We start from the raw sequence: 47,962 nt of genomic DNA on the forward strand, positions 1-47,962 counted from the left end.
ATGATCCGCCACCACCGGGGCGGAGTGGACATGGCCAAGGCGGTGCTCAAGCTGTCCAGCCGCGACGAGGTGCGCGCGATGGCGCAGAACATCGTGGACACCCAGGACAGCGAGATCGCCTACATGACCGAACTCCTCACCGCCCGCAACGCCAAGCCCTGACCCCACGCCGTGCCCTGAGCCCGCCGAGCGCAGCGAGGCAAAAAAACACTGCTCTATCGCAGTTCCTCGGCGATGGCGGCGGCGAAGGCGTCGACGTCGGCCTCGGTGGTGTCGAAGGCGGTCATCCAGCGGACCTCTCCGGTGGCCTCGTTCCAGGTGTAGAAGCGGAAACGCTTGCGCACCCGGTCGGCGACCTCGCGGGGCAGGACGGCGAAGACGGCGTTGGCCTCCACGGCCCGGGTCACGGTGACCCCGGGGAGGTCTCGCACCGCGGCGGCCAGGCGCGCGGCCATGGCGTTGGCGTTGCGGGCGTTGCGCAGCCACAGGTCTCCGGCGAGCAGGGCCTCGAACTGCGCCGACACGAAGCGCATCTTGGAGGCGAGCTGCATCGAGCTCTTGCGCAGGTAGATCAGCCCGCGGACGGCCGCCGGGTTCAGCACGACGATGACCTCGCCGAACATCAGCCCGCCCTTGGTGCCGCCGAAGGACAGCACGTCCACCCCGGCGTCCGTGGTGAGCGCCCGCAGCGGCACGTCCAGCGCGGCCGCGGCGTTGATCAGGCGTGATCCGTCCAGGTGCAGCAGCAGGCCGAGCTCGCGGCAGTGCGCCGAGAGCGCGGAGATCTGTTCGGGGGTGTAGACGGTGCCGAGCTCGGTGCTCTCGGTGATCGTCACGACCCTGGGCTGGGCGCGGTGCTCGTCCCCGAAGCCCCACGCCTGGCGGTCGACCAGCTCGGGGGTGAGCTTGCCGTCGGGCGTGGGGACGGTGAGCAGCTTGAGCCCGGCCATCTTCTCGGGCGCGCCGCCCTCGTCGGTGTTGACGTGGGCGCTCTCGGCGCAGATGACGGCCTCCCAGGGCGCGGTCATCGCCCGCAAGCCGACGACGTTGGCGCCGGTGCCGTTGAACACCGGCCACGCCTGGGCGTCCGGCCCGAAGTGCCGCTGGAAGATCTGCTGGAGCGCCTCGGTGTAGACGTCCTCGCCGTAGGCGATCTGGTGGCCGCCGTTGGCGGTGGCGATCGCCTGGAGGACCTCCGGGTGGACGCCCGCGTAGTTGTCGCTGGCGAACGTCCTGACCTCGGGGTCGTGGCGCCGCCGCGCCCCGGCCGGGTGCTCCTGCGCCCGCCCGGGGCCGTGCTCGTGTGCGGCGGTCACGTCGTCAGGTCCAGCCGGACGCCGTTGACCTCGCCCGCCGGTCGGTCCCACAGCCCGGCGACGGCGGCGGCCAGGTCGTCGACGTCGGTGAAGCCGGGGAACTTCCTGTGGGGGCTCGCCTCGCGCATGCCGTCGTGGACCAGTGCCTTGACCACCAGGATGGTGGCGGCGCTGTGGGTGTCGCGCAGCGCGTCGGCCATGGCGAGCGTCCAGGCCTCCGCGGCCGCCTTGGCCGCCGCGTAGGCGGCGCCGCCCTGGGTGGGCGCCTGGGCGGCCTTGGCGGACACGATGGCGAAGCGTCCATCGTCGCTCGCGCGCAGCAGCGGCTCGAAGGCCAGCGTGACGTTCTGCAGGGTGCGGATGAGCAGCTCGTGCAGGGCGTCCCAGTCGGCGAGGTCGGTGTCGGCGAAGGTCTTGGACCCCCGCCAGCCGCCGACGAGGTGGACGACCCCGTCGACCCGGCCGTGCTCGCGCCGGATGTCACCCGCCACCTCGCGGACGGCGTCGCCGTCGGTGAGGTCGACCGCGCGCACCCCGTCGGAGGCGTGCCTGGCCAGGCCGATGACGGTGTCGCCGCGCGCGGCGAGCCGCGCCGTGACGGCCCGGCCGCTCGGCCCGCCGGCCCCGGCGACGACCACGACCCTGCTCGCCGCCCGGCCCTCGTCGCTACGGCTCACGCGCGGATTCCCTTCGTCGCCTCGATGACTCCGGAAAGCTTACGACGCAGGGCCTCGTAGAACATGCTCAGGGGGAACTCGTCGGGCAGCACCGCGTCGACCACGGCCTTCGGGAAGCCCTCGACCGGCAGGGCGTCGGCGCCGCGGTGCCACACCGACGCCGGGTGCGGGGCGACGTAGGCGGCGACGAGCTGGTGCGCGGCCAGCCAGTGGGCCAGCTTCGAGCGGTCGATGCCGTCGCGGTAGAGCTTCTCGACCTGGCCGCGCAGGTCGGCGACACAGCCGGCGACGCGGTCCCAGTCGATGGAGAGCCGGTTGTCGGTCCAGCGGACGACGTCGTTGCGGTGCAGGTAGGCGAACAGCAGCTGGCCGCCGAGTCCGTCGTAGTTGCGCACCCGCTCGCCGGTGATCGGGAAGCGGAACAGCCGGTCGAACAGGATCGCGTACTGCACGTACCGGGCGTGCGGCACGCCCCGTTCCTCCAGGGCGACGGCCTCGCCGAACGCGGTGAGGTCGCAGCGCAGCTCTTCCAGCGAGTACAGCCAGTACGGCATGCGCTGCTTGATCATGAACGGGTCGAAGGGCAGGTCGCCGTGGCTGTGGGTACGGTCGTGCACGAGGTCCCAGAGCACGAAGGTGTCCTGGGCGAGCTCCTGGCTGTCCAGCAGCCGGGCGGCGTCCGGCGGAAGGGCCAGCTTGAGGGTCTCGGCGGCGGCGCGGCTGACGCTGCGGAACCGGGCGGCCTCGCGGTCGCAGAAGATGGCGCCCCAGGTGAACCGCGGCGGGGTCTCGCGGACCGCGACGGTCTCGGGGAACAGCACCGCGCTGTTGGTGTCGTAGCCGGCGGTGAAGTCGACGAAGCTGATCGGCACGAACATGGGGTTGTCGTACTGCTCGCGCTCCAGCGCGGCGAGCCAGTCGGGCCACACCGTACGGATCCAGACGGCCTCCAGGTTGCGGGCCGGGTTGCCGTTCTGGGTGTACATCGGGAAGACGACCAGGTGCTCCAGTCCGTCGACCCGCTGGGTGTCGGGGTGGAAGGCGTCGAGCGAGTCGAGGAAGTCGGGCACGCCGAATCCGGACGCCTGCCATTCGCGCAGGTCGGCGAGGACGGCGGCGAGGTAGTCCCGGTCGTGGGGGAAGCGCGGGGCGAGCTTCTCCACTCCGGCGGCGACGCGGTCGACGATGGGCGAGGCGGCCGCGGCGTCGGCCACCGAGCCGTCCTTGGCGGTGAGGGGGCGCAGTTCCTCGATGGCGGCCTTCAGCGCGGCGAAGTCGGGGTCGGCCGCGTCCGTGCCGCCGGCGCCGGCCGGGACGCGCGCGGCCCAGGTGACGACGTTGGCCCACAGCCGGGAGTGCCGCAGGTCGTCGATGGAGTCGTCGCCGAACAGGTCGGAGTCGGCGAAGACGACCACCCTGCCCTCCCCGTGCCGCAGGGCCACGGCGAGGGCCCGTCCGGCCGGGTCGGCGGAGGGGGAGGTCTGGAACAGGACGGTCGCGTCCGCGGGCGGGGTGAGCACGCCGGCGCGGTAGAAGCACGCCTCGCGGGCGCCGGCGGTCAGGTCCTCCCCCGCGCCGGGCGCGGGAACGCCGAGCACCCAGGTGGCCACGCCGTTGTAGGAGTTGCCCGGGTCCTGGACGGTGGCGTGCTCGACGCCGACGCCGAACCGGGCCAGCAGGTCGGCGAGGTTGTTGCCGTACTTCTCCTGCTCGCACTCGGCGAGCACGACGAGGCCGCCGCCCGCGGAGACGTACCGCTCGATGGCGTCGATCTCCTCGGCGGGGAAGGCGGGGCTGCCGAGGCCGGTGGTGCGCTCCCAGCGGTCGGCGGAGGGGTGGGCGACGACGAAGACGTCGTGGGCGTTCAGCACGGCCGGGGTGACCGGGCCCTCGATGTGCGCCGTGACGGTGTGGCCGAGGCCGCGCAGCACCTGCGCGGCGCGGGCGTAGCTGTTGTCGTCGGGGTGCGCCGGGTTGATCGCCTCGGCGACCTCGCGGCGGATCGTCCAGGACTCGCTGTGCGCCTCGTCGAACAGCACCCGCGGAAAGGCCCTCATACCGCCCCATCCCTCCGTCAGTTAAATATCTTCCGTTTATGTCCGCTTATGTACGGAAAATATACATGCACGACGCCGAGCAGCGGGAAACCATCACGCCCGCCCCTCGGCGGCGGCCCGGCCGGAGGACGAACGGTCCCCTCGCCCGGCCGTCTCCCCAGGCGCTCCAGGGCCGGCCGAGATCGACAACTGCTGTCGCAGATCGTTCAACGATCGATTGCAAGTCCATGACGGCGGCCGGATCGGCCTTGTACGAGGCAGCCCGCGCTGAGACGCTTGACTCAACCGGGCCCGGAACAGGAGGCGGAGATGCCCCGCCTGCACCACCTCGTCGCGGGGCTGAGCGCCTTGACAGCGCTCGCCCTCCCCATGCACCCTCATCCCACCGGCTCCACCGACCGCGTCACGCCTGGAACGGTCCGGGTGGAGGCGAAGGCGCACATAACCATCAACCTGCTCGACGACCGGGGAGTCATCCAGCAGGTCGTCCGCGAGTACGACACGCCGGTCGGCATCGGCAGCGGGTTCACCGTCTCACCCGACGGGGTCGTGGTCACCGCCACCGGGGTCGTGCGGCCGAGCAAGGACCCCACCATCTACGCCGCCAACCGGGTCTTCGCCGAATACTTCAAGGTCAAGATCCCGGCCGACTTCTCGCGGCACAAGCTGAAGAACCCCGAGCTCAACGCCCGCCTGCAGGCCTGCTACCCGCCGCACCGCGAGAACTCCAACTGCATCGCCACCTCCACGCCCAAGATCACGGTATTCCCGTACGCCGACCCGCCCGTGCCCGAGGGGTATCCCGCCGAGCTGCTGCGCACCGGCAACTCTCCCGGGTCGCCCGCGGTGCTCAAGCTGACCAAGGGCGGCGAGGACGGCACGCTGCCGACGGTGCCGCTCGGCACGACGCTGGGCAGCGGCATCGAGTCGGTGGACACCATCGGCCTGCCGAGCCGGCCGAGCGCCAAGGCCCCGCCGAAGATCGAGACGGCGCACCTCGACCCGCCCGGCGGACGCACGTTCAAGCCCGCCGAGCGGACCAAGCTCAAGACGTTCCTGCGCCAGGACGGCGACGGCGGGGCCGTGATCGACGACGGCAAGAGCGAGGTCATCGGCCTGATCACCGGCACCGGCGACGCGGCGACGCTCACCCCGGTGGACGACATCCGCGCCGCGCTGGTGGCCGCCGACGTGACGGCGCGGCGCGGCCCGGTGGACGTGGTGTACGAGACCGCTCTCGCGCCGTACCACAACAAGTTCTACGCCAACGCGATCCCCGTCCTTGAGCAGGTGCTGCGGCTGCGTCCCGACCACGCGGTCGCCCAGGACCACCTGCGCGTGGCCCGCGCCAACCGCGGGGGCACGCCGTCGGCGGGGACGGCCAAGAGCCCCGCGGCCGTCGCGGGCAAGGCCACCGGCTCGCCGCTGCTGCTGCCGGTGTCCGCCGGCATCGTGGCCCTGGCCGCCGCGGCCGCCGTCGCGGTGCCGCTGCTGGCGCGGCGGCGACGCCGTCGCGCGGACGCCGGCCTCGCGGCCGATGGAATGCCCGAGTCGTTCCCCGCGCTCTCGGCGTTCTCGGGCGCGCCGGCGGATCCGGCGGGCTCGTTCGGCTCGCTCGCACCGGCGGGCCCGGGCGGCTCCGGAAACGCCGGGGTCTCCGCCCGGCCGCCGCACGGCACCCAGACGATGGATCCTCCGCACCCGCCCGACGGGTCGGTCCCGCCGTACCTGAGGTCGCCGGCCCGCGGGCCCAGCACGGGACCATCGGCGACGCCGGTCGCCGTGCCCGGCGGCACGGGCGGCATCAGCAGCAGGCCCGCCGGCGATCCCGACGCCCCAGGGCCTCGCGGGCCCGCGTCCGGCGCGGCCTCCGCCGGCGCCCACGCCCCCGGCGGACCCGCGGAGGCCGGCGGCGGCCCCGGCTCCAACCCCTCCGGCGGCGCGCTGGTGCGCTTCTGCACGCAGTGCGGCATGCGCCTGGGCAAGGCGCACCGCTTCTGCGGCTTCTGCGGGAGCCCGGTGGACCAATGAGCGAGCCGGGCTTCTCGATGCCGCCGCTGATCGGCGCGCAGGTGGCCGACTACGTCGTCGAGGCGGTCGTCGGGCGCGGCGGCATGGCCACCGTCTACCGCGCGCGCGACCGCCGCCTCGGCCGCGCGGTGGCGCTCAAGGTGCTGGCCCCGCAGCTCTCGGCGGACCAGCGCTTCCGCGACCGGTTCGTGCGCGAGTCGCGCGTGGTCGCGGCCGTCGACCACCCCAACATCATCCCGATCTACGAGGCCGGCGAGAGCGGCGACCTGCTGTTCATCGCCATGCGGTACGTCGACGGCGCCGACCTGCGCAAGCTCATCCAGGGCAGCGGCCCGCTGCCCATCGCCCGCGCCTACCGCCTGTTCTCCCAGATCGCCTCGGCGCTGGACGCCGCCCACCAGCACGGCCTGGTGCACCGCGACGTGAAGCCGGCCAACATCCTGGTCGCCGACGGCTCCGACCGCGACCCCGAGCACGTGTACCTGACCGACTTCGGGCTGACCAAGAGCACCTTCTCCGAGGCCGGGCTGACCAGCCACGGCCACTTCATGGGCACCCCGCGCTACGTGGCGCCCGAGCAGATCCGCGGGCTGCCCGTGGACGGCCGCAGCGACCTGTACGCGTTCGCCTGCGTCGTGTACGAGGCGCTCACCGGGCTGCCGCCGTTCCAGCGGGACACCGAGCTGGCCCTGCTCTACGCGCACGTCTCGCACGACCCGCCGCCGCTGACGCCGTACCGGCCGGACCTGCCGCACTCGGTCAACGAGGTGATGGGCCGTGCCCTCGCCAAGTCGCCGGCCGAGCGGTACGTCACCTGCCGCCAGTTCGTCGCCGCCCTGCGCGACGCGATCAGCTCCGACGACCAGCCCACCGGCGTGCAGCAGGCGGGGTCGCGGCAGGGCCCCGCCGAGGGGGCGACCGCCGTTCCGTCGTACCCGCCGCCCGCCGAGCACGCCGCCGCCATGGAGGCGGCGGAGCCGACCGCCGCCGTGCGATCGTTCACGGCGTGGCAGGCGTCCTCCGGGCACGCGTCCCTCGGGCCGGTCACCCGGCCGCCGGGCGCGGCCGGCGGCGCGCGTCCCGCCGTGCCCGCCCGCGGGCGGCGCCGGTGGATGGGCGCGATCATCGGCGCGGGCGCGGCACTGGTCGCGGTCGCGGTCGCCGCCGCTCTGCTGCTCAGCCAGACGACGGCATCGGTGGGCGCCAAGCGCTACCTCGGGAGCACGGCGGTGCCGATGTCCTTCGAGTACCCGGGCGGGTGGGAGGCACGCACGCACGCCGACGAGTACGCCGTCGTCTCGCCGGCGGCCGCGGAGTTCGACACGCTGTTCTCGGTGCCCATCGCCTCGGACTGGACGGCGGTCAACGCCCTGCTCACCGCCCACCCCGAGCGGGCGATGGGCCTGTTCGCCGAGGTGAACGACACCATCACCACCTCCGACCCGCCTGAGACCCTCAAGCGCAGCCTCAGCTTCGTGCTGCCGGGCCCCGCGGACTTCGCCTCGGCGCTCACCACGGACACGGTGGCGGGGAAACCGGCCTTCCGCCTGACCGGGGTGGTGAACGACCCCGCCCAGCAGGGCCGCCTCGACCTGATCGTCTACATCGTCGGCCGAGGTCAGGGGCAGCCGGTCGGCCTGCTGGCCTTCTTCTGCCCGCCCGGCGGATGCGACCAGTCCGTCATCGACCGCATCCTCGCCAGCGTCACCTTCACCTCTTAGCGCTGCGACCGGAAACGATCACCGGGGCCGTGGAAGGCTCGTCGCCGTTGGCCGTGGAGGGCTAGTCGCCGTCGCTCAGGCGCGCAGCCACTCCCGGGCCCCCGCGAGTATCTCAGGTGGCGTCGTACGGTCGACGTCGGCGATCAGGTCGGCGATGGTGACCGCCCGTAGCGACTCCCGCCAGGCGCGGTCGGCGGAATCCATCGTGCGGGCGATCGGGCAGGGAGTGTCACACCGCTCCGGCGGCACGGCCATCGGGCCCCGCTGACGCACTTCCGTACACCGGAACGCCGGCTGGACGCCGTCGATCGCCTCTACCACGTCCAGCACCGTGATCTCATTCGCGGCCCGAGTCAGCACATAGCCGCCGGACTGGCCCAGGGTCGAGCGCACAAGGCCTGCGCGGGACAACAGTTGCAGCTGTTTGGCCAGATAGCTCTGCGAGACGTCGTGCAGCTCGGCGAGCTTGGCCGCCGTCACCGGCGCGCCCGCCCCACTGAGCGCGACGCAGCAGTGCAAGCCCCACTCGACCCCGCCTGACATCTTCATTCGCCCAGCCTACTTGACTCGGACAACTCTTGTCCGAATAGAATCCCGGACAAGAGTTATCCGAATTCGGGAGTGGGACATGCGCATCCACGCCCGAACCTGAAGGAGAGATCATGACCACCCACGTGCACGCCGGTGAGCCCCGCCTCGACCTGCGGACGGCCGCCCCGAAGGCCGCCAAGGCGCTCTACGCCGCGGACCAGGCCATTCTCACCTCGCCACTCGATCCGACCATCCGCGAGCTGGTCAAGCTGCGTACGTCGCAGATCAACCACTGCGTGCACTGCATCGACCTGCACAGCCACGATGCGTTGGAGCAGGGCGAATCGCTGAACCGCATCATCCAGCTGTCCGCGTGGCGCGAATCGGCGCTGTTCACCCCGGCGGAGCGGGCGGCGCTGGAGTACACCGAGGCCGCGACGACGCTGACCCCGCACGGCGTCGGCGACGAGGTCTGGGCCGGCGTCCGCGACCTCATGACCGACGAGGAACTCGGCGCGCTGGTCGTCCAGGTGGCTCTGATGAACGCCTTCAACCGGCTCGGTGTCCCGCTGCAGATGCCGGCGCGGCCTCGCGATTGACGATCTAGGGGAGGGTCTGTCGCGCCGCGCCCGTCTCTAGCGCCGGCGACCGGCGTCCGGGGCGGGGGTGAGGTGGGCGTCGGTCCAGGCGTGGGCGCCGGTGAGGACGCAGCGGTGGACGGCTCTGGCGACGCGGGCGCCCCAGGTGGATCTCGGGCCGCCGAACGGTTCCTCCGGGCCGCCGGTCCTGGCCGCGACGCACACCGCGTCCGAGGCGGTGCCCGTGCAGGCGTACCCGGCCTCGGCCAGCGCCTGGGCCTTGGCCTCGGTCACCGTCATCACGGCGTTGACCAGGGCGGCGTCGCTCATCGCCACCGGGACGGCCACGATGATGTTGATCGTCCCCGGCGCCGGGAACACCGGCCGCGGCACGAGGCCATGGCCGAGACGATCTCCCCCGGGTCCCCCGGGTTCTCGGGGTTCACCCTGTTCCGGCTGCTCCCGGCCCTGCCGGCTCTCCCGGCCACCCTGGCCCTCCGCCGATCGCCGGGGCTCCGGGAGCTCGCGGAGGTCATGGAGCCCGCGGAGCTCGCGGAGCTCGGGGTCGGGGACGCCTTCGGGGGAGGCGGCCCAGGTGGGCACGCGCAGGCCCACGGTGGCCACCGCGTCCACTCCCCCGTCGTGCGCCCGGGTGTAGCGGTCGACGGACGCCGCGGTCAGCATGCCGACCCCAGGCCCGGGCGGCGCCAGTTCGAGCAGGTGCTCGACCGGGTCCATCCGCGAGTACCCGGCGACGACCTGGGCGTTCAGCACCCATTCCACCGGGCCGATGCCGCCGCCGAGCATGGCGGAGGAGATCGCCCGCCACCCGGGGCCGAGCTCCCAGAGCAGCGCGGCCAGGCGTGCGCCGTCCTCGCGCCGATGGCTCAGCGACAGCATGCGTTCTCCTCACGACAGGTGCCGGAAGCGTACAGACCGGAAGCCGCCCGGCGCACCGTCCGCTCAGGACGGGCGGACCAGGTTCACCAGGGGGCGGCCGTCCTCGCCGCGGTCGACGCGGACATGGACGCCGAAGGTGCGGGCGAGCAACGGCTCGGTGAGCACCCGCGCGACCGGCCCGGAGGCGACGGCCCTGCCGCCGGCGATCAGCAGGACCGTGTCGGCGTACTGTCCTGCCACGCTGAGGTCGTGGACGGTCGTCACGATGGTCAGCCCGTCGGCCAGGCGCAACCGGTCGACCAGTTCCAGCACCTGCTGCTGGTGGCCGAGGTCGAGGGCGGTCGTCGGCTCGTCGAGCAGCAGCACGGGCGCCTGCTGGACGAGCGCCCGGGCGAGGACGACGCGTTGGCGTTCGCCGCCGGACAGGTGGGTGAGCGGCCGGCCCGCGAGGGCGGTCAGGTCCAGGCGTTCGAGCACCGACTCGGTGACCTCGCGGTCGCGCCTGCCGTCCCGGCCCAGGTAGGAGATGTAGGGGGTGCGTCCCAGCAGGGCGTACTCCATCACGGTCAGGCCGGGCGGCAGCAGGGGGTTCTGCGGGGCGTAGGCCATCAGCCGCGCCCGTTGCCGCGGTTTGAGCGCGCGCGCCGGCCGGCCGTCCACCAGCACCTCTCCCCGGGCCTCCAGCAGGCCCATCATGGCCCGCAGGAGGGTGGACTTGCCCGCGCCGTTCGGCCCGATCACCGCCAGCCACTCGCCGGCGCGCGCCGACAGCCCCACCTCCGAGAGCACCTGCCGCCCGCCGAGGGACACCGACAGCCCGCTGACCTCGACCGAGCTCATGCCTCCACCGTCCTTGTGGCGCGGAGCACGCCGACGAAGAACGGGGCGCCGATGAAGGCGGTGACCACTCCGATGGGCAGTTCCGCCGGGGCGAGGAGGGTGCGGGCGACCAGGTCGGCCAGCACCAGGAACGCCGCCCCGGCGAGCAGCGAGATCGGCAGCACCACCCGGTAGGACCCGCCAGCGAGGCGCCGCACGACGTGCGGCACGACGATGCCGACGAACCCGATCAGCCCGCTGACCGCCACCGCCGACGCCGTGGCGAGCGACGCCGCGCACAGGACCACGAACCGGACGCGGGCGGCGTTCACCCCGAGGCTCGCCGCCTCGTCGTCCCCGACCGACAGCACGTCGAGCAGCCGGCCGTGCGCGATCAGGACGGCCGACGACACCACGGCGTAGGGGGCGATGAGCCACACCTGCGACCAGTCGCCGCCGATGCCGCCGAGGATCCACGAGTAGATGCGCTGGAGCTGGTCGACCTTGATCTGCTGCACGAACGCCTGCAGGGCGGACAGGAACGAGGCCACCGCGACCCCGGCGAGCACCAGGGTCGCGGTGCCGCCGCCCCGGGCGGCGGTGTTGCCGAGCGCGTACGCCAGCAGCACGCCGCCGATCGCCCCGCCGAAGGCGGCGAGCGGCACCAGCGCGTCGGCGTGCACCAGGACGATCATCAAGGTGGCGGTGAACCCGGCCCCGGCGGCGGCGCCGAGCAGGTACGGGTCGGCGAGCGGGTTGCGGAACACGCCCTGGTATCCGGCGCCCGCCAGCGCCAGCAGCCCCCCGACGACCGCCGCGAGCACGACGCGGGGCATCCGGAGCTGGACGAGCAGCCCGCGCTCCACCGGGGACAGCCCGGAGTGGACCGACACGAACGGCACCCGGTCCAGCAGTTCGAGCACGACGCCCCTGAGCGGCAGCCCGGCCGCGCCGATCATCAGGCCGGCCAGGACGCACGCCGCGAGCACCGCCACCGCGATGACCGGCACCACCGGGCGCATCCGGGCGGCGGACGCGGCGGGCGCGGGTGGTTCCATGCCGGTGCCGGTCATCGTTCTGGCAGGTGCTCCGGGGCCGGGCCTGGTCAGCCCGCCGCCTTCCTGACCGCCGCGTCGACGACCTTCACGAAGTCGACGACGCGCGGCCCCCAGCGCGAGGCGATGTCGTCGTCGATCGGGAACACCTGGTCCTTCTTGATCGCCGACAGGCCGCCCCAGCCCGGCCGCTTGGCCAGGGTCTCCTTGGACTGGCCGCAGCACTTGGTGTCGGCGAGGAAGATCAGGTCGGGGTCGGTCTTCGCCAGGAACTCGCTGGAGAGCTTGGGGTAGCCCCCGGCGGCGTCCGGCGCCTCGTCGGCGATGTTGACCAGCCCGAAGATCCCGTAGATCTGGCCGATGAAGGTGGCGGAGGTCACCGAGTACGGCGTGTTGTCCAGCTCGTGGAAGTAGGTGAGCTTCGCGTCCTTGGGCGCGGCGGCGGCGAGCTGGTCGATCTGCCGCTTCATGTCCGCGGCGACCTGGTCGGCCTTGTCCTTGTTGCCGGTCGCGGCCCCGAGGTCGGCGATCTGGTCGTAGCTCTCCTCCAGCTTGGTCGCGGCCGGTTCCAGCAGGACGGGGATGCCGACCTTGCTCAGGGCGGCCACGACGCCGCCGGTGTCGTTGGCGAGCACGACGAGGTCGGGCTTCTTGGCGATGATCGCCTCGGCGTTCGGCTTGAAGCCGGACAGATCCGTCTTGGGGGCCTCCGCGGGGTAGGTCGACTGGTCGTCGACCGCGATGACCTGCGGTCCCGCGCCGATGGCGTACAGGCTCTCGGTCGCGGTGGGCGAGAGCGACACGATCTGCGAGGGCTTGGCCGGGACGGTGACCGCGCCGTTGCCGGCCTGGACGGTGACCGGGAAGGCCGCGGCCTGTGATGAGGGGGCGGGGGTGGCGGGGGCCGGGGAGGCGCTGCCTGAGGTGTCGCCGGACTGGCCGCATCCGGCCAGCGTCAGTGCACCCAGCAACGCGCCCGCCAAGGCCGTGCGTACGGGCCTCACGAGGGGATTCCTCCTGTTGCTAGGAAATCGAGAGACCCGCGGAATTGACGGATCACCCTTTTCCACGAGGGTTGATGGCGTCGGCGCGGCGTGCAGGCGACCTGGCTCGACCGAGAGGTCTCACAGTTGCGGGACAGCGCCGGACTCACACCGGACTTCGCTGCGCGCCACGCGTCAGGGGAACGGTATCAACCCGTGCCGCAGTCGGGCACGAGGGGTTGTGCACTGATTTGTGCGCGGGGTCGTGCGCTGTCGTGCGCGGGGTCCTGGGCGGGGTCGTGCGCGGGGTCCTGGGCGGGGTCGTGCGCGCGGTCTCAGCGGAGCTGGGCCTCGGCCACGCTGATGATCTCCTGGAGCCGGAGCCCGTGGCGGGCGTCCAGCGGGTGGCCGCCGCCGCGGCGCACGGTGTGGGCGAACTCGGCGACCATGTCGGGGAAGACGTCGTAGCCGAGGTCGCCGCCGTCGAGGGTCTCGGTGCCCTGGCGGCCGAAGACCGCGACGTGCGAGGAGGCGTGCTCGACGCGGGCGGCCATCGACAGCGACGCCTCGCTGACGGCGCCGCTCTGGTGCTCCAGCATCAGGCCGACCCAGCCGAGGGTGTCGCCGTGCGCGCGCACGCCGGTGACCGGCCCCAGGGCGGCGTCCAGCATGTCGATCATGTGCGGGCCGACGTCCAGGATGGCTCCCCGCTCCTGCCGCCATGGGGAGTCGATCGTGTACAGGGCGCCTGAAACGTTCATCGCGTATCCGCCGAAGGGGTCGATGGCACGCACCCGTTCGAGAAAGGACCTGGTGGTGGCGGAGTAGCGGAAGGTGAGCACCATCTGGGAGGCCACGCCGGCCTCCCCCACGGCGTCGGCCAGGCGTTTCGCCGCGTCGAGGTCGGCGGCGAGCGGCTTCTCCAGCAGCAGCGCCTTGCCGGCCCTGGCGGCGAGCAGGCCCATCTCGGCCTGGACGGCGGGCGGCACGCAGAAGGCGACGGCCTCGCAGACGTCGAACAGTTCCTCGACGCGCTCGTACACCGGGACGCCGAGCCTGGCGGCGGCTCTCGGCCTGCGGGCCCAGACGCCGGCGAGCCGCGTGTACGGCCCGGCGGCGAGGGTGGGCGCGTGGACGGCCTCCGCCCACGGCCCGGCTCCGATCAGACCCACCGCCACTGGCTCCACGACGCTCAGCTCCCCGACTTATCCGATCAATCGTGGCGAGACTAGCCGAGCCGAGGCCGGGCGCGCGGCATCTCCGGGCGACCGCTCGGAGGTACCGGCCACAGAAGATTGCATAAATACCATATCTGTCGCGAAAAATCAGTAGTTGAACGAAAACTTGATCATAGTCGGAGATCGTGGTAATTCATTATGCCTGTGGCACTTTGCCACGAGAGTAACCAATTGTCGCATTCGTGGTCATGCGGCGAGCGGCGCCCGAAGTCTGAACCCTCTCCGGGCGGGCGCCCGCGCCGCGGCGGAACAGTTCGGCCACCAGGGCATGACCACGGAGAACCCGCAGGCAGCTCTCACAATTTGGAGTCGTCACGATGTCGGTCGCCGCTTCCCCCCGGCATGCCCGAACCGTCCCCCTCCGCAGAACGCTCGCGCCGATGGTCCGCGATCCGGTGAACATGCTGGCGGAACTGGCGAGAGAATCGGCGGGCCGAATTGTCCGGCTGCCCGCGGGCACACCGTCTGTATATCTTCTGAGCCACCCTGACGACGTCCAGCACGTGCTGCGCGGCAACTGGGAGAACTACCAGCGCGAGGGAATGTTCTGGCGCCCCCTCCAGCGGCTGCTCGGCGAGAGCATCCTCAACGACGGAACCGCCTGGCAGAACAGCCGCGACATCCTGCAGCCCCTGTTCACCGCCAGGTGCGTCGCCTCCCTCACCGAGCAGATGGCGACGGTGGTGGACGAGCGCATCGCCGAACTGGAGCCGTACGCCGCGTCGGGGCGGTCGTTCGACGCGGGCGAGGAGCTGGCCGACGTCGTCAACGAGACCGTGATCAAGGTGCTGTTCGCCGGCCGCCTGTCGCGCGAGGCCGGGCGCCGCCTGTCCCCAGCCTACGACCGCGCGGCGCGCTCGATCGTGTTCCGCCTGCTCATGCCGTCGATGCCGTACAGCGTGCGGCTCCCCGGCGACCGGGCCTTCATGGACGCCGTCCAGACGATCGACGACGTCATCCTGCCGATGATCAGGCAGGACCGGGACCGGCCGGGGTCCGGCGCCGACGTGTTCTCCGCGCTCGTCCGGGCACGCGAGGAGCAGGGGGCGGACGAGCGGCAGGTGCGCGACGACGTCGTCAGCGTCTACGGGGCGGCCGCCGAGTCGACGGCCACGACGCTGACCTGGCTGTGGCCGATGCTCGCCGCCCACCCGGACGTCGCCTCGAACCTGTACGAAGAGGTGGACCGGGTCGTCGGCGACGGGCCGGTGCGCGCATCCCACCTGCCCGAGCTGCGCTACACCAAGATGGTCCTGCAGGAGCTGATGCGCCTGCGCCCGGCCGGGTGGCTGTTCCCGCGCATGGCCAAGCAGGCCGACGTGGTCGGCGGGGTGCCCATCGAAGCCGGCGCGCAGGTGCTGATCACTCCGTACGCGACGCACCGGCTGGACGAGTTCTGGGAGCGCCCGCTGGAGTTCGACCCCGGGCGGTTCGCGCCCGGCCGGCAGGAACGCCGGCACAGGTACGCCTACTTCCCGTTCGGCGGCGGGCCGCACCAGTGCCTCGGCAGGCACCTGTTCGACATGGCGGCGCCGCTCATCGTGGCGGCCCTGCTGAGCCGCTTCCGCCCGGTGCTGCGCGGCGACGGGCCGTTCACGCCGGCCCCGGCCGGGTCGCTGCGCCCGAAGGAGAAGGTGGAGCTGGCGCTGGTGCGCGCCCCCCGCTCCGGACGCGGGACGCGCCCATGACGGGGGCTTTCGTGCCCGGCCTGAGCGCCGTGGAGTGCGGGCGGGCCGCCGCGGTGGCCGGGCGGTCGCAGCGGTACATGAACGAGTGGGCCGCCGCCTACCCCGATCTGTTCTCCGCCAAGCCGTTCGACGCCGCGCTGTACGGCACGGTGTCGATGGCGATGGCGTACAGCGGGCCGTGGCACACCGCCGAGGAGCTGAGGACGGCCAACAAGGCGTGCCTGTGGACGTTCGCGCTCGACTGGCTGATCGACTACGTGCACACCTCGGCGGAGGAGGTCCGCGAGCCCGCGCGGGTCTGCCTGGACGTGGCGGCCGGCGAGGGGCCGCCACCCGGGGACGACCTCACCGGCATGCTCGCCGAGATCCGCGCCGGGCTGGCCACGGCGCCGGCGTGGCCGGCGCTGGAGGGCGTCTGGCGGGACGAGCTGCGGCGCATGCTCGACGCGATGGTGCGCGAGTGGGACTGGAAGGCCGCCGGGGCCACCCCGTCGCTGGAGGAGTATCTCGCCAACGCCGACAACCACGCCTTCTGCTTCGTGTTCACCTGCCACTGGATCGCCACCGGCGGCCCGGGCGCCGCGACGGCCGTCGCGGAGGTGCGCGCGGCGAGCCGCGCGGTGCAGCGGGTGCTGCGGCTGCTCAACGACCTGAGCAGCTACGAGCGGGACCGGAGCTGGAACGACGTCAACGCCCTGCTGATCGGCGTCACGCGCGAGGAGGTCGGCGACCGCGTCGCCGTGCTCACCGCCGAGGCCAGGAAGCTGATCGGCCGCGTGCGGGACGTCCATCCGCGGCTCGCCGACTATCTGGAGCGCCAGATGGACTTCTGCGCCGGTTTCTACGCCCTCGGCGAGTACTGGGGGTCGCTGTGAGCGCCTTCTTCCTGGCCCCCGGAGCCTCGCATGGGCACGCGGACCCCACCACGGCCGGCGTCGGCGGGGCGACCGGAACCCGCGCCGGCTCGGCGTGCGTGAACGGGCACGCGTCCCCCCTGACGGCGGACAGGGCGGCGGACAGGGCGGCGGACGCGGCGGCGCGCGCCGGGGACGGCTCGCCGGCGCGGCGGGCCGCCGCGTTGCTGGCGGGGCTCGCGGCGCGACCCTGGGGCGAGGTCACCGCGTCGGTGTACGAGACGGGGCGGCTGGTCACGCTGGCCCCGTGGCTGGCCGGCCACGCCGAGCGCGTGGCGTTCCTGACGGGCGCGCAGCGGACGGACGGCGCCTGGGGCGTGCACGACGACTACGCCCTGGTGCCCACGCTGAGCGCCACCGAGGCCCTGCTCTCCGAGTTGCGGCGCGGCTGCTCGGCGGGCGGGGCCGACGGCGGCGGCTCGCGGGCCGCCGGGCCGGACCTCTCCGGCGAGCGCGGAAGGCTGGCCTCGGCGGCCGGGCGCGGGCTCGCCGCGCTGCTGCGGTGGTCGCGCGGCGGGTACGCGGGCCCGCGTCCCGACATGCCGGCGGTCGAGCTGATCGTCCCCTACCTGGTGGAGGCGGTGAACGGGCACCTGGACGCCCTGCGGGCGGCCGGCCTCGCCCCGGCGGGCCTGCGGGACGGCGGCACGTCGCTGCCCCTGCCGCCCGGCATGGGGACGGAGGTGCTGGCCCGGATCCGTTCGGCGCTGCGCGCCGGCGTCGCGCTGCCGGAGAAGCTGATGCACGCTCTGGAGGTGGCCGGCGACGCCGCCGCCGGAGCTCGGGGGGTGCCTCTCACGCCGGTCGGGACGGTCGGGGCCTCGCCGGCGGCCACGGCCGCGTGGCTCGGCGCCGGGAAGGTCCCCGAGCCCGGCCATCCGGCGCGCCGGCACCTGGAGGCGGTGGCGGGCCTGCACGGCGGCCCGGTGCCGTGCGGCCTGCCGATCACGGTGTTCGAACGCGGCTGGGTGGTGAGCTGGCTGCTCCGTGCGGGCGTCCCGGTCGCCGTGCCGGAGGAGGTGCGGCGGAGCCTCGGCGATGGCCTCGGCCCCGACGGGATCCCGGCCGGAGCGGGGCTGCCGGGCGACTCGGACACCACCTCGGTCGCCCTCTACGCCCTCGCGCTGGCGGGCGCGCCCAGGGATCCGGCCTGCCTGTGGGGCTACCGGGCCGGGACGCACTTCGCGACCTGGCAGGGCGAGCAGGGCTTCTCGACGACGACCAACGCGCACGTCCTGGACGCCTTCCGCGAGTACGCCGCCGGCCGCCCGGACGCCGCTCCCCGGTACGCCGCCGCGATGGCGGAGGTGGCGGGCTGGCTGCTCGAACGGCAGGCGGCCGACGGGAGCTGGTCGGACCGGTGGCACGCCTCCCCCTACTACGCCACGATGTGCTGCGCGGTCGCGCTCGACGCGGCCGGCGGCGGGCGCGCGGCCGTGCGGCGGGCGGTGCGCTGGATGCTGTCGGGGCAGCGGGCGGACGGCGCGTGGGGGTTGTGGCGCGGCACGGCCGAGGAGACCGCCTACGCCATGCAGACCCTGCTGCTCTGCGAGGCGGCGCGCGAGGAGCCGGGACGCGACCGCGCCGTGGCGCGCGGCCACGCCTACCTGCTGCGCGCGGGCGCGGGGGACGGCGAGCCGTGCACGCCCATGTGGCACGACAAGGATCTGTACACACCGCTCGCGGTCGTCCGCGCGGGGATTCTCGGCGCGCTGCATCTCGCGGGGCGGGACGCGGCGGTCTCCCCTCTCCTGAGATCCGCCCATTAATGCAATTAACCGGACACAATGCCGAAGACACCACCATAGAGGACGGCATCTGACTGGCATATTTACCAGGGTTGACATCAGGGGCTCGTGGCGGTTTTCCCTCCATGCTAGGGTGCCGGGGTGCGACAGGGTGAAATGCCTGCTTCGAGGCGATACCCCGTGCAATAACATGCTTCGACAGGTGTTTCACCGATATCATGCGCCGTGGCCGCACGGACGGCTTCCTGACTTTGGCCAGGGATGGAGTTATGCGCTTCCACAATCCTCGGGTACGTGTCAAGGTCACGGCTCTGCTGATATCGCTCGTGGCGCTCTGGAGCTTCGCGGCGTGGGTGACGCTGCGCGAGGGCCTGAACCTGCTGTGGGTGAACACCCTCGACACGAACGTGTCCCAGCCGGCCGAGCGGCTGATCACCGAGCTCCAGCGCGAGCGCCTGCTGACCACGGTGGCGCTGGGCGACGCCGGCACCCGCGGCCAGCGGCGCGGCCTGCTCTCCGCCCAGCGGGCGCGCACGGTGGCGGCGGGCTCGACCTTCCACCGCCTGATCGGCGACGACAGCGTGCGCCGCGCGGCGAGCGAGACCGTGCTGCGCCGCATCGAGGCGGCCGACCAGTCGCTCCAGCGCCTCGGGCCCCTGCGCGAGCGCGTCAACTCCGGCCAGATCGACCGCCACGCCGCGGGCGACACCTTCACCCAGGTCATCGAGGCCGTCTACAACATCTACGACGCCCTCGCCGGCCTGGACGACCAGGACTTCGCCAGGGACACCCGCACCCTCGTCGCGATGGCGCGGGCCAAGGAACTGATCTCGCAGGAGAACGCGTTCGTGGCCGGCGCGCTGGCGGCGGGCGGGCTCACCCCCGGCGAGGCGGTCACCTTCAGCCAGCTGGTCGGCGCCCAGCGGTACTCGCTCGCCGGCGCCTCCTCAGAGCTTCCCCCGGACGAGCACGCCGCCTACCAGCGGCTGGACAAGAGCGACCCCTTCAAGCGCCTTCGCTCGCTCGAAGACCAGCTCATCCGGGAGGGCATGGGCGGCGGTCCGCCGCCCATCGGGGCGGAGACGTGGCGGACGTCGGCCGAGACCGTCATCTCCCAGCTCGACCGGCTCGTCCAGGAGAGCGGAGACGCCCTGGTCGAGCGCGCCACACCGCTCGCGGTCGGCGTCCTCGTCCGCCTGGTGCTCATGGGCGGACTCGGCCTGCTGGCGGTCATCGCGTCCATCGTGCTGTCCATCACCACCGCCCGCGCCCTGGTGCGGCGGCTTGAGGAGCTGCGGGCCGCCGCCCTGGAACTGGCCGCGCAGCGGCTGCCCAGCGTGGTCGAGCGCCTCGGCCGGGGCGACGACGTGGACGTGCAGGCCGAGGCGCCGTCCCTGGCGGTCGGCAACGACGCCATCGGCCAGGTCGGCCAGGCGTTCAACATCGTCCAGGAGACCGCGATCCGGGTCGCGGTGGAGCAGGCCGAGCTGCGGCGCGGCTACCGGGGCATCCTGCTGAGCCTGGCACGGCGCACCCAGTCGCTGGTCCACCGGCAGCTCACCATTCTCGACGCCATGGAGAAGCGCGAGACCGAGCCGGGCGAGCTGGCCGACCTGTTCCGCGTCGACCACCTGGCCACCCGCATGCGGCGCAACGCCGAGAACCTCATCGTCCTGTCCGGCGCCTCCCCCGGCCGCGCCTGGCGGCGCTCGGTGCCGATGGTCGACGTGGTGCGCGGCGCGCTCGCCGAGGTGGAGGACTACACCCAGGTCACGCTGATGCCCATGGGCGAGTCGGAGCTCGCCGGTCGCGCCATCGGCGACGTCATCCACCTGCTCGCCGAGCTGATCGAGAACGCCGTCTCGTTCTCGCCGCCGTACGCCTCCGTGCAGGTCAGCGGCCAGGAGGTCGCCAAGGGCTACGTCGTCGAGATCGAGGACCGCGGGCTCGGCATGCCCCCCGACGAACTGGCCGCCGCCAACGCGCGCATCGCCGACCCGCCCGAGTTCAAGCTGAGCGGCACGCCCCGCCTCGGCCTGTACGTGGTCAGCCGCCTGGCCTCGCGGCACCGGATCAAGGTCACGTTGAAGGCCTCACCGTACGGCGGCACGACCGTCGTCGTCCTGATCCCCCGCGAGCTGATCGAGTCCGACTCCGACATCGAGCCCGCGCCCGAGCCGGACGCGCTGCCCCGAAGGCGGTCGCGCAACGGCGTGCCGGAAGCCCGGCAGGGCGGGCACAGTACGACCGGGGAGGTTCCCGTGCAAGCCGCCGCCGACGACCCAGAGCAGGTCCGCCCGCCGCTGCTCACGGTGGCCCCCCAGTGGCAGGAGACGCCGCAGGTGCCGGAGCAGCCGGTCTACCCGCCGGCCGCGCCCGGCGAACCGTCCGGCGAGCCCTCCTACACCCCCTCAGGTCTGCCCCGGCGCGTCGCCCAGGCGCACCTCGCGCCGGAGCTGCGCGACCAGCCCGCCCCGCGGCCCGCCGCTCCGGCGGCGGACGACGACGAGCTGTCGCCGGAGGACCTTCGACGGCTGATGGGCTCTTTCCAGAGCGGCACAGAACGCGGCCGTTCCGACGCCGCCAAGATGCCGCGCCACCTGGACGCCGCCCCGACACGGGAGGACGAACCGCCGACCCCAGCCCCATGAACCCGCGGATCATGCCCGCCAGGTGTACCAACTCCGCCTCGCCAGGGTGACCGCAGGAGAGCAATGGAGACGACGTAGTGAACAGCGTGAGCCGGTAAAGAGGACAGCGAGTGATGCAAAGGACGAGTTCCCCCGCCGACCTGGCCTGGTTGCTGGACGACCTGGTCGAGCGGGTGAGGGAAGCCGAGCACGGGATCGTTCTCTCCACTGACGGTCTGCTCCTGGCCACATCGCGAGGCCTCGGCCAGGACGACGCCGAGCATCTGTCCGCGGTCGCGGCCGGGATCCAGAGCCTGGCCCACGGCGCCAGCGAACGGTTCGCGGGCGGAGCCGTACGGCAGACCATCATCGCGATGAAGTCCGCCTATCTGATCGTGACCGTGGCCGGCGAGGGCGCCTGCCTGGCCGTCCTGTGCGCCGGCGACGCCGATGTGGGCCTGGTCGCCTACGAGATGGCCATGCTGGTGACGCGCGTGGGGCAGTACCTCACCTCCCCGGCCCGCTCGGAAGGCGCCAACGCCAGGAGGGAAGGGGTGACATGACGCACCTCTCCGACGACCCCGGCGAGGAGCAGTGGCTCGACGACGAGGCCGGGCGCATCGTCCGCCCTTACGTGATGACGCGCGGGCGCACCGAGCCGAGCCGGGGCCGGATCGACCTGATCACCCTCGTGGTGACCCTGAACACGGCGCCGGCGGCCGAACCCGGACTCGGCCCCGAGCACCACACCATCGTCAGGCTGTGCGAGCGGCCGCTGTCGGTCGCCGAGATCGCCGCTCACCTCGACCTGCCGGCCGGCACCGTCCGCGTCCTGCTGGGCGACCTCGTCGACAGGGGGCTCATCGCCATCCAGGAGCCCGCGCGGGAGACGGACGTTCTCGACCTGGAAACCTACAAGGCGGTGCTCAATGGACTCCGTACGCTCTGACGGCGGCGCGGCGCGCGCCAAGCTGCCCACCGCGATCAAGATCCTGATCGCGGGCGGGTTCGGAGCAGGCAAGACGACCATGGTCGGCTCTGTGTCGGAGACGCGCCCGCTGCGCACCGAGGAGACGCTCACCGACCGGGGCGTCGGCGTGGACGACCTGTCCGGCGTGGAGGAGAAGAAGACCACCACGGTCGCGATGGACTTCGGCCGCATCTCCATCGGCGACGCCCACGTGCTGTACCTGTTCGGCACGCCGGGCCAGGAGCGCTTCTGGTTCGTGTGGGACGAGCTGGCGCTGGGCGCGATGGGCGCCGTGGTGATCGCCGACACCCGCCGCCTGGCCGACTGCTTCCCTTCGGTGGACTACTTCGAGCGGCGCGGCACGCCGTTCATCGTCGCGGTCAACTGTTTCGAGGGAGCCAGGCGCTACGACCTTGAGGAGATCCGGATGGCGCTCGACCTCGGCCCCGCGATCCCCGTGGTGCTGTGCGACGCCCGCCAGCGCGAGTCGAGCAAGAACGTGCTGGTCACGCTGGTGCAGCACGCGATACACACCCGCACGAGCACCCAGGAGCCCGTCGCCGGCTGACCGTCCTGTCGTCGCCCGCGCGAGGTGGCCGGGATCGGCGCGCGGGCGGGCCGGACGCCGGGTTGATGGCGATGCACGCCGAATGTCGGCGTTTGCAATATGCAGCGTGTGCAACTAACTTCGGGACGGTACGCAGAACGCGACCGTCTGGAGCAACGCCATGCACATCGACCTGTCCGGCCGCACCGCGCTCGTAACCGGGTCAACGTCGGGCATCGGCCACGCCATCGCCGCCGCCCTCGCCCGGGCGGGCGCCGGCGTCGTGGTGAACGGCCGCGACGAGCGGCGCACCGAGGAGGCCGCCGCCGCGATCCGCGAGGCCACCGGCAACACCGCGGTGCGCGCCGCGGCCGCGGACGTCGCGACGCAGGAGGGCGCGGACGCCCTGCTCGCCGCCGCCCCCGAGATCGACATCCTCGTCAACAACACCGGCATCTTCGGCCCGGTGCCGGTGTTCGACATCCCCGACGCCGAGTGGCGGCGCTACTTCGAGGTCAACGTGCTCAGCGGCGTGCGCCTCGCCCGCCTGTACGTCCCGCGCATGGTCGCGCGGGGATGGGGCCGCGCGATCTTCATCAGCAGCGACTCAGCGGTGATGACCCCCACCGAGATGGTCCACTACGGCATGACCAAGACGGCCCAGCTCGCCGTCTCGCGGGGCATGGCGCAGTCGGTGGCCGGCACGGGCGTCACCGTCAACTCCGTGCTCGCCGGGCCGACGCTCACCGAGGGGGTGCGGCAGTTCGTCTCCGAGCTGTACGGCGGCGAGGTGCCCTTCGAGGAGGCCGAGCGGCGCTTCATGACGGAAGGCCGCCCGACCTCCCTGCTCCAGCGGCTGATCCGCCCCGAGGAGATCGCCAACCTGGTCGTGTACGTCGCCTCCGACCACGCCTCCGCCACCACCGGCGCCGCCCTCCGCGCGGACGGCGGCGTCGTCCCTACCCTCATCCCTTGACGTCCCCTCGCCGGTATGCCGGACATCGCGACGGTCCGGCTTGCGGTCGCGGGTGCTGACGTGAATACACCGGGACGAGATGATCAGGTCACCCGGATTTCGTTCCGATCAAGACCTTTGCACGTCTGTGACCTCATCGATGATTATCACCGTCCCGTCCGGTCCAGCCGGAAGGCATCCCTCTGGGATCACGACATCGGCCGGCGGATTCTTCCGCCAAGTGGAGCCGCCACCGCCACCTTTGACCTCGTCGCCTTCGAGGATGATGCCGATTCCGGGCACATTCACGCCACGTCTTCCATTGGTGAGGACAGGGCGGGTGCCTTCGGGCCACACTGGCGTTGCCTCCCGGCCAGGACCGGACCCGAGCCGCAGGCATCGACTTTTGGCATCATATCTCAAGGTGTTGTGAATTTCCGCCTGCATTGCCACCTCGAAACGGTGCACGATTATTATGGGGTCCTTCCCGTCTACTGCCACCCTTTCGTCGGGAGTGCTCGCGCAGCCGCCGGCAAGCGTCGACAGTGCCGTTAACGCGAGCATCCCTGAAATGCATGAGCGCCCCAATGCGCTTTTCGAGGCAGCTGTTCGCATGCACATTATTACATCACGTGCGGGATGGATGAGCAAACCGCGTTGACGGCAAGCCACATCCATCCCGATTCTGCCGGATCTCATCGATACGACTTCACATATCGACTCGTGGTGGTTCCAGGGTCAGCAGGTCGAGCACGTCCAGATGTTCCACGCGCTGCCGAGCCCGGTCGAGTCGTTGACGCGATCCGCGGCCACGAAGTAGGTCTTGGTATCGAAGATGAAGGCGGTGCCGGCAGAATCTATGCCCCACGCCCTGTGGCCATAGTAGGCCGGTCCGCCGCTGTCGCCGTGGTCGTCTATGTTGTCGGTCTCGATGTTGCCGAACCAGTTCCTGTTGTCGTCCATATCATCGCTGATATCGACATTTGTGTCGACGATGTTGTCACAGGTCGCACCGGTCGTCCTGCCGAATTTGCAGATCGGTTGCCCGATCACCGGGGAGGTTCCCACGTCATGGGCGTACCTGGCCAGGTTCCAGTCGTAATAGAAGGTGCGGGTCTGCGTCATGCTGGTGGTGCTGCTCTTGTCGTAGCGAGCCAGGTCGTAGTCGGTCGCGCGGAACCACCGTGACAGCGTCGTGGTGTCGGTATTCTGGTTCGGGTGGTTTTTATACGTGTAGTACGGCTCGGGATCGGCGCAATGGCGGGCGGTGAGGCTACCCTTAGCGCCGGTAGAGGAGTTGATGACATTGAATCCGTTGGTGCAGAGCAACGTCGAGCCGTTGAGGAGTCCCCCGCCACGAATGTATTGATCGTGCGGTTCCACCTTCAGACTGCCGGTTCTGATGACGACCTTTATCGCACTGTTGGAAGGCTTGGGCAGTTGCAGTGCCGAGGCGAGCGCTTCAGGAGAGGCGGCACCCGTCAGGGTCTCCTTGGGCTTCACCGTGAAGATCACCTCCCCGGTTTCGGCATCGTATCTGCCTATCAGGGCGACGACTTTCTTGCTGTCGGCGATGCTACGATAGGTAGCCGCCTTCACGGCTTGCAGTTCCTTTTCTGAGAATCCCCGCCCGGGGAAGAGCTTGATCTCCACCGGTAACTTCTTCGCGAGTTCGACCGCCTTGGCCGGCACCTCTCCCTTGAAACCGATCTGGACGCCACGACCGTCGTCGATGATCTTGATGTCCGCCACCTCGTCAGCGAACTCCGAGCGCAGCTGGGCGGCCAGAGGGTTGATCGCCGGAGTCCAGGCATAGCGGTCGATGGCTTCCTTGAAGGAAATCATCTTCGATCGAGCGAGACGATTCAGATCGATCAGCTCCGCGAACGGAATGCCGTCGATCTTGATGGTCGGATCCGGGACGGGGCCATCGGGCATCGCGCCCTGAATCGAAGGATTCTTGGCGACCTGCTCGGCCGCATACCTGTCGAGCGCCTCCTTCAGGGGAACGCCCTGGGCTTCGGCTCGCCTCGCGAGCATGTCCAGCGTAGGCCGCTCCTGCTTCGGCTGCTGGTCTCGCGACAGGACAATCGGCGCCGCAGTGGCACGAGGGGCGCTTGCTGAGACTTCGGGAGTCGGGTCATCGGTCTGTGCTCTTACGTAGCTTGGCACCAAAGTGATCGTCAGGGTCAGCGTTGCAACGGATAGAAGACGGCTTTTCATGTCATCCTTCCCTGTTCGAGCCAGGTATCACAGAGCCAACCGCCTGAGTGCGCCTCGCCGCGGAGTTCCGGCTGTTCCTCTAGATGGTGATCGGTGAATGAAGCTGGACGTCAAGGCCAAGGCCGCATAGTCGCGGCCTGTACCGCTGAAACTTGGCCGGATCACGCGGTGGGCTCGCTCATGCCGTCACGACCCGCGAGATCACGAATCTCACTGGAGCATTAGCGGGTGAATCCCTTGGACCTGATTCTCTGTATGTACTCGTCCAATGGCGATACGGAACGATTCTTCTGCTGCCACCCCTTTGGTTGATCTTCCAGGTCTTCGATGCCGCCCAGAAGCCGCTTGCCGCTGTCGCCCACCTCTTCAAGGATGAATCCCTGTGGATAAGCGAAGAAGATGGGAGCGTTGGCCGCTCGTCCTGCATACTCGTCGACGACATGCCCGCCGTCGGCCATTCCCGCCGCAGGCGTCTTGGCCGGTTGCAGGAACAGAAGGACGCGCGTCCGGGCCGGGATGGCCGTTTCGAAGTCCCGGACGGATCTGCACGGCTTGAGCTCTGCGCCACACAGGGGACCCTGAGGAAGTTCGACGAAGATCTGGTCGTCCACCACTGTGTTCTTGCCGTTCACCCCCTTCAGCCGGTCACTTACGCTGACTCGCATGACGATGTTGTAGAGGTTGTCGTCAGGAACCCGGCCGACAACGGTACGACCTTGCGAGAATCCGGCGACTTCTCCAGCGATCACTACGGGAGCCGCCTCGCTCGCTGCCAGATCTTCCGGTGACGCGAAGACCACGTGGTCATATTCCGCCGTTCGTAATACGGCTACGTCGATCTCTCCGGCTCCGGCGCGTGGCACATCACCAGATTTCGCGAGGTTCGACTGCTGGGTGCATCCGAATGTTGCGAGGAGGGCCACCGCCGCAGCGGCCAGAGTCAGACTCTTCTTGTTCTCAGCCACCACTGCTCCTAGAAGAACTGATTGATGTGCGAAACAATGTGATGACTGTTGTATGTTCTGCGCGCAGCGATGCCGTCATCCCATACGCCGCTGATCATGCAGTCGTCGGTGGATCCCGGAGCCCCCGGCACAGCGCCTGCGGAATAATGAGAGAGGCCGGCCGTATGGCCCAGTTCGTGGCATGCCGTCTTTCGATATTGATTCGCCACGTTAGAGGCGCCGTCCTGTATGTCCGCTTGGTTTATGTCGATGGTGTAGCGGTCGCACGCCGCATAGTCGGTTCGCCAGTTCCGACAGAAGGCCTTCCCCATCACGCCGTAACCGAGATCCTCCTCCTCCCATTGCACATCGGTGCGGGGCTGAGTTGTGGTCTTGCACGTGGAGTGGAACGTGGCGCCGTCCACTTCGGTCGCCGAGTCAAGGTAGTTCATCGAGGCCGTCTCGTGCGGTTTGAGAACTTCCGGGGTGCTACCTGAGAAGCAGTACGTCTGCGGGCCGCCATCTGGAGGGGCCTCGACATAGTCTGGATCCGCAAAGGCGGGGGGCGATACGCAGACCATGGCCAGCACCAGGCCGAGGCCCACTGTAAGCAGTTTGACCGAGGTGACAGAATGCGGTGAACCCAGGCCCGTGCGTGTCATTGGTCTCCCTGATCGAGTTGTCATTCACCCTGAATAACGCGCAGCGCCATGCCGCCGACCATATGGGTTCGACGCCCGGGGTGGCGCGGGAATCCGCCGTTGTCTCCGGGGGTGCGCGAACGACGCGCACGGCAGGATCATGTCGCGGCCGATCGCCTCGCGCAAAGATATGACGTGAAGCCGACTTTCGCTTGACGCACCGCGCGGCCGATGTTATTCATCGAAATATCCAGATGGCCGAAAGACGGCGATCCGGCCGGCCGATGCGCGGTGGAACCGTCTCGGCGCGATCGGGGTGCGTCGTCCGGGTGACGCGGATCCGGCGTGCCGCCGATCGGGTGGACGTGGAGGTATCCGTACCGGCCCGGATCGGTCGCCTGAGGCGGCGCGTGCGCCGCTACTCGGGCCAGTCGGACTTCATGATGACCTCGACGAAGTCGATGTGCCGGAAGCCGGGGACGAAGTGTTCGAGGACGTCCGCGTTGACGGTGCCGACGAGGGTGCGCTTTTCGGGGGCGGCTGGGTTATGGTCGGCCATATGACGGGACCGCGGGGGAGACCGCGCGCGTCCATCACGCTCGCCGGCGTGGTGGGCCTGGTCCTGCTGTCCCTGCTGCTGGCCGGCGCGTTTCCGTTCGGCCAGGGCGACACGTCCGCCCTGTCGGCCACGACCGGCCAGGCGTGGGATCTCGGAGCCGGCGACGGGGAGCTGTCCAGCACCCCGCCGCAAGGGGGCTCCGCCGTCCGCGAACACCAGGTGCCGTGGTCGCCGCTCCGCTCTCCGAACGCCGACGACGCCGCGCACGCCGAGACGCCGCGCGCGCCCGCTCTCGCGCCCGACGTCATCCGCACGCCGCAGCAACTCGCGCAGCGCATCGTCGGGTCGCGCAGCCCTCCGCTGATCTAGTCGCCTCCGCGTTTCTCTCTGTGCGACCTCCGGCCGATCGCACGCCGTAGCCCGGGTCCGGCTCGCCGGACTTGCGATGCGTGCGCGCACAGCTCACGCCCGGTCACGTACGTGCACGGCACGCGGTCGCCAGCACGGCCACACAACTCGTGCTCGGTCAGAAGGAGCCGCCTCATCATGACCGCCGTCAGATCAGTCCACTCACACCTGCAGCACTACGAGCAGCACCTGGCGCACCTGGAGGAGTTGCGCGCCGTGCTGCACTCACAGCTCGCCACGGCCGCCGCGCGCGCCACGGCTTCCGACGCGCGCGTGCCCGGCACGGCCCGCCGCCAGATGGAGGAGATCCAGGCCGCCATCGATCGCATGGATCGGGGGCGGTACGGCATCTGCGAGCGCTGCTCGGCCTTCATCCCGCTGCAGCACTTGCGGCGGACGCCTCATCGGCGTCTCTGCGACGACTGCGCCTGAACCGGCGGGCCTGGCCGCTAACCGGCCCGGTCCACGATCAAGCGGTGCGCCGGCACCCCGGCCGGAGACCGAAGGACCCCAGGTACGCACGGTGGCGGCCTGGGGTCCGCTCTGTTCACCGCCGCACCGGAGCCCGATCAGGTCCCGAGGTCGCCGCTCCTGACACCGGCCAGGAACGCCCTCCACTCCCCCGCCGAGAACACCACCACAGGCCCCCCGGCCACCTTGCTGTCGCGAACACCCACCACACCGGGCAGGTCACGTGCCACCTCAAGGCAACCTCCGCCCGTCCCTCCACTGTGCGAGCTCTTCTTCCAGGCAGCGAAAGACAAAGTCGTGCTCCTCACGACATTGCGCTCCATTGATCAATCCCATCCTGGATCATCTTGAGTGAAACATGGCGAGGGTGCGCCTCCGCCCTTATGGTGTCATATCGACTCCAAATAGCCGCAACAACATCATGATCGGTCGTCACATCTCCCGCCACAGCGGACTCGATGTACACGGCATCGGGCTCACCCGACGGCAGTTCCGCAAGGATGAATGCCCCCGTCAAGCCCACCGGGCTCTCGGCGCTATAAGGAACGATCTGTATCACCACGTTCGATCGTTCGGCGCTCTCAAGCAAGTACGTGAGCTGCTCCCGGACGACTAGAGGGCCGCCGAGAGGCCTATGCAGGACCCCTTCATCGAGCAAGGCCCACACAGCAGGTGGTTTCTCCTTATCGAAGACGGCCTTGCGCAGCATTCGTGCCTGAACCCGCTCCTCCACCTCAGCGGCGCTGATCTCGGGCTCCCGGCCGAAGAGGTATCGCGCGTAGGACTCTGTCTGGAGGAGGCCGGGGATCAGGAGGGGGTCCCAGGTGCGCAGGACGGCGGCTCTGGGTTCGATCTCCTCCAGCCAGCGGGCGAACCAGGCCGGGCCGGGGGTCTGGAGCATGAACTGGTAGAGGCGGTGGAAATGGCCGTCCAGCCCGAAGATCTCGTCGCACTGGCGCACGAACTCCGGAGAAGGCGGACGTTCACCACGCTCGATTTTTCCAATCATGTCCGGACTGTAGGTGGTGCGTTCACCGAGCTGCGGCTGGGACAGCCCGGTCCTCTTCCGGCAGCGACGCAACTCGCTGCCGAAGAATGCACGGGGGCTCATATTCGGATCGAGATCGCGTTCCCGTCCCACCGCACCTCCGAAAACTCAGGTGAACGCCTGTTTCCGCATCTTTACATGCCGCCCCCGGCGAATGGGATGTGAATCGGGACGCGATCCGGACAGCCGTTCGTCCGGGCACTGTCATCGCGTTCCGTGACGCGATCTCGTCGGCTCACGGCACTCTCTGAGCGTGGTCCCCGGAGTCGGGAGATCCGGAATCCGGACGGGTTTCTCCGCACTCCGGGGACCGCCGCGCCGACGAGGCGGAGAACGAGCCGAGAGGAGAGCCGATGACGCGGACGAGACGGCGGGCGGCGGAGCCGCCTCCAGGAGCGGGGCGCCCGCGGGAGTCAATGGGGGTGCCGGTTGCCGTCTGACGACGAACCAGGACATCGCCCACCTCCACGAACACCCCAAAAGTGGACAGAGTATGGTCATCCAGGTCATAGGCGACAAGGGCAAGGAAGAGCATGATCGGCACGCCGGACGGTCACCGCGCCGCGTACTGGGACGTCCCGCGGGATCCGCACGCCATCGCGCAGGTGCGCCGGCTGATCCGGCAGACCTTGACCGCCTGGAACCTCGCCGAGGGCGGCGACCTGACCGACGACCTGACCGACGACATCGTCCTTGCCTCCACCGAGGTCCTCAGCAACGCGGTCCTCTACGGCCTGCCGCCGATCCGGTTCTCGCTCCGGGTCACCGGTGAGACGTTGTGCGCGGAGATCACCGACCACGGCGACGGGCGGCCGGTCCGCCGGGCCGACACCGACGACTCCGAGCACGGGCGGGGCCTGACCATCGTCGAGGCGCTCAGCGATGAGTGGGGCGTCCTGCCCTCCCCCGAGGGCTCGGCGAAGACCGTCTGGTTCCGCAAGAAGTGCCGGCCGCTGTCGGATTCGTCCGCCTGACAGGGCGGAGGGAAGCTCGGTCGCGCATCGCACAGCGCCGCCCGTAGGCGCACCACGAGCGGCGCTAGCGTGCGAGATCCGTCACTCCGGCCAGTCGGACTTCAGGATGACCTCGACGAAGTCGATGTGCCTGAAGCCGGGGACGTAGTGCTCCAGGACGTCTGCGTTGACGGTGCCGAACGTGGAGTCGGGGCGGTGCTTGAAACCGTTGGTGAACGCCTCCAGGATGCGCCGCTTGAAGTCCGGACGCGGATGGGCCTCGGTGACGGCCGTGACGTCGGCCGGGTCCAGGTCCCGGTAGCCGATGCCGAGGACGTCGGTCTCGACCCCGGCGGTCACCAGGGCGACCTCGGGTTCGAGCCGGTAGGGGATCTCCGGGGTGGTGTGCAGGGCGATGCCCTCCCACACCTTGCGGACCTCGGCCTCGGGCACGCCGTGCGACCGGAGGAACCTGCGGGCCTCGTCCGCCCCGTCCAGTTCGAAACGCTGGTCGGCGCCCCTGTAGGTCTCGGTCAGCCCGAGGTCGTGGAACATCGCGCCCACGTAGAGCAGCTCGGGGTCGGCCGCGAGCCCGAGCCGCCGGCCCTGGAGCGAGCCGAACAGGTAGACGCGGCGGGAGTGGTGGAACAGCAGTTCGGGGGCCGCCTGCCGGACCAGTTCGGTGGCCTCGGCGGCGAGCGCCGAGTCGGGGATGGCGACGCCTGCGATGATCTCGCTCATATCGTGGTCTCCTTGCACGTCGACGCGGGTGGATGGCCTCCCCTCCACTCTCGCAACCGGACGTGCCCCAGCGCTCCCGCGCCCCCGGACGTCCACCCCACAGATCAGGACACGGGACACGGGCGCACCCCCGAGGAGCCGGTGACGGGACCGGCCGTAGATGATGGGGCGATATGGACGAGCTCATTCTTCTCAGGCACGGCGAGACCGAGTGGAGCCGCGACCGCCGGCACACCGGCCGCACCGATCTTCCGCTCACGCCCAAGGGCGAGGACCAGGCCCGCGCGCTCGCGCCCGCGCTGAAGGGCGTGACCTTCTCGCTCGTCCTGGTCAGCCCGGCGGCGCGCGCCCGCTGCACGGCGGAGCTGGCCGGCCTGACCGGTTTCACCACCGAACCGGACCTGTGGGAGTGGGACTACGGCGGCTACGAGGGCATCACCACGGCCGACATCAGGAAGGGCCGCCCCGGCTGGTACCTGTGGCGCGACGGGGTCGTCCCCGGCGACGCCGAGCACCCCGGCGAGACGATCGAGCAGGTCGCCGAGCGCGCCGACCGGGTCATCGCCCGCGTCTCCCAGGCCGGGGGCACCGTGGCCCTGGTCGCGCACGGTCACTTCCTGCGCGTCCTCACCGCCCGCTGGCTCGGCCTTCCCCCGCAGGACGGCCGGTACTTCAGCCTCGACACCGGGACGATCTCCACCCTCGGCTTCGAACACGAGGAACACGCCCTGACCCGCTGGAACGCCCCCGTCGGCGACGCCTGACGGGCGGCTGCGGCTGCGGCCACGCCGGGCCGGCGGTGGGAGCGGCGGGACGCCGGACGGTCCGGCGGCTCAGTTGATGGCGACGGGCTGGGGCTGGGGGCCCCGGCCGGTGAGCCATTCGAGGACCTTGCGGTGGCCGTGGCGGGCGTCCTCGAAGTGACCCCAGCGCCAGTATCGCGGCTGGTCCCTGACCCCGGTCACCCACGTGCGGTAGGAGACCGGCCGGGCGCCGTCCTGCTCTGTGGAGGCCGCGGACGCGACGCCGTAGGTACGGATCACGACGCGGCCCCCCGGCGCGAACAGCACATCATCGGCTACGGGATAAAGAGTCATCTGATCCAGCATCACGGGCCCCCACGAACTTCGCTACGAAGCGGATGGACCCAGTGTGCCGGATCGATGAACAACCCCGGTTACACGATCTGCGCTCTCCGGTTAACCGGACTCGCGATATGTGAACAGGGTGTTACGCGACCAGATTGTCGAACTCGCCGTCCTTGACGCCGAGCACGAGGGCCCGGATCTCGTCAGCGGTGTAGATCAGGGCCGGGCCGTCCGGAAATCGGGAGTTGCGGACGGCGACGCCCCCGTCGGGGAGTTTCGCAAGCTCGACGCAGTTGCCCTGCGAGTTGCTGTGAACACTCTTGCGCCACGCGACGCCGGTGAGGCTCGTGGCCGGCATTCCGTTGTATGGCTGGTTCATCTAGATCTCTCTGAGTATGTCGCCGAGTATCTCGGCAGTGCCCCCGGGAGTTGTGCTCTCAATGCACAGCTGTTCCATGGCGGTGAGGTAGGGATCGATGTCCTCACGCTTGTCCAAATACAGGGCACCCCACAGCTGCTCGACGTAGACCACGTCCGACAGGTCGGACTCCGGAAAACGCAGGATGGTGAACGCTCCGCCCTCGGCCGCGTGCATACCGAACTGGAACGGCATCACCTGCAAGGTGATGGCCGGCAGACCGGCGACGGCCATCAGATGCTGCAACTGCTCGTACATGATCTCTTTGCCACCGATGGGCCGCCGCAGCGCGGCCTCGTCGATGACGGCCCAGAGCTTCGGTCCGTCGTTGCGGAGGAGGCGCTCCTGCCGGTGCAGGCGCAGATGCACACGGCGATCGATCTCGTCTTCTGAGACGTCCGGGTACCCGAGCCTGATCACCGTCCGGGCGTACGCGGCCGTCTGGAGCAGCCCCGGTATGAACTGCACCTCGTAGGTGCGGATCACCGACGCGGCCTCTTCGAGCCCGACGTACGTCGAGAACCATCCGGGAAGCAGGTCGCTGTACTTGTGCCACCATCCTGGGGTGTTCGCCTCGCGGACCATCTCGAGCAGCCCACGACGGTCGGCGTCGTCGTTGACACCGTAGAGCGTGAGCAGATCTTCGACGTCACGCGTCTTGAACCCCACCCGTCCAAGCTCCATGCGGCTGATCTTGGACTCGGAGGCGCGGATGTGAAATCCCGCGACCTCGCGCGTTAGCCCGCGCTCCTCACGCAGCCTGCGTAGGCTGGCGCCCAGCATGATGCGCCGAACCGTTGAGCCGGAGCCGGGCGGATCGATGGACACGTGCATTCCTCCGGTTGTGGACTGGTTCACAGTCTGTCAAAGATCGCGCGTGTGGTCCCCCTTCGGTTTCCCTTCCAGGGCAACCGTAGCGCCTGCACGACTCTTCTGCACGTGCATTCGCCCTTGCACCTGCACAGGAGTTTGGAGCATCATGATCCCGTGCACTCCACGGACCTGACACGTGGGCGAAGCCAGTGGTCGGCCTTCGATTGGTGGCCTCCCATCGGCTGGTGGCCCCACGTCGCGCGCGACCTGGCACCGCCTGAGGCGAGCACGTCGAGTGCCACGTTCGTGCTTCCTCCTCGTCCCGAATCCGTCCACTCGGCGCGCAGCTACGCGGCCGGCAGCCTGATCGGCTGGGGCATGCGCGACCTGGTGCAGGACATGGAGCTCGTGGTGTCCGAACTGGCCACCAACGCGCTCCGGCACGGCCTGACGCCCGCTGCGTGCGACCCGCGCCGCGGCGGCTCCGTGCCGATCCGGATGTCGATGATCCGCATGGACTCGCTGGTGAGCTGCGTCTTCGCCGACCCCGGGCCGGCGGCGCCGGTGATGCGCGACCCCTCACCGCTGGAACCCGGCGGCATGGGGCTGCACATCGTCGAGTCGATGAGCCTGCGATGGGGGTGGAATCCTCTGCTGCCCTGCGGCAAGGTCGTCTGGGCCGTTCTGAAGAGCTGAGCGAGGTCCGTCGCCATGCCGGACCATGCCGGACCATGCCGGAAAGGCCGGGCGACGCGGCCGGGCCCGTCCCAGGCCCGTGCCGGGCCCTACCCGGGCCCTTCCATGGAAACGACGGCGGCCGTCCCGGCCGCAGGGACACGTCAAGGATTCGGGGGTGTATTCCGCAAGGTCGATCCGTCAAGCGGGTGCTCTGCATTACGGTGGCTTCTTGGTGACTCCCGCGAGACCTTTGAAAGAGCTGTGATGGATGATCACCTGCTCGGCTGGTTGACAACCCTCGACGAAGACCGGCTCGCGCGCGTCCTGGCCAACCGCCCGGACGCCATCGCGGCGCCCTGGCCGCGCCGCCTCGACACCCTCGCCCGGCGCCTGAGCGACACCTTCGCCGTCATGGAGGTCATGCGCGGCCTTCCCCTGCCTCCCCTCGAAATCCTGCAGGCGTGCCTGGTCATCGGCGAGCGCGCCAACGCCGAGGAGCTCGCCCGCTTCCTCGGCGTGACCACCGCCGAGGTGCTCCCCTGGCTGGACGACCTGTTCGACCACGCGCTCGCCTGGCCCGGCCCCGACGGCCGCGTCCACCTCGCCGAGGCCGTCGCCCGCTGGTGGACCGCCCCCTGCGGGCTCGGCGACCCCCTCCTGTCCTACCTCGACTCCTGGACGCTCAACACCGAGGGGCTGCGCCGCATCTGCCGCAACCTCGACCTCGCCCCCCAGGGCGGCAAGCGGCAGCTCATCACCCGCCTCACCGCCGTGCTGTCCGACGCCGACCGGCTGTCGGCCCTGCTGCGCGACGCCCCCGACGGCACCGTCAGCCTGCTCGACGAGTTCGCCTGGGACGGCCCGGTGCGCGGCGTGGACGGCAACCGCTTCATCTCCCCCGGCACCCCCGAGAAGTGGGCCGCCGACCGCGGCCTGCTCCACCGCACCCAGTGGGACATCGCCGAGATGCCGCGCGAGGTCGCGCTCGCCCTGCGCGGCCCCGACTACCACGCGCCGTTCACCCCCGAACCACCGCAGCTCGGCACCGTCCCCGTCGATGAGGAGGCCGTCGACCACCTGATGTGCCTGGCCGCCCCGCACGCCGTCGACCGGGCCGCCGCCCTGCTGGAGAACACCGACAAGACGCCGCTCCCCCTGCTCAAGGGCGGCGGCGTCGGCGTCCGCGAGGTGCGCCGCGTCGTCAAGGAGACCGGCTGCACGGAAGAGGAGACCCGGCTGCTGCTGGAGGCGTGCGCCGTCGCCCGGCTGCTCGCCCTGGACGAGACCGCGGGCGGGCTGGTCCCGACCAAGCGGTTCGACGCCTGGCGGCTGGAGGACGCCCCCGCGCGGCTGCGCGCCCTGCTGTCCGCGTGGTGGCGCATGGAGCGCTCGTCGCTGCGGCGCACCGCCGGCAGGTACCCCACGGTCCTGTGCGACGACCCCTCGGGCGAGACGGTGGCGCGCATCCGGTGGGCGGTGCTGGCCACTCTCGCCACGCTCCCGCCGGACGCCGCGTTCGCGAGCATGCCCGAGCTGGTGCAGGCCGTGCACTGGCGGGCGCCGCTGCTCGACCGCGACCTGCTCGCCGACTGCTGCCCGGCCGTCCTGGCCGAGGCCCGGCTGCTCGGGCTGGTCGCCTCCGACACCCTGACCGCCCTCGGGCGGGCGCTGGCCGCGCTCGGCTCCGCCTCGGCCGGGGACGAACAGGACGAGACCGTCCCCGAGGTCGAACGCGACCCGGGGCTCGTCGAATCGTCGGTCCACGCGCTGGCCGGCGCGCAGCGCACCGCCCTGTTCGGCGCCGACCTGACCGCCGTCGTCACCGGCCCGCCCGCCGCCGAGCTCTCGGGCCTGCTCGACCGCGCCGCCGACCGCGAGTCGCAGGGGGCCGCCTCGGTGTGGCGGTTCACCCCCGCGAGCGTGCGGCGCGCCCTGGACGCCGGCTACACCGCCGACTCGCTGCTGGAGGAACTGCGCGCGGCCGGCGCCATCCCGCAGCCGCTGACCTACCTCGTCAGGGACGTGGCGCGCCGGTACGGCGAGGTCACCGTCACCACCGTCGGATGCATCATCCAGGGCTCCGACCCGGCTCTGCTCGCCGAGATAGCGGGGCACCGCCGCCTGGCCCGGCTCGGCCTGCGGCTGCTGGCCCCCACCGTGCTCGCCGGCAGCGCCCCGGCGGCGCGCATGCTCGCCGCGCTCCGCGACGCGGGGTACGCCCCGGTGCCGGTGGACGACAGCGGTGAGATCGCCGTCCGGCGTGAACCGCAGGGCGGCCGGCTCATCCTCCTGCCCGGCGGCCGGGTGGCCGAGCTGGAGGAGCCGCACGTGCATCTGGCCGAGCCGCCGCCCGACCCGCGCGAGCACGCCCGGCGGCTCGCGGGCGCCCGCGACGAGGAACGGCACACCGGGCAGACCTGGGCCGTCATCGGCCGCCTCGCCACCCGCCTGCCCACCGCCCAGCAGTCTCTGCTCGGGTTCGTCGTCGACCGGGGCGTGCGCGCGCTCATCACCCTGTCCGACGGCCTCACCGCCACCATCAGCCACGGCGAACTGCGGCGCGGCGTCCTGGACGCCTGGTGCGAGGAGGCCGGCGACTACCTGGAGTTCCCGCTGGCCGAAATCGCCTCGGTCACCAGCGGGTGACGCCCCGCCCGGTGGCCTTCCGGGTCACCTGGCTCGGGGACGGCGCCTGGCCTGGTACTTTTCGCTTTCATGCATGAGGTCGCGTTCTGTGGGCACCCTCCGCGCGGACGGCGCCGCTCAGCGGCGTGCCCAGGCGGCCCGATGTGAGGGGCGAGGACATGGCCTCAGTGAAGCACGACGGCGCACCCCGCAGAACTCCGTGGCACCTCGACGGCCTCCCGTCCCGCTCCGCGCGCGACGGACACCGCTTCCCGTCCCATCCGGCGGGTGACGGGCTCGACGCCGGCGACGGAGACGACCCCGGCCACGGGCTCGACTTCGGCAACCGCCGCAATCTCGATGGACACGACTTCGGCGATGGGCCACGCCCGCGCGCGGGCGTCCGATCCGGCGGGCGGGCCCCCGGCCTCGGCGCGGGTCTGCCCCCGATGCTCGCGAGGCTCACCTCGCGCATCCACCTGCGCCACGAGTGGATCACCGTGGAGGCGATCGGGCACGTGGTCACCCAGCGCTGCGCGAACTGCCGGCGCGTGCGCGTCCGCGTCCAGGGCGGCTGAGCCGCCGCGCGGCCGCCCTGGACGGGCCTCTGCGGCCCGCGTGACCCCGCTCCCCGTCAGTTGGGTCACGGGGTCCACGGGGTCACGGCGTCAGGGTGAGGGTGTCGGTGGCGTCCCTGCGGACGGCTGGCTCGGTCTGGCGCATGGGGGTGGTGGCGCCGTCCGCCCACAGCCCGGCCTGGTCGTCGTAGTTGGCGTGGAAGGCGTGGCCGGACGCGCCGGTGAGGTTGACCCAGCGTGAACGGTCCAGATCGGCCAGGTCGACGACCATGCGCATGGACGGCACCCAGTCGACCTCGAACCCCTTGGAGGTGTTCCAGCCCGTCGCGTCGACCGCGTCCTTGCCTCCGCCGAGGCTCAGCGGCCCCCGGTTGAACAGCCACTCGACGGGGCCGATGCCGGAGGTGCCGAACGTCTCGTTGGTCAGCTCCAAGGTGTGCAGGTCACCCCAGCGCCAGTCGCGGGGCGAGTCGCCCAGCCTGGCCCGCAGCTCCGCGGCGGCGTCGCCCATCGAGGCCGCCAGCATGTCGTCGCGCGTCTCGGTCCTGCCCTTGGTCCGCACGTCGTCCCACCAGGGGTCGTCCGGCTTGTCGAGCAGTGCGCGCACGACCTCGTACCAGCGGTCGCCGCCGCCGGGCCGGCCGCCCGCGGGCAGCTCGTCGTCGAAGGTGCGCTGGAGCAGGTGACGCCACACGGCGTTGAAGTACGCGGCGGGCGCCGAGTCGCGGCCCTGGGAGAAGTCCCAGCCGGCGAGCAGCTCCCGCGCCTCCGCGACCTTCGCGCCGGCGCGGAGCAGGTGCGGCACCAGCAGGGGGGCCAGGCCGTTGGCCGAGTCCATCTGGATGTCGCCCATGACGGCCGCCGTCACCTTCCCCTTCGCCATGGCCTGCCTGATCCGGTCCACGATGCGCTGCGAGCGGTAGCCGTAGGACCAGTCGGAGGTGAGGAAGGGTTCGTAGGAGGGACCGATGGCGGCGTTGTTCGCGGTGACGATGTAACCCTCGGGCGGGTTGTAGGCGGTGGGCAGCTCCTCGAAGGGGATGAACCCCTTCCATTCCTCCTTGCCGGTCCAGCCCCGCGCGGGCCACCGGCCGTCGCCCGCCCGCCGGACGGGGATGCGCCCGGGAGCCTGGTAGCCGATGTTCCCGTCGACGTCGGCGTAGATCATGTTCTGCGCGGGCGCCTCGAAGAAGGAGGCGGCCTCGCGGAACTGGTCGAAGTTCGCCGCGGTGTCGAGCAGCAGCAGCGCGTCGGCCGTGCGCCCGGGGTCCAGGGCGGTCCATCTGAGCGCGATCTCCAGGTCGTGCCCGGCCGCCGGTAGCCTGCCGTCGTCCCGGGGCGCGGCGCCGCCTCCGGCCCCGGCGGCCCCGGACTCGCCCGTCTGGGCGGCGGCGCCCGGCAGGGCGTTCCTCGCGTCGCCGAGCACCCCGGAGATGATCGGCCCGTGCCGGGTCGACCGGACGGTCAGCCTCTCGGCGGGGCGCCCGGCGACCTTGATCTCCTCGGTGCGGGTCTCCATCGGCCGCCAGGAGTCCCCGGCCTGGTAGGTGTCGCCCTTGGTGCGCTCCAGGTAGAGGTCGGTGACGTCGGGGCCGAGGTTGGTGAAGCCCCAGGCGACCCGGTCGTTGTGGCCGATGACGACGCCCGGCATGCCGGAGAAGGTGTACCCGACGACGTCATAGGGGCACGTGGCGGACTTCGTCCGGCAGTGCAGGCCGGCCTGGTACCAGATGGAGGGGATGCGCGGCCCGAGGTGCGGGTCGTTGGCCAGCAGCGGCTTGCCGGTGTCGGTGTGCGCGCCGCCCACCACCCAGGAGTTCGAGCCGATGCCGGCGCGGTCGGTTCCCTGACTGCCGAGCGGGGACGGCACGGCCCGCAGCGTCCTCGCCACGTCGGCGAGCACCCGTGCCGCGTCCGGTTCCGGTTCCGGCCGGCGCGCCGCCGCCGCCGTCGTCGCGGTGTCGTCGTCCCCTATCCGCGCGGCGGCGCTCACGGCGGGCCCATCGGGGTCGCTGACGGCATCGGGGTCGGTGACGGCGTCGGGGTCGGTGACGGCATCGGAGCCGGCACCGGTGGCCGTGGTGGCCGTGGCGGCGGAGGCGAAGCGGCCGTCGCGCACGACGCCGCCGGTGACGATGGGCTGGTGGCGGTCGAACGGGTAGTCGGGGAACAGCTGGTCGACCCGCGCCGCCGGGACGGCGGAGACGTCCAGGGCGCGCTCCAGCTCGTCGTCCATGTTGGAACGCAGGTCCCACGCCATCGCCTTCAGCCACGCCAGCGAGTCGGCGGGCACCCACGGCTCGGGCTCGTAGGAGCCGTTGGTGAGCTTGAGCACGGCGTATTCGAGGCTCTTGCCGGCGAAGCCGTCGTGCTGCCGCATCCAGGCGTTCACGCCGTCGGAGTAGTCGGCGAGCGCCTGGCGGGTGCGCGGATCGAGCAGCGGCAGTTCCCGCTCGGCCGTACGCCGCCAGCCGAGCGTGCGCACCACCTTGTCGACGTCCAGCGTGGACGGACCGAACAGCTCCGAGAGGCGGCCGGCGGTGGTCTTGCGCCGGAAGTCCATCTCCCAGAACCTGTCCTGGGCGTGGACGTACCCCTGGGCCATGAACAGGTCGCGCGGCGTGCTCGCGTAGATCTGCGGGATGCCGTGGGCGTCGCGAAGGACAGTGGCCTTGGCGCTCAGTCCCGGAAGGCGCACCTCGCCGTCGAGGGACGGGAACGACCGCCGTACCGTCCACACGCCCGCGCCGGCGAGCACGAGAGCCGCCACGAGGACGGCGGTGAGAACGCGTGCCCCCCATCGGAGCGGACGGGACAACCGGGCGAAGGGGGCTAGCCTCAAATCAGGGACCTTTCACCATGGAAAACGCATCTCACAGTATCGGTCCCGTGGTCGGTGCGGTCGATCACCGGCCGGCCGCTGATCGGTCACCGTTCGGGACGCCGAACGGGCGCCGCGGGAGAGGTCGATCTGTTCCGGACCGGACACAGGTGAGCCCTCACGGCCGAGAGCGGGGAAGGCGGGACCGCCCGACGAGCCGGGCGCCGACTCAGGAAGCCGGAGCCGGGCGTCGGCCCGGGGAGCCGCAAGCCGGGCGTCTGCTCAGGGAGCCGGCTTTCTGCCGACCCCGCCGACCAGCCACGCCCGCTCGGGGTGGCGGACCTTCAGCGGATTGTCGGGACGCCACTCGCGGATGTACACCAGGCCGGGCTCGACCAGCTCCATGCCGTCGAAGAACCCCAGCACCTCGGCGCGCTTGCGCGAGGCGTCCTCCGGCCGGCCGAAGACGCGCCGGTAGACGTCGACGATCGGCGCGGCCGCCTCGGGCCGGGAGTCGAACACCGCGTGCACGATCATCAGGTGGCTGCCCGCCGGAAGCAGGTCGCGCAGCTCGGCGACCCGCTTGAACGGGTCGTCCTCGTCCGGAATGAAGTGGAGCGAGCTCAGCACCACGATGCCCACCGGACGCGAGAGGTCGATCACCCGCCGCAGGCCGGGGTCGGCCATGAGGTCGGCGGGATGCATGATGTCGCCCTCGACCACGCCGGTGTTCGGGTCTATGGCGAGCAGCGCCCGCGAGTGCGAGAGGACCACCGAGTCGTCGGAGACGTAGACGACGCGGGCTTGCGGGGTCAGCGACCGGGCGATCTGATGGGTGTTGTTCTCGGAGGGGATGCCGGCGCCGATGTTGACGAACTGGGTGATGCCCTGTTCGACCATGTACCGGACCGCGCGGGCGTGGAAGTCCTGGCTCTCGCGGGCCATGACGCGGATCTCGGGCGCGACGGCCAGGAGCTGCTCGGCGGCCTCCCGGTCGGCGGCGAAGTTGTCCTTGCCGCCCAGGAAGTAGTTGGCGATGCGGGCCTGGTTGGGCACGGTGGTGTCCAGGGCCGCCCGCGCGCGCGGGGTCTCTTCGCTCACCGTGCCACCTCCCCTCGCCGCCGGCCCGTCATGGACGCCTCGGCGCGTGCGATGACCGATTTCGCGAATGCGACGGTCGTTCGCAAGCCATCACAGATGACCACGATATACGTGCCTAGGGTCCCCGCTCAGCCAGGTTGAGCGGGAAACATCCCACAAGCTCCGTTAAATCGGGGTTACGCGCGCCCCTCGGGACGTGCTTTCAGGCGAGGGTCACCGAGGTGAAGCGGGTCTCGAAGCCGCCGCCCTCCGGCGCGGCGCACATGACGCCGGCGAGCGCGGGCGCCTCCGGCGGGAAGTACGCGAGGCGCAGCAGGGTGGACGGCTCCGCGCCGTCGAGCCCGTACCGCACGATCACGGTGTCGCCCTCGCGGAGCAGGTCGATGGTGACCGCCTCGGCCGGCCCCGCCGCCGGGGTGACGGACCAGTCCGAGAAGTCCCTGGTCACGACGGTGCTGAGCTGGACGCCGCCGTCGACGTACTCGACGCCCGCCTTGATCCAGTTGGCGCCGTCGACGCGCAGCGCGACGCCCGCCTGGTCGTACTGCTCGGCGTAGGCGGCCTGGACGGTCGCGGTGACCCGCAGGTCGCCCGGCAGCGTCCTGCCGAAGATGTGCGCGGTGTCGTAGCTGTACCCGTAGTGGGTGACCCGCCACAGATCGGTGCGGGCGTCCGCGGTGACCCGCAGTTCGCCGGCGGCCGGGTCCGCCGACCACTTCGCGGGCTCGTTCATCCACTGCCAGCCGCTGAAATCCTGAGTCATTCGTGCCTCCTGCGGCCACCTTATCGATCACCGTTCGGAGAGCGCTCTCACCCGCGACCCGCGTATCGGGCCACCGTGCGCGCGCTGGCCGAATAAGCTTCAGATGTGGCTGACCCGAAGTTCGAGATACAGATGCTCCATGATCGCGTCATGGTCAAGGTGGAGCCGGAGTCCGAGGAGCGCCGCAGCTCGGCGGGCATCGTCATTCCGGCCACCGTCAAGATGGCCAACCGCCTCATCTGGGGCGAGGTGTGCGGGGTCGGCGCGAGCGCCCGCCTGGTGAAGGTGGGCGACAAGGTGCTGTTCAACGCCGAAGACCAGTACGAGGTCGAGGTGCACGGTCAGGTCTACCTCGTCATGCGCGAGCGCGACCTGCACGCCATCGCCACTCCCCAGTCCGAGCAGGGCACCGGCCTGTACCTGTGACGGCCACGCTCCTTACGACAGTGCCGCTCGTGGCCGTGCCGCTTGTCACCGTGCCGCGCCGGTGCCCTGCCGAAGGGGTCAGCCGAGAGGGTTCAGGCAGTTGATCCGCCCGCGCGGGGCGCCGAGCTCGTCCAGCACCAGCCGCTGCACCACGGGGTCGACGATGACGCCGAGGTGGGCGCTGAAGTCCAGCGGGCAGACGTTCTGCAGCAGCAGGTTGCGCACCGCCGAGCCGTTCAGGTAGCCGGAGGTGTAGGGGGTGACCACCTCGTCGTACCGCGTCGCGATCACGGCGTACTCCACGCCGGGGACGGTGTCCCCGCCGGAGTTGAGGTTCGTCAGGAAGGCCGAGCCGGCGATCTGCTGGCCGCAGGCGGGGCAGGCGTCGGTCACCGGCCCGGTGAGGCCGAGCAGATCGCCCAGAGCCACCAGGCCGCTGAGCGTGGTGCCGTGGTTGGACGGCGCGATGCCGACCAGTTTGCGCACCTTGGCGGCTCCGCCCAGGAACTTCAGGTAGTAGCGCGGCATCATGCCGCCCTGGGAATGCCCGACGATGTCGGCCTCCGGCGCCCGCGTGGCCGCGAGCACCCGGTCGACGAAACTCGACAGCCGCTGCGCCGACTGCGCGATGTCGCCGGTGCCCTGGATGAACGCGTCCTGCGTCCCGCCGTAGTTCAGCGCGAATACGCAGTAGCCGGCCCGCTTCAGCACCGGCGAGATGGCCGGCCAGTTCACCGCCATGTTGGCGAAGGTGCCGTGGACCAGGACCACCGGGCGCGGATGGGCGGCCGTCGGCACGCAGGACCAGTCGTTCGCCCCCTGCGGGGAGGTCTCGGCCCGCGCGGTGCCGGTCAGGGCGGAGGTGATCAGCATCGCTCCCGCCAGCGCCGAGAGGACCATTCGAAAACGCATGAATTTCCGCCTTCCGCCGGTGGGCGACCCCGGTCATCGGGAATGGCAGAAAGGTAAGTCGGCGGGCGGCCTCATGACTTGTCCCCGGCAATGAAATACGCCCGGCGCCATATCACCTGAATGACAAGAACGCATTTCGGGCAGGCCGGTGAGAACTCACCGCACGAACCCGGAAAACCCTTTTCCCGGGTGTCAGCGTCCGGCGTCCGGCATGGCCGCCGGCGCGGCCAGGGCGCGGGCGCGCAGCGCTATCTCCAGCTCGAAACGGTCGTCGGGAGAGGCGAGCTGGTCGCTGAAGAGTTCCGTGGCCTGCCGGAGGCGGTAGCGCACGGTCTGCGGATGCACGTGCAGGCGGGCCGCGACCTCGTTGGCGTTGTAGCCGCACTGCAGCCACGCCAGCAGGGTCTCGGCGATGCGGTCGCGCTGGGCCGGCCGCAACGCGCGCAGCGGGGCGAGCCGCACCCGCCGTATCACCCTGGTCAGCGCCTCGTCCCTGAGGATGACCAGGGTGGCGAGATGGTCGGCGCAGCGGACCACCCGGCCGGTGGGCAGCACCCCGCGGCGGGCGAGGCCGAGCGCCTCACGGGCCAGTCGCAGCGACTGCGCCGCCTCCCGTACGGGCACCGGCGGGCCGAGGACGACCACCCAGTCCCTCAGCGCCGCGTCCAGCGTCGCCGCCCGTCCCGGCCCTTCGGGGTCGGGCACGATCAGGTACGGATCAAAGCGGTCGAAGTCGGACAGCACGTCGGGGGCCAGCGCGGGCCTGCCCGGCGGATCCCCCTGGCCGGTCCCCGCCCCGGCCCCGCCGGCCTTCGCCGACGTCACCGACGTCACCGAGGCCCCGGACGGGGTCGGCCCGCGTCCGGGGGGCGAGCGGGGGGCGAGGGCGACGCCGGCCAGGGTCCTTGGGACCGTCCAGCCCACCGTCCTCGCCAGATCCTCGACGGCCCGCGGGTCGGGAGGAGGATCGGCGACGAGCAGGGCGAGCAGCCGGCGGCGGCGCAGCTCCAGCTCGCCGGCGACCTTGACCCTGGCCTCCGCGTATCCCTCGGCCGCCGCCGCGGCGATCTCGTCCAGGTAGACCAGCATCGCCTCGCCCGCCCCGCACAGGTCCTCCCGCGACAGGGCCAGCGTCTCCGGCGACAGGGCCAGGCGCCGCCAGGCCACGCGGGCGCAGACGCGCAGGGCGGCCTGCAGGCAGTCCAGCGGCCGGCCCGCGTACGCCTCTCCCCTGCCGATCGCCCGGAAGACCTGGGCCATCCTGCGGGGACCGCGGCCGCCGGCCGGGACCCTGACGAGGAACAGCCGCAGAGCCTCCTCCACCGCCCGCCGCACGGCCTTGACGTACCTCTCGTCGCCCGGCCGGGAGTACTCGGGCACGCCGGCCTGGATCTCGGCGAGCATCTCCTCGGTCAGCTCGGGGAGGTGGGCGCGGATGACGTCCGCGAACGCGCGTGGCACCTGGGGCGGTGCCGGGGCGGCGAAGGCGCTCACCCGCGTCTCTGGACGACGCTCACCTGTCTCCTCGACGAAGCGGAAGCCGGCCTGTGTCTGTGGACAGCGCTCACCTTTGCACCTCGTGTCCGGTGAAGCTCTACAGACCGGGACGTTACTCCACTCTCACGCCGTTCCTCTGCCTTCGAATGCATTTCTCATAAATCGGTTTTGCGCCGAGGTGACGCACGCCGCGTCGGACGCGTCAGGCGATGAACTGACGGGCCTGCTGGACGAGGTCGATGCCGAGGCTGAGCTTGAGCATGGCCCACACGATGACGGCGGCGACCGCGAGGGTCACGGCGCTGACCAGGATGCGGACCGGCCAGTTCTGGCGTTTGAGCCAGTCGGTCCACTCGCCCAGGGTGCGCTTGGCGAACTGCAGCAGCCGGTGGGCCCAGTCGAACTCGGTGGCCAGCACGGCGAGCCCGGCGAAGACGATCAGCCAGCCCGGGCCGGGCAGCGGCACCAGCAGCAGGCCGCCGATCACCAGCGCGGCCCCCACCACGCCGACGACGATCTTCAGGGTGAGCCGGCCGGTGCGGGTGGAGCGCACGCCGTCCAGCCAGCCGCTGAAACCTTCACGGCGGACGTGCTTCGCGGCATCGCCGCGCCCTTCTTCGGTCACCGCCACCCGTACCTCCCCCGTCCGGCCCCGTCTCTGTGTCCAGAATAGGGGCGAGGCTCCGAAACCCGATTCATCCGCAGGTAGAGATGTTCGTCCGCCTTTAGGGGGAGACGTCCCCTGACACGCCCTTCACAGGGCTGCCGGTTTTCGGTCGGCCGCCCGCTCCGACGTGGACGAACCCGATGTCCACCTACCCCGGGATGGGCGTCGCCACCACGGATGTTGGGTCTTCTCAACCGTCGCCGGGCGGGTTATCAAGAGCGCTGGACAGGGTGTGATTCCACGCGCCGCTCCGATCATCCGCGCCGGGCCGCCGGCGCCGTGTTTCGTGAACCGCCGGCTCCGGAGTGAACGGAGGACGACATGCGTCGACCACGGGAAGTGTTCCTGCGATTACTGTGCATCACCGCGCTGTTCGCGGCAGGGCTCACCGCGACGGCCACCGGCGCACAGGCCGCGGCCGCGGTGCCCGACCGGTGGGGTTTCGCCCTGGTGGACACCACCTCGGGCACGCCCGATCTGACGCATCAGGCGGGAAGCTGGCCCGCCGGGCCGAACGTCACGGTCAGTCCCGGCGCGGTCGGCGAGGTGTTCGTGCGCTTCCCCGACATCGGCGTCTCCTGGACCCGCACTGATGCCGGCGTCGCCCACGTCACGGCGATAGCCCAGACCGCCGTGTGGTGCCAGGTCGAGAAGTACGGCGCGGTGGGCTCCGACGAGGTCGTGGCGGTCCGGTGCTACTCCTACGGCGGCAGGCCGGTGTTCACGCCGTTCGCCATCACCTTCGCCTCCAGCAGCGGGGCGCTGCCGTCGCCCGAGGCGATGGGCTACGTGTACTGGACCGGCTCGGGCGTCGCCGCCTCCTACAACTCCGCCCTGGGGGCCAACACCGTCGTGCCGTCGGTGTCGCCGGGCGTGTGGACCGTCATGCTGAACGGGCTCGGCCCCGCGCGTCCCTCGGGGAACATCCAGGTGACCGCGGTCGACTCCAGCGTGCCGGCCCACTGCAAGGTGAGCGCGTGGTCGCCGTCGACGAGCGGGCAGAAGATCCAGGTGCGCTGCTTCGACGGCGCGGACGCCCCGCTCAAGACCGGCTGGACCCTGACCTACCACAACGAGCGCGCCGTCACCGGCGGGGCGTTCCCGCCCAAGTACTTCGGCTACACCTTCGACAACGACCCGGCCAACCCCGGTCCGTACACGCCGGTGCCGGCCGGTGTCACCTACAACTCGGTGGGGTCCTACAACGAGATCCAGAGCGCCGGGTCCGGGCTGCGCCTGGTGACCTTCCACAAGGTCGGCCAGTTGCAGGACGACGTCCAGGTCACCGCGTACGGGCGAGGGCCGGCCTTCTGCAACCTGCTCGCGCGCTGGGCCACCTACGGCAACGAGGTGATCGTGCGCGACGTCGCCTGCTATGAGGGCGGCAAGCCGGTGGAGAGCGCCTCGATGGTCACCTACGTCTCCGCCTACTGACGTCCCCTGCGAGCAGACCGGCCCGGCGCCTGGGAGGCGCCGGGCCGGTTCGCTGAGCGGGCGCGGGGCCGGCTCGCGGAGGTCAGCCCACGGTGCAGGTGACCGGCGAGGGGACGGCGTTGGTGCCCGTCGAGCTCGCGCCGAAGCCGAAACCGGTGGAGGCCCCGGCCGCGATGTTGCCGTTGTAGGAGACGTTCTTCACCGTGACGTTCGCGCCGCTCTGGGTGAGCGCGCCGTTCCACAGCTGGGAGATGGTCTGGCCGTTGGCGAAGGTCCACTTCACCGTCCAGCCCGTGATGGCCGAGGTGCCGGTGTTCTTGACGGTCACCTCGCCCTGGAAGCCTCCCGGCCAGGAGTTGGTGACCACGTAGGTCGCCGTGCAGCCGCCGCTGCCGCCGCCTGAGGTGGTGGTGAAGGTGACCGCGCTGGAGGCGGTGGAGCTGTTGCCCGCCGCGTCCCGCGCCACCACATAGAACGTGTACGACGTGCTCGCCGACAGACCGGTCAGCGCGAAGGTGTTGCTCGTCGCCGTCCCCACCTTCACATCCGTCGTCCCCGCCTCCCGGTACACGTCATACCCGCTCACCCCGACATTGTCGGTCGACGCCGTCCACGACAACGTCGCCCCCGACGAGGTGACCGACGACGCCGCCGGCGTCCCCGGCCGCGACGGAGCCGTCGTGTCGGCGCCGCCGCCGGAGGTGGTGGTGAAGGTGACCGCGCTGGAGGCGGTGGAGCTGTTGCCCGCCGCGTCCCGCGCCACCACATAGAACGTGTACGACGTGCTCGCCGACA

At 71.1% G+C, this 47,962-nt stretch carries 48 protein-coding genes and 1 riboswitch (1 of these 49 running past the window's edge); of the genes, 21 read left to right on the plus strand and 27 right to left on the minus strand.

Going from position 1 to position 47,962, the window contains the following annotated elements; all coding sequences use genetic code 11:
- Positions 1-162: the final stretch of a DUF305 domain-containing protein gene (locus tag ACZ6QO_RS15185; RefSeq protein ID WP_465851045.1), read on the plus strand. It extends 471 nt beyond the left edge of the window; the window shows 162 of its 633 coding nt (coding positions 472-633); its start codon lies beyond the left edge, outside the window; the stop codon is at positions 160-162.
- Positions 163-215: 53 nt separating this feature from the next.
- Here ACZ6QO_RS15185 and ACZ6QO_RS15190 read toward each other — a convergent pair whose 3' ends face one another.
- From ACZ6QO_RS15190 to ACZ6QO_RS15200, 3 genes are read right to left on the minus strand one after another with little or no spacing between them, the layout of a single operon-like run.
- The gene (locus ACZ6QO_RS15190) at positions 216-1,316 is read right to left on the minus strand and encodes a threonine aldolase family protein (RefSeq protein WP_465851046.1); all 1,101 of its coding nucleotides are present in this window, start codon (positions 1,314-1,316) and stop codon (positions 216-218) included.
- Positions 1,313-1,993, minus strand: a complete 681-nt coding sequence (locus ACZ6QO_RS15195) for an SDR family NAD(P)-dependent oxidoreductase (RefSeq protein WP_465851048.1) — start codon at positions 1,991-1,993, stop codon at positions 1,313-1,315. The genes ACZ6QO_RS15190 and ACZ6QO_RS15195 overlap by 4 nt, the downstream gene beginning before the upstream one ends.
- Positions 1,990-4,050, minus strand: a complete 2,061-nt coding sequence (locus ACZ6QO_RS15200) for a DUF6421 family protein (RefSeq protein WP_465851050.1) — start codon at positions 4,048-4,050, stop codon at positions 1,990-1,992. Before ACZ6QO_RS15200 ends, ACZ6QO_RS15195 begins: the two co-directional genes overlap by 4 nt.
- Before the next feature lie 309 nt (positions 4,051-4,359).
- Here ACZ6QO_RS15200 and ACZ6QO_RS15205 point away from each other — a divergent pair, with 309 nt between their 5' ends.
- Complete coding sequence (locus ACZ6QO_RS15205; RefSeq protein WP_465851051.1) at positions 4,360-6,081, plus strand: hypothetical protein; 1,722 nt, start codon at positions 4,360-4,362, stop codon at positions 6,079-6,081.
- Positions 6,078-7,802: a serine/threonine-protein kinase gene (locus tag ACZ6QO_RS15210; RefSeq protein WP_465851052.1), complete on the plus strand. Its 1,725-nt coding sequence runs from the start codon at positions 6,078-6,080 to the stop codon at positions 7,800-7,802. Before ACZ6QO_RS15205 ends, ACZ6QO_RS15210 begins: the two co-directional genes overlap by 4 nt.
- 75 nt (positions 7,803-7,877) lie before the next feature.
- Here the strand turns inward: ACZ6QO_RS15210 and ACZ6QO_RS15215 are convergent, their stop codons facing one another.
- Positions 7,878-8,351, minus strand: coding sequence for an RrF2 family transcriptional regulator (locus tag ACZ6QO_RS15215; protein ID WP_465851054.1), 474 nt, complete (start codon positions 8,349-8,351; stop codon positions 7,878-7,880).
- A 113-nt stretch (positions 8,352-8,464) separates the two neighbouring features.
- Between ACZ6QO_RS15215 and ACZ6QO_RS15220 the strand changes: the two genes are divergently transcribed.
- Complete coding sequence (locus ACZ6QO_RS15220; protein WP_465851055.1) at positions 8,465-8,932, plus strand: carboxymuconolactone decarboxylase family protein; 468 nt, start codon at positions 8,465-8,467, stop codon at positions 8,930-8,932.
- A gap of 36 nt (positions 8,933-8,968) precedes the next feature.
- On the opposite strand, the gene ACZ6QO_RS15225 is transcribed toward ACZ6QO_RS15220, so the two are convergent.
- From ACZ6QO_RS15225 to ACZ6QO_RS15245, 5 genes are all read right to left on the minus strand, one after another.
- Positions 8,969-9,811 carry an adenosylcobinamide amidohydrolase gene (locus ACZ6QO_RS15225; RefSeq protein ID WP_465851056.1) on the minus strand — a complete coding sequence of 281 codons (843 nt, stop codon included), beginning with the start codon at positions 9,809-9,811 and terminating at the stop codon, positions 8,969-8,971.
- A 63-nt stretch (positions 9,812-9,874) separates the two neighbouring features.
- On the minus strand, positions 9,875-10,651 hold the full coding sequence (locus ACZ6QO_RS15230; RefSeq protein WP_465851057.1) for an ABC transporter ATP-binding protein: 777 nt from the start codon (positions 10,649-10,651) through the stop codon (positions 9,875-9,877).
- Positions 10,648-11,688, minus strand: coding sequence for a FecCD family ABC transporter permease (locus ACZ6QO_RS15235; protein WP_465851059.1), 1,041 nt, complete (start codon positions 11,686-11,688; stop codon positions 10,648-10,650). Before ACZ6QO_RS15235 ends, ACZ6QO_RS15230 begins: the two co-directional genes overlap by 4 nt.
- Positions 11,689-11,735: 47 nt before the next feature.
- Complete coding sequence (locus ACZ6QO_RS15240) at positions 11,736-12,689, minus strand: ABC transporter substrate-binding protein (RefSeq protein ID WP_465851060.1); 954 nt, start codon at positions 12,687-12,689, stop codon at positions 11,736-11,738.
- A 47-nt stretch (positions 12,690-12,736) separates the two neighbouring features.
- A riboswitch (adenosylcobalamin (AdoCbl) riboswitch) is annotated at positions 12,737-12,875 on the minus strand.
- A gap of 128 nt (positions 12,876-13,003) precedes the next feature.
- A complete protein-coding gene (locus tag ACZ6QO_RS15245; protein WP_465851062.1) occupies positions 13,004-13,840 on the minus strand; it encodes a Gfo/Idh/MocA family protein in 837 nt (278 codons plus the stop codon).
- Positions 13,841-14,286: 446 nt separating this feature from the next.
- On the opposite strand from ACZ6QO_RS15245, the gene ACZ6QO_RS15250 reads away from it, so the two are divergent.
- The 8 genes from ACZ6QO_RS15250 to ACZ6QO_RS15285 all read left to right on the plus strand — a co-directional run bounded on the left by ACZ6QO_RS15250 (position 14,287) and on the right by ACZ6QO_RS15285 (position 23,379).
- Positions 14,287-15,594 (plus strand): cytochrome P450, encoded by a 1,308-nt coding sequence (locus tag ACZ6QO_RS15250; protein ID WP_465851064.1) that lies wholly within the window; start codon positions 14,287-14,289, stop codon positions 15,592-15,594.
- The gene (locus ACZ6QO_RS15255; protein WP_465851066.1) at positions 15,591-16,469 is read left to right on the plus strand and encodes a terpene synthase family protein; all 879 of its coding nucleotides are present in this window, start codon (positions 15,591-15,593) and stop codon (positions 16,467-16,469) included. The genes ACZ6QO_RS15250 and ACZ6QO_RS15255 overlap by 4 nt, the downstream gene beginning before the upstream one ends.
- Positions 16,466-18,277: a prenyltransferase/squalene oxidase repeat-containing protein gene (locus ACZ6QO_RS15260; protein ID WP_465851067.1), complete on the plus strand. Its 1,812-nt coding sequence runs from the start codon at positions 16,466-16,468 to the stop codon at positions 18,275-18,277. The genes ACZ6QO_RS15255 and ACZ6QO_RS15260 overlap by 4 nt, the downstream gene beginning before the upstream one ends.
- Positions 18,278-18,525: 248 nt before the next feature.
- Entirely contained in the window at positions 18,526-20,907 is a 2,382-nt protein-coding gene (locus ACZ6QO_RS15265; RefSeq protein ID WP_465851068.1) for a sensor histidine kinase, read from the plus strand.
- Between the two features lie 113 nt (positions 20,908-21,020).
- Positions 21,021-21,449: a roadblock/LC7 domain-containing protein gene (locus tag ACZ6QO_RS15270; protein WP_465851069.1), complete on the plus strand. Its 429-nt coding sequence runs from the start codon at positions 21,021-21,023 to the stop codon at positions 21,447-21,449.
- On the plus strand, positions 21,446-21,835 hold the full coding sequence (locus tag ACZ6QO_RS15275) for a DUF742 domain-containing protein (protein WP_465851070.1): 390 nt from the start codon (positions 21,446-21,448) through the stop codon (positions 21,833-21,835). The genes ACZ6QO_RS15270 and ACZ6QO_RS15275 overlap by 4 nt, the downstream gene beginning before the upstream one ends.
- A complete protein-coding gene (locus ACZ6QO_RS15280) occupies positions 21,816-22,424 on the plus strand; it encodes a GTP-binding protein (protein WP_465851071.1) in 609 nt (202 codons plus the stop codon). Before ACZ6QO_RS15275 ends, ACZ6QO_RS15280 begins: the two co-directional genes overlap by 20 nt.
- A gap of 160 nt (positions 22,425-22,584) precedes the next feature.
- The gene (locus ACZ6QO_RS15285) at positions 22,585-23,379 is read left to right on the plus strand and encodes an SDR family NAD(P)-dependent oxidoreductase (RefSeq protein WP_465851072.1); all 795 of its coding nucleotides are present in this window, start codon (positions 22,585-22,587) and stop codon (positions 23,377-23,379) included.
- 108 nt (positions 23,380-23,487) lie between these two features.
- On the opposite strand, the gene ACZ6QO_RS15290 is transcribed toward ACZ6QO_RS15285, so the two are convergent.
- The 5 genes from ACZ6QO_RS15290 to ACZ6QO_RS15310 all read right to left on the minus strand — a co-directional run bounded on the left by ACZ6QO_RS15290 (position 23,488) and on the right by ACZ6QO_RS15310 (position 27,725).
- Entirely contained in the window at positions 23,488-23,922 is a 435-nt protein-coding gene (locus ACZ6QO_RS15290; RefSeq protein ID WP_465851074.1) for a hypothetical protein, read from the minus strand.
- 174 nt (positions 23,923-24,096) lie between these two features.
- Entirely contained in the window at positions 24,097-25,581 is a 1,485-nt protein-coding gene (locus ACZ6QO_RS15295) for a S1 family peptidase (RefSeq protein WP_465851076.1), read from the minus strand.
- Positions 25,582-25,802: 221 nt separating this feature from the next.
- Positions 25,803-26,546 carry a hypothetical protein gene (locus ACZ6QO_RS15300; protein ID WP_465851078.1) on the minus strand — a complete coding sequence of 248 codons (744 nt, stop codon included), beginning with the start codon at positions 26,544-26,546 and terminating at the stop codon, positions 25,803-25,805.
- 8 nt (positions 26,547-26,554) lie between these two features.
- Positions 26,555-27,187 carry a zinc metalloprotease gene (locus ACZ6QO_RS15305; protein WP_465851079.1) on the minus strand — a complete coding sequence of 211 codons (633 nt, stop codon included), beginning with the start codon at positions 27,185-27,187 and terminating at the stop codon, positions 26,555-26,557.
- 397 nt (positions 27,188-27,584) lie between these two features.
- Positions 27,585-27,725 carry a hypothetical protein gene (locus tag ACZ6QO_RS15310; protein ID WP_465851081.1) on the minus strand — a complete coding sequence of 47 codons (141 nt, stop codon included), beginning with the start codon at positions 27,723-27,725 and terminating at the stop codon, positions 27,585-27,587.
- On the opposite strand from ACZ6QO_RS15310, the gene ACZ6QO_RS15315 reads away from it, so the two are divergent.
- Together ACZ6QO_RS15315 and ACZ6QO_RS15320 are read left to right on the plus strand one after the other, a co-directional pair.
- Complete coding sequence (locus ACZ6QO_RS15315; RefSeq protein ID WP_465851082.1) at positions 27,726-28,094, plus strand: hypothetical protein; 369 nt, start codon at positions 27,726-27,728, stop codon at positions 28,092-28,094.
- A 177-nt stretch (positions 28,095-28,271) separates the two neighbouring features.
- Complete coding sequence (locus tag ACZ6QO_RS15320) at positions 28,272-28,565, plus strand: TraR/DksA family transcriptional regulator (RefSeq protein WP_465851084.1); 294 nt, start codon at positions 28,272-28,274, stop codon at positions 28,563-28,565.
- Between the two features lie 137 nt (positions 28,566-28,702).
- Here ACZ6QO_RS15320 and ACZ6QO_RS15325 read toward each other — a convergent pair whose 3' ends face one another.
- The gene (locus tag ACZ6QO_RS15325; RefSeq protein WP_465851085.1) at positions 28,703-28,927 is read right to left on the minus strand and encodes a DUF397 domain-containing protein; all 225 of its coding nucleotides are present in this window, start codon (positions 28,925-28,927) and stop codon (positions 28,703-28,705) included.
- Positions 28,909-29,745, minus strand: coding sequence for a helix-turn-helix domain-containing protein (locus ACZ6QO_RS15330; RefSeq protein ID WP_465851086.1), 837 nt, complete (start codon positions 29,743-29,745; stop codon positions 28,909-28,911). Before ACZ6QO_RS15330 ends, ACZ6QO_RS15325 begins: the two co-directional genes overlap by 19 nt.
- A gap of 440 nt (positions 29,746-30,185) precedes the next feature.
- Here ACZ6QO_RS15330 and ACZ6QO_RS15335 point away from each other — a divergent pair, with 440 nt between their 5' ends.
- A complete protein-coding gene (locus tag ACZ6QO_RS15335) occupies positions 30,186-30,626 on the plus strand; it encodes an ATP-binding protein (protein ID WP_465851087.1) in 441 nt (146 codons plus the stop codon).
- Positions 30,627-30,707: 81 nt separating this feature from the next.
- Here ACZ6QO_RS15335 and ACZ6QO_RS15340 read toward each other — a convergent pair whose 3' ends face one another.
- On the minus strand, positions 30,708-31,346 hold the full coding sequence (locus ACZ6QO_RS15340; RefSeq protein ID WP_465851089.1) for an HD domain-containing protein: 639 nt from the start codon (positions 31,344-31,346) through the stop codon (positions 30,708-30,710).
- A gap of 173 nt (positions 31,347-31,519) precedes the next feature.
- On the opposite strand from ACZ6QO_RS15340, the gene ACZ6QO_RS15345 reads away from it, so the two are divergent.
- Positions 31,520-32,110, plus strand: a complete 591-nt coding sequence (locus ACZ6QO_RS15345) for a histidine phosphatase family protein (RefSeq protein ID WP_465851091.1) — start codon at positions 31,520-31,522, stop codon at positions 32,108-32,110.
- Between the two features lie 69 nt (positions 32,111-32,179).
- Here the strand turns inward: ACZ6QO_RS15345 and ACZ6QO_RS15350 are convergent, their stop codons facing one another.
- The 3 genes from ACZ6QO_RS15350 to ACZ6QO_RS15360 form a co-directional block, all read right to left on the minus strand.
- Positions 32,180-32,443 (minus strand): hypothetical protein, encoded by a 264-nt coding sequence (locus ACZ6QO_RS15350; RefSeq protein WP_465851093.1) that lies wholly within the window; start codon positions 32,441-32,443, stop codon positions 32,180-32,182.
- 133 nt (positions 32,444-32,576) lie between these two features.
- Positions 32,577-32,813 (minus strand): DUF397 domain-containing protein, encoded by a 237-nt coding sequence (locus ACZ6QO_RS15355; RefSeq protein ID WP_248959591.1) that lies wholly within the window; start codon positions 32,811-32,813, stop codon positions 32,577-32,579.
- Entirely contained in the window at positions 32,814-33,686 is an 873-nt protein-coding gene (locus tag ACZ6QO_RS15360) for a helix-turn-helix domain-containing protein (RefSeq protein ID WP_465851094.1), read from the minus strand.
- Between the two features lie 285 nt (positions 33,687-33,971).
- Here ACZ6QO_RS15360 and ACZ6QO_RS15365 point away from each other — a divergent pair, with 285 nt between their 5' ends.
- The 3 genes from ACZ6QO_RS15365 to ACZ6QO_RS15375 all read left to right on the plus strand — a co-directional run bounded on the left by ACZ6QO_RS15365 (position 33,972) and on the right by ACZ6QO_RS15375 (position 37,546).
- On the plus strand, positions 33,972-34,361 hold the full coding sequence (locus tag ACZ6QO_RS15365) for an ATP-binding protein (RefSeq protein WP_465851096.1): 390 nt from the start codon (positions 33,972-33,974) through the stop codon (positions 34,359-34,361).
- Positions 34,362-34,607: 246 nt separating this feature from the next.
- Complete coding sequence (locus tag ACZ6QO_RS15370) at positions 34,608-36,989, plus strand: helicase-associated domain-containing protein (protein ID WP_465851098.1); 2,382 nt, start codon at positions 34,608-34,610, stop codon at positions 36,987-36,989.
- Between the two features lie 158 nt (positions 36,990-37,147).
- Positions 37,148-37,546: a hypothetical protein gene (locus tag ACZ6QO_RS15375; RefSeq protein ID WP_465851099.1), complete on the plus strand. Its 399-nt coding sequence runs from the start codon at positions 37,148-37,150 to the stop codon at positions 37,544-37,546.
- A gap of 82 nt (positions 37,547-37,628) precedes the next feature.
- Here the strand turns inward: ACZ6QO_RS15375 and ACZ6QO_RS15380 are convergent, their stop codons facing one another.
- The 3 genes from ACZ6QO_RS15380 to ACZ6QO_RS15390 form a co-directional block, all read right to left on the minus strand.
- Entirely contained in the window at positions 37,629-40,316 is a 2,688-nt protein-coding gene (locus tag ACZ6QO_RS15380) for a penicillin acylase family protein (RefSeq protein WP_465851101.1), read from the minus strand.
- Between the two features lie 333 nt (positions 40,317-40,649).
- A complete protein-coding gene (locus tag ACZ6QO_RS15385) occupies positions 40,650-41,468 on the minus strand; it encodes an SAM-dependent methyltransferase (RefSeq protein WP_465851102.1) in 819 nt (272 codons plus the stop codon).
- Positions 41,469-41,670: 202 nt separating this feature from the next.
- Positions 41,671-42,231, minus strand: coding sequence for a DUF1349 domain-containing protein (locus ACZ6QO_RS15390; RefSeq protein WP_465851103.1), 561 nt, complete (start codon positions 42,229-42,231; stop codon positions 41,671-41,673).
- Positions 42,232-42,336: 105 nt separating this feature from the next.
- On the opposite strand from ACZ6QO_RS15390, the gene ACZ6QO_RS15395 reads away from it, so the two are divergent.
- Complete coding sequence (locus ACZ6QO_RS15395; RefSeq protein ID WP_380826023.1) at positions 42,337-42,657, plus strand: GroES family chaperonin; 321 nt, start codon at positions 42,337-42,339, stop codon at positions 42,655-42,657.
- Positions 42,658-42,735: 78 nt separating this feature from the next.
- Here the strand turns inward: ACZ6QO_RS15395 and ACZ6QO_RS15400 are convergent, their stop codons facing one another.
- The 3 genes from ACZ6QO_RS15400 to ACZ6QO_RS15410 all read right to left on the minus strand — a co-directional run bounded on the left by ACZ6QO_RS15400 (position 42,736) and on the right by ACZ6QO_RS15410 (position 45,697).
- Positions 42,736-43,569, minus strand: a complete 834-nt coding sequence (locus tag ACZ6QO_RS15400) for an esterase/lipase family protein (RefSeq protein ID WP_465851105.1) — start codon at positions 43,567-43,569, stop codon at positions 42,736-42,738.
- Between the two features lie 192 nt (positions 43,570-43,761).
- A complete protein-coding gene (locus ACZ6QO_RS15405) occupies positions 43,762-45,063 on the minus strand; it encodes a PucR family transcriptional regulator (protein WP_465851107.1) in 1,302 nt (433 codons plus the stop codon).
- Between the two features lie 205 nt (positions 45,064-45,268).
- Entirely contained in the window at positions 45,269-45,697 is a 429-nt protein-coding gene (locus tag ACZ6QO_RS15410) for a TIGR02611 family protein (protein ID WP_465851108.1), read from the minus strand.
- Between the two features lie 357 nt (positions 45,698-46,054).
- Between ACZ6QO_RS15410 and ACZ6QO_RS15415 the strand changes: the two genes are divergently transcribed.
- Positions 46,055-47,167, plus strand: a complete 1,113-nt coding sequence (locus ACZ6QO_RS15415) for a hypothetical protein (protein ID WP_465851109.1) — start codon at positions 46,055-46,057, stop codon at positions 47,165-47,167.
- A gap of 82 nt (positions 47,168-47,249) precedes the next feature.
- On the opposite strand, the gene ACZ6QO_RS15420 is transcribed toward ACZ6QO_RS15415, so the two are convergent.
- A partial coding sequence (locus ACZ6QO_RS15420) for a cellulose binding domain-containing protein (protein WP_465851111.1) occupies positions 47,250-47,962 on the minus strand: 713 nt, incomplete at its 5' end.

Source organism: Sphaerisporangium sp. NPDC049457, assembly GCF_055586705.1.

Coding starts and splice junctions, on each gene's coding strand:
- ACZ6QO_RS15200 (WP_465851050.1), bottom strand. CDS start 4,050: ATGAGGGCCTTTCCGCGGGTGCTGTTCGACGAGGCGCACAGCGAGTCC.
- ACZ6QO_RS15205 (WP_465851051.1), top strand. CDS start 4,360: ATGCCCCGCCTGCACCACCTCGTCGCGGGGCTGAGCGCCTTGACAGCG.
- ACZ6QO_RS15210 (WP_465851052.1), top strand. CDS start 6,078: ATGAGCGAGCCGGGCTTCTCGATGCCGCCGCTGATCGGCGCGCAGGTG.
- ACZ6QO_RS15215 (WP_465851054.1), bottom strand. CDS start 8,351: ATGAAGATGTCAGGCGGGGTCGAGTGGGGCTTGCACTGCTGCGTCGCG.
- ACZ6QO_RS15220 (WP_465851055.1), top strand. CDS start 8,465: ATGACCACCCACGTGCACGCCGGTGAGCCCCGCCTCGACCTGCGGACG.
- ACZ6QO_RS15225 (WP_465851056.1), bottom strand. CDS start 9,811: ATGCTGTCGCTGAGCCATCGGCGCGAGGACGGCGCACGCCTGGCCGCG.
- ACZ6QO_RS15230 (WP_465851057.1), bottom strand. CDS start 10,651: ATGAGCTCGGTCGAGGTCAGCGGGCTGTCGGTGTCCCTCGGCGGGCGG.
- ACZ6QO_RS15235 (WP_465851059.1), bottom strand. CDS start 11,688: ATGGAACCACCCGCGCCCGCCGCGTCCGCCGCCCGGATGCGCCCGGTG.
- ACZ6QO_RS15250 (WP_465851064.1), top strand. CDS start 14,287: ATGGTCCGCGATCCGGTGAACATGCTGGCGGAACTGGCGAGAGAATCG.
- ACZ6QO_RS15255 (WP_465851066.1), top strand. CDS start 15,591: ATGACGGGGGCTTTCGTGCCCGGCCTGAGCGCCGTGGAGTGCGGGCGG.
- ACZ6QO_RS15265 (WP_465851068.1), top strand. CDS start 18,526: ATGCGCTTCCACAATCCTCGGGTACGTGTCAAGGTCACGGCTCTGCTG.
- ACZ6QO_RS15270 (WP_465851069.1), top strand. CDS start 21,021: ATGCAAAGGACGAGTTCCCCCGCCGACCTGGCCTGGTTGCTGGACGAC.
- ACZ6QO_RS15275 (WP_465851070.1), top strand. CDS start 21,446: ATGACGCACCTCTCCGACGACCCCGGCGAGGAGCAGTGGCTCGACGAC.
- ACZ6QO_RS15280 (WP_465851071.1), top strand. CDS start 21,816: ATGGACTCCGTACGCTCTGACGGCGGCGCGGCGCGCGCCAAGCTGCCC.
- ACZ6QO_RS15285 (WP_465851072.1), top strand. CDS start 22,585: ATGCACATCGACCTGTCCGGCCGCACCGCGCTCGTAACCGGGTCAACG.
- ACZ6QO_RS15290 (WP_465851074.1), bottom strand. CDS start 23,922: ATGCTCGCGTTAACGGCACTGTCGACGCTTGCCGGCGGCTGCGCGAGC.
- ACZ6QO_RS15295 (WP_465851076.1), bottom strand. CDS start 25,581: ATGAAAAGCCGTCTTCTATCCGTTGCAACGCTGACCCTGACGATCACT.
- ACZ6QO_RS15305 (WP_465851079.1), bottom strand. CDS start 27,187: ATGACACGCACGGGCCTGGGTTCACCGCATTCTGTCACCTCGGTCAAA.
- ACZ6QO_RS15310 (WP_465851081.1), bottom strand. CDS start 27,725: ATGGCCGACCATAACCCAGCCGCCCCCGAAAAGCGCACCCTCGTCGGC.
- ACZ6QO_RS15315 (WP_465851082.1), top strand. CDS start 27,726: ATGACGGGACCGCGGGGGAGACCGCGCGCGTCCATCACGCTCGCCGGC.
- ACZ6QO_RS15320 (WP_465851084.1), top strand. CDS start 28,272: ATGACCGCCGTCAGATCAGTCCACTCACACCTGCAGCACTACGAGCAG.
- ACZ6QO_RS15325 (WP_465851085.1), bottom strand. CDS start 28,927: ATGGAGCGCAATGTCGTGAGGAGCACGACTTTGTCTTTCGCTGCCTGG.
- ACZ6QO_RS15335 (WP_465851087.1), top strand. CDS start 30,186: ATGATCGGCACGCCGGACGGTCACCGCGCCGCGTACTGGGACGTCCCG.
- ACZ6QO_RS15340 (WP_465851089.1), bottom strand. CDS start 31,346: ATGAGCGAGATCATCGCAGGCGTCGCCATCCCCGACTCGGCGCTCGCC.
- ACZ6QO_RS15345 (WP_465851091.1), top strand. CDS start 31,520: ATGGACGAGCTCATTCTTCTCAGGCACGGCGAGACCGAGTGGAGCCGC.
- ACZ6QO_RS15350 (WP_465851093.1), bottom strand. CDS start 32,443: ATGACTCTTTATCCCGTAGCCGATGATGTGCTGTTCGCGCCGGGGGGC.
- ACZ6QO_RS15355 (WP_248959591.1), bottom strand. CDS start 32,813: ATGAACCAGCCATACAACGGAATGCCGGCCACGAGCCTCACCGGCGTC.
- ACZ6QO_RS15360 (WP_465851094.1), bottom strand. CDS start 33,686: ATGCACGTGTCCATCGATCCGCCCGGCTCCGGCTCAACGGTTCGGCGC.
- ACZ6QO_RS15370 (WP_465851098.1), top strand. CDS start 34,608: ATGGATGATCACCTGCTCGGCTGGTTGACAACCCTCGACGAAGACCGG.
- ACZ6QO_RS15375 (WP_465851099.1), top strand. CDS start 37,148: ATGGCCTCAGTGAAGCACGACGGCGCACCCCGCAGAACTCCGTGGCAC.
- ACZ6QO_RS15390 (WP_465851103.1), bottom strand. CDS start 42,231: ATGACTCAGGATTTCAGCGGCTGGCAGTGGATGAACGAGCCCGCGAAG.
- ACZ6QO_RS15400 (WP_465851105.1), bottom strand. CDS start 43,569: ATGCGTTTTCGAATGGTCCTCTCGGCGCTGGCGGGAGCGATGCTGATC.
- ACZ6QO_RS15415 (WP_465851109.1), top strand. CDS start 46,055: ATGCGTCGACCACGGGAAGTGTTCCTGCGATTACTGTGCATCACCGCG.